The 56,521-nt window shown below is 63.5% G+C and carries 51 protein-coding genes (2 of these 51 running past the window's edge); 11 read left to right on the top strand and 40 right to left on the bottom strand.

The window, feature by feature from the left end:
• On the bottom strand, nt 1-940 hold the start of the coding sequence (gene ydiJ, locus AC3WJP_RS10065) for a D-2-hydroxyglutarate dehydrogenase YdiJ (protein ID WP_493720765.1). The gene continues 2,093 nt to the left of window position 1, outside the view; the window shows 940 of its 3,033 coding nt (coding positions 1-940); it begins with the start codon at nt 938-940; its stop codon lies beyond the left edge, outside the window.
• A 147-nt stretch (nt 941-1,087) separates the two neighbouring features.
• Between ydiJ and AC3WJP_RS10060 the strand changes: the two genes are divergently transcribed.
• Entirely contained in the window at nt 1,088-1,987 is a 900-nt protein-coding gene (locus AC3WJP_RS10060) for a LysR substrate-binding domain-containing protein (RefSeq protein ID WP_493720764.1), read from the top strand.
• A 151-nt stretch (nt 1,988-2,138) separates the two neighbouring features.
• On the top strand, nt 2,139-3,209 hold the full coding sequence (locus AC3WJP_RS10055) for a diguanylate cyclase (protein WP_493720763.1): 1,071 nt from the start codon (nt 2,139-2,141) through the stop codon (nt 3,207-3,209).
• Nucleotides 3,210-3,218: 9 nt separating this feature from the next.
• On the opposite strand, the gene mntP is transcribed toward AC3WJP_RS10055, so the two are convergent.
• Nucleotides 3,219-3,785, bottom strand: coding sequence for a manganese efflux pump MntP (gene mntP, locus AC3WJP_RS10050; protein ID WP_493720762.1), 567 nt, complete (start codon nt 3,783-3,785; stop codon nt 3,219-3,221).
• A 253-nt stretch (nt 3,786-4,038) separates the two neighbouring features.
• Nucleotides 4,039-4,704 carry an ATPase gene (locus tag AC3WJP_RS10045; protein WP_493720761.1) on the bottom strand — a complete coding sequence of 222 codons (666 nt, stop codon included), beginning with the start codon at nt 4,702-4,704 and terminating at the stop codon, nt 4,039-4,041.
• Nucleotides 4,705-4,905: 201 nt separating this feature from the next.
• Between AC3WJP_RS10045 and AC3WJP_RS10040 the strand changes: the two genes are divergently transcribed.
• Nucleotides 4,906-5,460, top strand: a complete 555-nt coding sequence (locus tag AC3WJP_RS10040; protein ID WP_493720760.1) for a DsbA family protein — start codon at nt 4,906-4,908, stop codon at nt 5,458-5,460.
• A 95-nt stretch (nt 5,461-5,555) separates the two neighbouring features.
• Here AC3WJP_RS10040 and AC3WJP_RS10035 read toward each other — a convergent pair whose 3' ends face one another.
• On the bottom strand, nt 5,556-6,887 hold the full coding sequence (locus tag AC3WJP_RS10035; RefSeq protein ID WP_493720759.1) for an aminotransferase-like domain-containing protein: 1,332 nt from the start codon (nt 6,885-6,887) through the stop codon (nt 5,556-5,558).
• Nucleotides 6,888-6,977: 90 nt separating this feature from the next.
• On the opposite strand from AC3WJP_RS10035, the gene AC3WJP_RS10030 reads away from it, so the two are divergent.
• Together AC3WJP_RS10030 and AC3WJP_RS10025 are read left to right on the top strand one after the other, a co-directional pair.
• Nucleotides 6,978-7,874, top strand: coding sequence for a DMT family transporter (locus tag AC3WJP_RS10030; RefSeq protein WP_493720758.1), 897 nt, complete (start codon nt 6,978-6,980; stop codon nt 7,872-7,874).
• Between the two features lie 159 nt (nt 7,875-8,033).
• Nucleotides 8,034-8,195: a hypothetical protein gene (locus AC3WJP_RS10025; protein WP_493720757.1), complete on the top strand. Its 162-nt coding sequence runs from the start codon at nt 8,034-8,036 to the stop codon at nt 8,193-8,195.
• Between the two features lie 63 nt (nt 8,196-8,258).
• On the opposite strand, the gene AC3WJP_RS10020 is transcribed toward AC3WJP_RS10025, so the two are convergent.
• The 5 genes from AC3WJP_RS10020 to AC3WJP_RS10000 all read right to left on the bottom strand — a co-directional run bounded on the left by AC3WJP_RS10020 (nt 8,259) and on the right by AC3WJP_RS10000 (nt 13,136).
• Nucleotides 8,259-8,645 (bottom strand): ester cyclase, encoded by a 387-nt coding sequence (locus tag AC3WJP_RS10020; protein ID WP_493720756.1) that lies wholly within the window; start codon nt 8,643-8,645, stop codon nt 8,259-8,261.
• Between the two features lie 179 nt (nt 8,646-8,824).
• Nucleotides 8,825-9,226 carry a VOC family protein gene (locus tag AC3WJP_RS10015; RefSeq protein WP_493720755.1) on the bottom strand — a complete coding sequence of 134 codons (402 nt, stop codon included), beginning with the start codon at nt 9,224-9,226 and terminating at the stop codon, nt 8,825-8,827.
• Nucleotides 9,227-9,294: 68 nt separating this feature from the next.
• On the bottom strand, nt 9,295-11,019 hold the full coding sequence (locus AC3WJP_RS10010; RefSeq protein WP_493720754.1) for a diguanylate cyclase domain-containing protein: 1,725 nt from the start codon (nt 11,017-11,019) through the stop codon (nt 9,295-9,297).
• Nucleotides 11,016-12,059: an ABC transporter substrate-binding protein gene (locus AC3WJP_RS10005; protein ID WP_493720753.1), complete on the bottom strand. Its 1,044-nt coding sequence runs from the start codon at nt 12,057-12,059 to the stop codon at nt 11,016-11,018. The genes AC3WJP_RS10010 and AC3WJP_RS10005 overlap by 4 nt, the downstream gene beginning before the upstream one ends.
• A gap of 333 nt (nt 12,060-12,392) precedes the next feature.
• Nucleotides 12,393-13,136, bottom strand: coding sequence for an SDR family oxidoreductase (locus AC3WJP_RS10000; protein WP_493720752.1), 744 nt, complete (start codon nt 13,134-13,136; stop codon nt 12,393-12,395).
• Between the two features lie 100 nt (nt 13,137-13,236).
• Between AC3WJP_RS10000 and AC3WJP_RS09995 the strand changes: the two genes are divergently transcribed.
• Nucleotides 13,237-14,166, top strand: coding sequence for an AraC family transcriptional regulator (locus AC3WJP_RS09995; protein ID WP_493720751.1), 930 nt, complete (start codon nt 13,237-13,239; stop codon nt 14,164-14,166).
• A 117-nt stretch (nt 14,167-14,283) separates the two neighbouring features.
• Here AC3WJP_RS09995 and AC3WJP_RS09990 read toward each other — a convergent pair whose 3' ends face one another.
• The 7 genes from AC3WJP_RS09990 to AC3WJP_RS09960 form a co-directional block, all read right to left on the bottom strand.
• Nucleotides 14,284-15,549 carry a Zn-dependent hydrolase gene (locus tag AC3WJP_RS09990; protein ID WP_493720750.1) on the bottom strand — a complete coding sequence of 422 codons (1,266 nt, stop codon included), beginning with the start codon at nt 15,547-15,549 and terminating at the stop codon, nt 14,284-14,286.
• A 119-nt stretch (nt 15,550-15,668) separates the two neighbouring features.
• The gene (locus AC3WJP_RS09985; protein WP_493720749.1) at nt 15,669-16,841 is read right to left on the bottom strand and encodes an amidase; all 1,173 of its coding nucleotides are present in this window, start codon (nt 16,839-16,841) and stop codon (nt 15,669-15,671) included.
• Nucleotides 16,838-17,845, bottom strand: coding sequence for an ABC transporter ATP-binding protein (locus AC3WJP_RS09980; protein ID WP_493720748.1), 1,008 nt, complete (start codon nt 17,843-17,845; stop codon nt 16,838-16,840). The genes AC3WJP_RS09985 and AC3WJP_RS09980 overlap by 4 nt, the downstream gene beginning before the upstream one ends.
• A complete protein-coding gene (locus AC3WJP_RS09975; protein WP_493720747.1) occupies nt 17,842-18,885 on the bottom strand; it encodes an ABC transporter ATP-binding protein in 1,044 nt (347 codons plus the stop codon). The genes AC3WJP_RS09980 and AC3WJP_RS09975 overlap by 4 nt, the downstream gene beginning before the upstream one ends.
• 2 nt (nt 18,886-18,887) lie before the next feature.
• Complete coding sequence (locus tag AC3WJP_RS09970; protein WP_493720746.1) at nt 18,888-19,781, bottom strand: ABC transporter permease; 894 nt, start codon at nt 19,779-19,781, stop codon at nt 18,888-18,890.
• A 2-nt stretch (nt 19,782-19,783) separates the two neighbouring features.
• Entirely contained in the window at nt 19,784-20,737 is a 954-nt protein-coding gene (locus AC3WJP_RS09965) for an ABC transporter permease (protein WP_493720745.1), read from the bottom strand.
• Between the two features lie 149 nt (nt 20,738-20,886).
• Entirely contained in the window at nt 20,887-22,560 is a 1,674-nt protein-coding gene (locus tag AC3WJP_RS09960) for an ABC transporter substrate-binding protein (RefSeq protein WP_493720744.1), read from the bottom strand.
• 327 nt (nt 22,561-22,887) lie between these two features.
• On the opposite strand from AC3WJP_RS09960, the gene AC3WJP_RS09955 reads away from it, so the two are divergent.
• A complete protein-coding gene (locus tag AC3WJP_RS09955; protein ID WP_493720743.1) occupies nt 22,888-23,907 on the top strand; it encodes a LacI family DNA-binding transcriptional regulator in 1,020 nt (339 codons plus the stop codon).
• 22 nt (nt 23,908-23,929) lie between these two features.
• Here AC3WJP_RS09955 and AC3WJP_RS09950 read toward each other — a convergent pair whose 3' ends face one another.
• The 13 genes from AC3WJP_RS09950 to AC3WJP_RS09890 all read right to left on the bottom strand — a co-directional run bounded on the left by AC3WJP_RS09950 (nt 23,930) and on the right by AC3WJP_RS09890 (nt 39,159).
• A complete protein-coding gene (locus tag AC3WJP_RS09950; RefSeq protein WP_493720742.1) occupies nt 23,930-24,529 on the bottom strand; it encodes a mobile mystery protein B in 600 nt (199 codons plus the stop codon).
• Entirely contained in the window at nt 24,508-24,972 is a 465-nt protein-coding gene (locus AC3WJP_RS09945) for a helix-turn-helix domain-containing protein (RefSeq protein ID WP_493720741.1), read from the bottom strand. Before AC3WJP_RS09945 ends, AC3WJP_RS09950 begins: the two co-directional genes overlap by 22 nt.
• A gap of 226 nt (nt 24,973-25,198) precedes the next feature.
• The gene (locus tag AC3WJP_RS09940; protein ID WP_493720740.1) at nt 25,199-25,846 is read right to left on the bottom strand and encodes a nicotinamidase; all 648 of its coding nucleotides are present in this window, start codon (nt 25,844-25,846) and stop codon (nt 25,199-25,201) included.
• Nucleotides 25,847-26,110: 264 nt separating this feature from the next.
• Entirely contained in the window at nt 26,111-28,750 is a 2,640-nt protein-coding gene (locus AC3WJP_RS09935; RefSeq protein ID WP_493720739.1) for a DUF4118 domain-containing protein, read from the bottom strand.
• 15 nt (nt 28,751-28,765) lie between these two features.
• Nucleotides 28,766-29,326, bottom strand: a complete 561-nt coding sequence (gene kdpC, locus AC3WJP_RS09930) for a potassium-transporting ATPase subunit KdpC (RefSeq protein ID WP_493720738.1) — start codon at nt 29,324-29,326, stop codon at nt 28,766-28,768.
• 20 nt (nt 29,327-29,346) lie between these two features.
• Nucleotides 29,347-31,395, bottom strand: coding sequence for a potassium-transporting ATPase subunit KdpB (gene kdpB / locus AC3WJP_RS09925; protein ID WP_493720737.1), 2,049 nt, complete (start codon nt 31,393-31,395; stop codon nt 29,347-29,349).
• Nucleotides 31,396-31,408: 13 nt separating this feature from the next.
• Nucleotides 31,409-33,103, bottom strand: a complete 1,695-nt coding sequence (gene kdpA / locus AC3WJP_RS09920; RefSeq protein WP_493720736.1) for a potassium-transporting ATPase subunit KdpA — start codon at nt 33,101-33,103, stop codon at nt 31,409-31,411.
• Between the two features lie 3 nt (nt 33,104-33,106).
• Complete coding sequence (gene kdpF, locus AC3WJP_RS09915; protein ID WP_226504855.1) at nt 33,107-33,196, bottom strand: K(+)-transporting ATPase subunit F; 90 nt, start codon at nt 33,194-33,196, stop codon at nt 33,107-33,109.
• A 216-nt stretch (nt 33,197-33,412) separates the two neighbouring features.
• Entirely contained in the window at nt 33,413-34,309 is an 897-nt protein-coding gene (locus AC3WJP_RS09910; protein WP_493720735.1) for a LysR family transcriptional regulator, read from the bottom strand.
• Between the two features lie 70 nt (nt 34,310-34,379).
• A complete protein-coding gene (locus AC3WJP_RS09905) occupies nt 34,380-35,849 on the bottom strand; it encodes an efflux transporter outer membrane subunit (protein WP_493720734.1) in 1,470 nt (489 codons plus the stop codon).
• Nucleotides 35,846-36,910, bottom strand: coding sequence for an HlyD family secretion protein (locus AC3WJP_RS09900; RefSeq protein WP_493720733.1), 1,065 nt, complete (start codon nt 36,908-36,910; stop codon nt 35,846-35,848). The genes AC3WJP_RS09905 and AC3WJP_RS09900 overlap by 4 nt, the downstream gene beginning before the upstream one ends.
• A 19-nt stretch (nt 36,911-36,929) precedes the next feature.
• The gene (locus AC3WJP_RS09895; RefSeq protein ID WP_493720732.1) at nt 36,930-38,486 is read right to left on the bottom strand and encodes an MFS transporter; all 1,557 of its coding nucleotides are present in this window, start codon (nt 38,484-38,486) and stop codon (nt 36,930-36,932) included.
• A 220-nt stretch (nt 38,487-38,706) separates the two neighbouring features.
• The gene (locus AC3WJP_RS09890) at nt 38,707-39,159 is read right to left on the bottom strand and encodes a MarR family winged helix-turn-helix transcriptional regulator (RefSeq protein ID WP_493720731.1); all 453 of its coding nucleotides are present in this window, start codon (nt 39,157-39,159) and stop codon (nt 38,707-38,709) included.
• A 174-nt stretch (nt 39,160-39,333) separates the two neighbouring features.
• Between AC3WJP_RS09890 and aceE the strand changes: the two genes are divergently transcribed.
• Complete coding sequence (aceE, locus tag AC3WJP_RS09885) at nt 39,334-42,003, top strand: pyruvate dehydrogenase (acetyl-transferring), homodimeric type (RefSeq protein ID WP_493720730.1); 2,670 nt, start codon at nt 39,334-39,336, stop codon at nt 42,001-42,003.
• A 72-nt stretch (nt 42,004-42,075) separates the two neighbouring features.
• Here the strand turns inward: aceE and AC3WJP_RS09880 are convergent, their stop codons facing one another.
• The 3 genes from AC3WJP_RS09880 to AC3WJP_RS09870 form a co-directional block, all read right to left on the bottom strand.
• A complete protein-coding gene (locus AC3WJP_RS09880) occupies nt 42,076-44,271 on the bottom strand; it encodes a TonB-dependent receptor (RefSeq protein WP_493720729.1) in 2,196 nt (731 codons plus the stop codon).
• A 237-nt stretch (nt 44,272-44,508) separates the two neighbouring features.
• Nucleotides 44,509-44,994, bottom strand: coding sequence for a nuclear transport factor 2 family protein (locus AC3WJP_RS09875; protein ID WP_493720728.1), 486 nt, complete (start codon nt 44,992-44,994; stop codon nt 44,509-44,511).
• A gap of 203 nt (nt 44,995-45,197) precedes the next feature.
• Nucleotides 45,198-45,938, bottom strand: a complete 741-nt coding sequence (locus tag AC3WJP_RS09870) for an SDR family NAD(P)-dependent oxidoreductase (RefSeq protein ID WP_493720727.1) — start codon at nt 45,936-45,938, stop codon at nt 45,198-45,200.
• Nucleotides 45,939-46,112: 174 nt separating this feature from the next.
• Here AC3WJP_RS09870 and AC3WJP_RS09865 point away from each other — a divergent pair, with 174 nt between their 5' ends.
• Entirely contained in the window at nt 46,113-46,712 is a 600-nt protein-coding gene (locus AC3WJP_RS09865) for a TetR/AcrR family transcriptional regulator (RefSeq protein ID WP_493720726.1), read from the top strand.
• A gap of 214 nt (nt 46,713-46,926) precedes the next feature.
• Here the strand turns inward: AC3WJP_RS09865 and AC3WJP_RS09860 are convergent, their stop codons facing one another.
• Nucleotides 46,927-47,802 carry a LysR family transcriptional regulator gene (locus AC3WJP_RS09860; protein WP_493720725.1) on the bottom strand — a complete coding sequence of 292 codons (876 nt, stop codon included), beginning with the start codon at nt 47,800-47,802 and terminating at the stop codon, nt 46,927-46,929.
• Nucleotides 47,803-47,899: 97 nt separating this feature from the next.
• Here AC3WJP_RS09860 and AC3WJP_RS09855 point away from each other — a divergent pair, with 97 nt between their 5' ends.
• Together AC3WJP_RS09855 and AC3WJP_RS09850 are read left to right on the top strand one after the other, a co-directional pair.
• Nucleotides 47,900-48,400 carry a lactoylglutathione lyase family protein gene (locus AC3WJP_RS09855; protein ID WP_493720724.1) on the top strand — a complete coding sequence of 167 codons (501 nt, stop codon included), beginning with the start codon at nt 47,900-47,902 and terminating at the stop codon, nt 48,398-48,400.
• A gap of 37 nt (nt 48,401-48,437) precedes the next feature.
• Nucleotides 48,438-49,424 (top strand): zinc-binding dehydrogenase, encoded by a 987-nt coding sequence (locus AC3WJP_RS09850; protein WP_493720723.1) that lies wholly within the window; start codon nt 48,438-48,440, stop codon nt 49,422-49,424.
• A 66-nt stretch (nt 49,425-49,490) separates the two neighbouring features.
• Here AC3WJP_RS09850 and AC3WJP_RS09845 read toward each other — a convergent pair whose 3' ends face one another.
• The 7 genes from AC3WJP_RS09845 to AC3WJP_RS09815 form a co-directional block, all read right to left on the bottom strand.
• On the bottom strand, nt 49,491-50,783 hold the full coding sequence (locus AC3WJP_RS09845; RefSeq protein WP_493720722.1) for a carbohydrate porin: 1,293 nt from the start codon (nt 50,781-50,783) through the stop codon (nt 49,491-49,493).
• Nucleotides 50,784-50,924: 141 nt separating this feature from the next.
• Nucleotides 50,925-51,671, bottom strand: a complete 747-nt coding sequence (locus tag AC3WJP_RS09840; protein ID WP_493720721.1) for an SDR family NAD(P)-dependent oxidoreductase — start codon at nt 51,669-51,671, stop codon at nt 50,925-50,927.
• A gap of 12 nt (nt 51,672-51,683) precedes the next feature.
• Nucleotides 51,684-52,820 carry a glycerol dehydrogenase gene (locus AC3WJP_RS09835; protein ID WP_493720720.1) on the bottom strand — a complete coding sequence of 379 codons (1,137 nt, stop codon included), beginning with the start codon at nt 52,818-52,820 and terminating at the stop codon, nt 51,684-51,686.
• A complete protein-coding gene (locus tag AC3WJP_RS09830) occupies nt 52,808-54,481 on the bottom strand; it encodes a GMC family oxidoreductase (protein ID WP_493720719.1) in 1,674 nt (557 codons plus the stop codon). The genes AC3WJP_RS09835 and AC3WJP_RS09830 overlap by 13 nt, the downstream gene beginning before the upstream one ends.
• Nucleotides 54,482-54,509: 28 nt before the next feature.
• Entirely contained in the window at nt 54,510-55,502 is a 993-nt protein-coding gene (locus AC3WJP_RS09825; protein ID WP_493720718.1) for an ABC transporter permease, read from the bottom strand.
• A 10-nt stretch (nt 55,503-55,512) separates the two neighbouring features.
• Complete coding sequence (locus AC3WJP_RS09820; RefSeq protein WP_493720717.1) at nt 55,513-56,442, bottom strand: ABC transporter permease; 930 nt, start codon at nt 56,440-56,442, stop codon at nt 55,513-55,515.
• On the bottom strand, nt 56,439-56,521 hold the 3' end of the coding sequence (locus AC3WJP_RS09815) for a sugar ABC transporter ATP-binding protein (protein ID WP_493720716.1). The gene runs 1,444 nt beyond the window's last position; 83 of the gene's 1,527 nt are visible here — the last part of the coding sequence; the start codon falls outside the window, past its right edge — the gene reads right to left on this strand; its stop codon occupies nt 56,439-56,441. The genes AC3WJP_RS09820 and AC3WJP_RS09815 overlap by 4 nt, the downstream gene beginning before the upstream one ends.

Below are 56,521 nucleotides of genomic sequence, written 5' to 3'. Positions count from 1 at the left end.
TCTCGATCGACAGCGGCTTGTGCGCCATCAGCGCGTTGGCGTCGCGCAGCGCCTCCATGAAACCGGCGTAGCGCACGTTGACCAGGATCGAATGGCGCGGGATCGGCAACAGGTTCAGCCGCGCTTCGACGATGAACCCCAGCGACCCTTCGGCGCCGCACAGCACGCTGTTGAGATTGAACCGGCCCTGCCCGTCGCGCAGGTGCGCCAGGTCATAGCCGGTCAGGCAGCGGTTGAGTTTGGGGAAGATCGCCTCGATGCGCGCGGCTTCCTGCTCGGCGATCTGCGCGGCGCAGCGGTACACCGCGCCGATACGGTCGTCGCGGGCGCTGACGGCGTGCAGCGCGGCGGGGTCGATCGGGCCGCTGTCGAGCGCGGTGCCGTCGAGCAGGATGGTGCGTAAATCGAGCACGTGGTCGCGGGTCTTGCCGTAGGTGCAGCTGCCCTGCCCGCTGGCATCGGTGCTGATCATGCCGCCGATGGTGGCGCGGTTGGACGTCGACAATTCGGGGGCGAAGAACAGCCCGTGGGGCTTGAGCGCCGCGTTGAGCTGGTCCTTGACCACACCGCTCTGCACCCGTACCCAGCGCTGCTCGACGTTGATTTCGAGGATGTTGTTCAGGTGTCGCGACAGATCGACGACGATGCCATCGGTGAGTGACTGGCCGTTGGTGCCAGTGCCGCCACCGCGAGGGGTAAGCACCACGGCACGGTATTGCGGCCGGCCAGCCAGGCGTGCCAGGCACTGCACATCGGCTTCGTCGCGAGGAAACAGTGCTGCCTGGGGCAGACGTTGATAGATGGAGTTGTCAGTGGCCAGCACCGTGCGCAGGCCGAGATCGTCGGCGATCTCGCCCTTGAAGCCCTCCCGAGCCAGATGGCGCAGGAAATCCTGATAAAGCTGCGGCAAGGTCGATTGAAGCGGGAGGTGGGCAATCATGGTCGGCGGTCTCGGCAGGCAAATGCATTCCATGCAGGGGTCCGACTGGCAGGCTGGCCCGTGCTTTATAGGGTGACGGCTTGATTTTCCGGGGATCGGCAGGGTAAAACAAACGTAATTCCTGTCGATTTTGCATGAGTTTCATGAATGAACCCCAAACGCCTCACTCCGTCGATGTCCTTGCTGCTGGCCTTCGAGGCAGCGGCTCGCCATTGCAGCTTCACCAAGGCCGCCGATGAGCTGGCGCTGACCCAGAGCGCGGTGAGCCGTCAGGTGCAAGCGTTGGAGGCATCGCTGGAAGTGACGTTGTTCAAGCGCGACGGCCGGCATATCGAACTGACCGCCGCCGGTGCCCTGTACCAACAGGAGCTGGCCGGCGCCCTGGCACGCATCCGCAGCGCCACCCTGCAGACCATCGCACGCAAGGCCGAGGGTGACGTGCTGCACCTGGGCGTGCTGCCGACGTTCGCGTCGAAATGGCTGATGCCGCGCATGCCGGAGTTCTACGGTCGGCACCCGGACAGCCTGGTGCACATCCATTCGCGCATATTCCCTGCCGACCTGTCCCGCGATGCCGGGGACATGACGGCGCTGATCTGCGTCGGCTCGGGTGACTGGCCGGGCTTTGTCGCGCACCGCCTGCTGGCCGAAAAGATGGTCGTGGTCGCCAGCCCGGCGGCGCTGCCCGAGCGGGTGGCGCTTGAGGACCTGACTCAGCAGGTGCTGCTCAACGTGGTGTCGCGCCCCCATGCCTGGGGCGAGTATTTCGAGAGCATCGGCATGACGCCCGCCGCGACGCTGCGCAACGGGCCAAGTTTCGAGCTGACGGCGCATTTGATTCAGGCGGTGGTGGCGGGCATCGGAATCGGTCTGGTGCCGAGCATTCTGGTCCGGGACGAGCTGGACAGCGGCGCGCTGGTAGCCCTGCATGCGCCCACCGACAGCGGTCGCAGCTATTATCTGGCGTATCCGGCGCCCTATCAGCAGCTGCCGGGGCTCAAGGCGTTCAGGGAGTGGCTGCTGGATCATTCATTTGCTGAAGGCTGAAATGGCGCTCATCCCCAGCGAGTCGCTTTTGCGCAGACAATGATGGCACAATGACCCTTCCGTCCACGCACGCTTGGCTTCCCGGGCGTTGCGGCTCCCTCCACTGCGCCCGAACCGCCTCGAAGCGGGCCGGATCAATCGGTGATTCGCGATGACAACTCGACCCCGCAAAGGCCTTTCGTTCGCCCGGCGCATGTACCTGCCGCGCGCAGTCGGCACCGGTCTGGGATTCTTTTGCGTGGCCATCGGTATCTGGCCCATGGACCCGCCCTGGTGGCTATGGGCACTGCTGTTCGCCCATGCGTTCGTGTGGCCGCATTTGGCCTTTTTGATCTCGCGCAACGCGCGTCGGCCCTATCCCACCGAGCAGCGCAACCTGTTGATCGACGGTTTCGCCGGGGGCTGCTGGGCCGGGATCATGGGGCTCAATCCGCTGCCGAGCGTGATCATCCTGTCGATGATTGCCATGGACAAGATCGCCGCCGGCGGCTGGCGGATGCTGTTCAAGACCCTGCTCATGCAGGCGCTGGGGATCGCCGTCGGGTTCGGACTGTTCGGGCCGCCACTGTTCCCGCCCACCAGCCATGCACAGATGCTCGGCTGCTTGCCGATCCTGCTGATCTATCCGATGGCGATCGGCATGATCTGCTACCGCGTCACCGAGCAACTGGCGGAACACAAACGCATCCTGGCACGTCTGAGCCAGACCGACAGCCTCACCGGCTTGATCAATCACGGCGCTTGGAAAGACCTGTTGTTGCGCGAATTCACCCGCTGCCGCGCCAGTGAGCGGCAGAACAGCATGGCGCTGATCGACATCGACCACTTCAAGCAGATCAACGATACCTACGGGCATCTGGTGGGCGATGCGATCCTGCGCACCGTCAGCAAGACGCTGTCCAGCCATTTGCGCAAGAGCGATCTGGTGGGCCGCTACGGGGGCGATGAATTTTGCGTGATATTGCCCGACACCACATCCGCCCAAGCCCAGGAAATCCTCGAACGCCTGCGCCATGCGGTGCACGAATTCGAATACCCGGGGCTGCCGCAATTGTCCTTGAGCCTGAGCATCGGTATCGCTTCGTACGGCCCGCACCTGGCAGCGCCGGACATGTGGCTGCACGAAGCGGACATGGCCCTGTACGACGCCAAAAGCGCGGGGCGCAACACGGTGACCGTGGCCAACGCCGCACTGGGGCGTGGCACGGCATCACCGCTGTAACGGCTGGCCTCAGGCCGATAGATGCTCGTAGAGAATGGTCGCGCCCACCAGCATCAAGACCACACCGCCGATGATCTCGGCGCGCTTGCCGACCACGTTGCCCAGCACCCGCCCCAGCATCACGCCGATGGTCACCATGGTCATGGTGGCGAGGCCGATCGCCGCAGCGGCGACGAAGATATTGACCTCGACGAAAGCCAGGCCCACGCCCACCGCCAGTGCATCGATACTGGTGGCGAAGGCGGTCACTGCTAGGATCCAGAACGAGTGCTGGTCAGGCTTCTGTTCTTGTTCCTCGTCGTCGTGTTTCACGCCGTTGTAGATCATGTGCAGGCCTAGAATCACCAGCAAGGTGAAGGCGATCCAGTGATCCCAATCCTGCACCCAGCGGGTCGCGGCCTGGCCGACGGCCCAGCCGATCATGGGCGTGATGGCTTCGATCACACCAAAGATCAAACCGGTGCGCAGCGCTTCGGTAATACGGGGTTTGTGCAGGCTGGAGCCCTTGCCGATGGCCGCCGCGAAAGCGTCGGTAGACATGGCCAGTGCCAGGAAAATGAGGGAAATGGGATTCACGGTTACGTCCAGTCGGGCTATGAGTCAACGACGCCTCCACCCGCCCGACTTTAGGCATGGAAGTGTCGCTGGTCTCACCAACCGGAACGGTGTTCGCACCACGGCATGCTGCCGAGAATGTTGATACGAACGCTCACACGTTGCTGTGCAAGCAGGTTACTCCCCAACGAAGGCCGCGATCATAACAGCCTGAAATGAAAAATCCAGCCAATTTTCATGGCTGGATCTGGTCAGAGTCAGGCAACCCGATCTATCAGTTGCTTGCCACTCGGGCTCCCTCGCCAGCGCCCACCAGCGCCTGCAAGGAGCCATCGAACTGCTGCAGGGCATTGATCTGCAACTGGCGTTGTTGGTCGATCTGGGCAGCGATCTGTTCGGCGGTCTTGTCGTGTACCCACACAGCGGACATCTGTTTCGCCCCGGCGCCCTCGGCTTTGCCGATGTACTGCAGATTGGCGTCGTAGAAGGTCGCCACGTAGCGGGCCTCCACCTGACTGTTGCGTTGAGTCACCAACTGGCTGTAGGCGTCGAGCATCACCGTGACGTCAGGATGGGCTTGCATCAGCGCGTCGAGGTTGTCGTAAACGGTGACCTTGGCGAAGGTCTTTTGCAGCGACCCCTGCAGCCAGTCGATGGCCAGACGGGGATCGGAACTGTTAATGAAGGCGCTGCGGATACGCGTATCAAGCGTGCTGCCCGGGGCGCCTTGCTGCGCCATGGCGTGGTAGCGCGTCAGATAATCCAGAGTACCCACGGTGTTTTCGCTGTAGAGCACGCCCACGGTCTGTGATGACTTGAGGGTGACAGGGCTGTTGGCCACGGGCTGCAAGTGGCAGTTGTCCCGACCGGTGGCCCCGGCGGTGGCGGCAAGTGCTCCGGTCAATACGGCAACCAGGGTCAGCAGCGTGGAAATCCTCATGGCAAGTGTCCTTCACAAGCGCGGTGGTGATATGGCTATCCTCCTCCTTTTATAAAAAAACAGAACTTGCAAAAATTGATGGTCACTATCGATTGCATGAATGGTGCGAACGGTTATTACCCACGCTGGATCTGCGCGATACCTGAAACCTTTCATCCGCAGATGTCGTCCATTACCTTATCCATTCAAGGAGACCCGATCATGTCCAACTTCCACGCCGATGCACTTACCTGGGGCCATGGCCCGCGCGTTTTTGAAGTATTCCTCGAACCCACCTGCCCCTTCTCCGTGCGCGCTTTCAATAAGCTCGATGCCTTGCTGACCCTGGCCGGTGAAGCACGCATTACGCTCAAGATCCGCCTGCAATCGCAACCCTGGCATCTGTATTCCGGGGTGGTCACCCGCGCGGTGCTGGCAGCCTCCACCCTGGAGGGCGGCAAGGCGTCGGCCAAGGCGGTGCTGGCAGCGGTTGCGGCCCACCGTGAAGAGTTCGAGTTCGAGAAACATGCCTTCGGCCCGAACATGGATGCCACGCCCAACGACATCATCGCCCGCCTCGAAGCCTACAGCGGGATCAAACTGGCTGAAGCCTTCGCCCGGCCGGAGCTGGAACAGACCATCAAATGGCACTGCAAATATTCACGTCAGAACGGCATCCATGTATCACCGACCTTCATGATCGACGGCCTGATACAGCCGAATATCGGCAGCGGTGATTCGGTGGAAGACTGGGTCAAGCAGCTTCAGCTGGATTAAGCGTCGGCTGCATTCCCGGCGGGAGTGCCTGCATGAAAAAATGGCAGCGTCCGAGCGTATTGAAATGGCTCGAACTGCCACGCCCTGCGCTCTAGTCAGGTATGGGCCTGGATAACCCACTTCACCCTGGCCAGCGCCTCGCCTAACGTCGGCAAGCTGACCGAGCCCAGTGCCAGACGCAGCGCGTGGGGCACCGCTGCCGAAATCGCGAAGGGTTCGGCGGTGGAGACGCAAATCTGCTCGCGCATCAGCGCCATGGCGACCTGATCGGCGCGGGCGTCTTCGGTCAAGGGCAACCACAGAAAGTACGACGCCGGATGGCTTTGCCACGTCAGGCCGGCCAACGCTTGCGCGGCGATGGCCTGCCGCACTCGGGCATCGGCACGTTTTTGCGCCTCAAGCGCGGTGACGGTGCCGTCCTCCAGCCAGCCCGTGGCAATCGCGGTCAACACCCCGGCGGTGTTCCAGGCGGTCGCGCGAATACTGCGCTCCAGCGCCGCAATCCGCGTAGCGGGCGCCGCGATGAAACCGACGCGCAACCCGGTGGCGACGCTTTTCGACAAGCCTGATACGTACAGCGTGCGTTCCGGCGCCAGCGCCGCCAAGGGCGCGGGTGGGTCGTCGGCCAAAAAGGCATAGGCCGCGTCCTCGATGATCTGCACACCGTGCAAACGCGCGATGGCGACCAGTCGCTCGCGCTGCTCGGCAGGCATCACCCAGCCCAACGGATTGTGCAAGGTCGGCATGCTGTACAGCGCGCGCACCGGGCGCCGCCGGCAGAGCGCATCGAAGGCATCCAGATCCGGCCCATTGGTAGTGACAGGGATAGCCAGCAGTTCCAGGCGCAGGGCCTCGGCCAGCACCTTGAACCCCGGATAGCTCAAGGCATCCGCCGCGACCACGTCACCGGGCTGCAGCAGCGCCATGAGCGCCACGGCCAGGCCATGTTGGGCGCCATTGACGATCAATACCTGCTCGGCGGGCACCTGCAGGCAGCGATCACTCAAGTGCCGCGCCACCGCCGCGCGCTCGTGCAGCCGACCGCCGTGCGGGTGATAGCGCAACAAAGATTCGAGGTCGCCGGACAATGCCAACTGGCGCAACGCCTTGCGCAACATCTCGGCCTGTCCGGGCAGCGAAGGGTAGTTGAAATTCAGGTCGATCATGCCAGCGGCGACGTCCTGCTGATCGATGCCCAGCCCGGCCGGCAAGGCAATCTCTCTGACGAAAGTCCCCCGCCCTGCCTCGCCACTGACCAGGCCCATGGCCTCAAGCTCGCTGTACACCCGGCTGGCGGTGACCAGTGCCACGCCTTCGCGAACGGCCAGGTCCCGGTGGGTAGGCAGCCGCGTACCGGGTGGCAGTCGACCGGCGCGAATATCGGCAGCGAGGGTGTCGACCAACGTTTTGTAACGCGCGGAGGGCATCGGCAACTGTATCCATGACAATTTTTTGATTGTCCTGATACTGGCTTCTACGATGGGTACCTGACAACCCCGTCAGCACATGGGCGCGCTATGGAACAGACCTCTCGACTGCAAAAACCGGCCTTGAGCCAAAGCACCCGCGGCTGGATCAATGGCTTGATCGGCGTGGCGATCTTCAGCGGCTCGCTACCGGCGACGCGCGTAGCCGTCATGCAATTCGATCCGTTGTTCCTGACGTCGGCACGGGCGGCCATCGCGGCGCTGCTGGCCTTGATGCTGCTGTGGCTGTTGAAGCCGCAACGCCCGGCGCGGGCGCAGATGGGTTCGCTGATCGTGGTGGCAGCCGGCGTGGTGCTGGGTTTTCCGCTACTCACGGCGCTGGCCTTGCAGCACGTCACCTCGGCTCATTCGATCGTATTCCTGGGGTTGCTGCCGCTGGCGACCGCCATTTTTGCCGTGCTGCGCGGCGGTGAACGGCCACGGCGGGCGTTCTGGGTGTTTTCGCTGCTCGGTAGCGCCCTGGTGGTCGGCTTCGCCATCAGCCAGGGGCTGAGCGCTGCGCCCATGGGAGATCTGCTGATGCTGCTGGCCATCGTCGTCTGCGGCCTGGGTTACGCCGAAGGGGCGAAACTGTCGAGAAGCCTCGGCGGCTGGCAGGTGATCTGCTGGGCATTGGTGCTGGCGTTGCCGATGATGGCTACCCTGACGGCCGTGCTGCTGCCCTCTTCTTTGAGCTCGATCAGCACCGGCGCCTGGTGGTGCCTGGCTTATGTGTCGCTGTTCAGCATGCTGATCGGCTTCGTGTTCTGGTACCGCGGGCTGGCCGAGGGCGGCATCGCGGCGGTAGGGCAATTGCAGTTGCTGCAACCGTTCTTCGGCCTGGCGCTGGCCGCCGGGTTGCTGCACGAGCAAGTCAGCAGCGGGATGGTGGGGGTGACAGTCGCGGTGATCGCTTGCGTGGCAGGGGCCAGGCGGTTTTCGCGGTAATGTGCTGAATCAAATGCTAGCCCTGCAATGGCGCAGCCAGCCGATATTCTGCGGGGCTCGCAACTGAATCGGGCTTCCGTTTCGACCTCGCCCAACGACTTGTCGGGCCCTTGCTTGACGAATAGTATTGACGCAGCCTGCGCAGACACAGAGGTGTCCATGAAGAAGCCTACTCGCATACCTAAGCCCGTCATTGAGGCCCGCCTTGCAACCGAGGCGCGTCGACGCGTGCAGGAGAAGACCGGCAATCGAAACCCGTTCAGCGAAATCGCCTTGATTGAAAGGCTTGAGATTGAGGCGCTCGCTCGCTTGGCGAGCTAAGCACCGCGCTGCTGAGAGCTGCCCTAGGGCAGCTTTTCTTCCCGGCGTGGTTCACGCGGCTAGCTAAAGCTGCGCCTCGATCGCCGCCTTGTCGATGACCGACCACACCTTGCTGATCTTCCCCTCGCGGTACTCGTAAAAGACGTTTTCAGTGAAATACAGCCGCTTGCCGTTCACCGCAAGGCCGAGAAACTCGCCCTTGGGCGAGCAGTCGAATTCCAGCCGAGCGGCGATGCAGGGCGGATCGCACATCAGCAGGCCGATGTTGAAATGCAGGTCCGGGATGTCGGCAAAGTCCTTTTCAAGCATCTGCCGATAGCCGCTGACGCCCAGCAATCGGCCGTTGTGACACACGTCCGTGTCGACGAATTCGCCCAGGTGTGCCCAGTCCTGTTGGTTCAGGCAAGCGATGTAACTGCGGTAGCGGTCGACCAGAACGTGCTTGAGCATTCGATGATTCCCTTTTTATAGGTATGACAGCGTCAGGCACTATCGCAAAAACGCGGGGTGCGCGGACGGCCATCTGTCGCGCTTCATTGCCTGGCGACGCTGCCTTGGAGCGCCGATCGGGTGCCGGCAAGCGGCAGCAACTGCTCAATACCGAACCACAATGTGCTACGCACGTGGAATCACTCAAGCCCGCCAGCATGCACGAAACACAGCTTGTTGCCCTCCGGATCGCGGCAATAGGCGCCGTAATAATCCTCGGCATACTGGGGCCGCAACCCTGGGCCGCCTTCGTCTGTCGCGCCCAGGGCAATGGCGGTTTGCCAAGCCTGGCGCACCTGCTCTTGGGAGCGCGCGGCAAAGCTCACTTGCACGCCATTGCCGGGCGAGGCTGGCAGGCCGTTGTAGGGCAACTGCACGTAGAACTGCGGCCACGGCCTGTCGGGCGCCTGCCACCCGGCCCCCGCCGGCCCGCCGTCGTCTTCGTCCGGCAGGCGGATGAGGCCCAGATGGGGCAGCACCGCGGCATAAAAAGCGATCATGGCGCGCAGATCCCGGGCGCCGAGCTGGATATGGCTGAACATGGCGTCTCCCCAAGGTGCAGTAGGTGAATGCAGTCTAGATCGCTGCGGAGCATCCCGGCTCGCTTGCCCTAGGCCCTATCCACCACATCGAACGAATAACGGTTCTTGCCCGCGCTCTTGGCCTCGTACATCGCATGATCGGCATGCTGGATCAGCGTGCTGATGTCTTCCCCGTCGCGCGGGAACAGGCTGACGCCCATGCTGGCGTGGATATTCACGCTATGGCCGCCAATCAGCAGCGGCAGTTGCAGGCACAGGTGCAGGCGCTGCAACAGCGTGACGATTTTCTGCGGGTCCTGGACGTTCTCGAAGAAGATCACGAACTCGTCACCCCCAAGGCGGGCGACGTTATCGGCACCGTCACTGGCCGAGGTCAAAAGTCGCGCGACAGCCACCAGCACCTGATCGCCGAAGGCATGGCCGTACTGGTCGTTAAGCTGCTTGAAGTGATCGAGATCGACGAACAGCAAGGCCATCTTCTGACCATTGCGCCGCGCCGCCACCAGCGCCTGGTCCAGCAGCTCGAAGCAACGGCGGCGGTTGGGCAGATTGGTCAGCGGATCGTGGCGCGCCAGGTGCTCGAAGGCGGCGCGGCTGCGGGTCAAGTCCTCGAGCTGGCTGAGGATCTCCTGCTTCATGGCCAGGAAGCTGCGGCCCAGCACGCCGAGCTCGTCCTGCCGCGGTGCCAGGCCGCTGATCTTGCGCTCGCGAGAAAACAGCTCGACCGCATCGGTCATGTTGCGCAACGGGCGAATCAACGCGCGGGACACGATAAACGCCACCAGCAACGCCAACAGGCTGAAGAACAGCGCAATGCGCGCGATATCGGTGCCGGCCCGCGAGGCCTGCGCCAACACGTGGGCCTGTGGCTGGCCCAGCCCCAGCACCACGAACGGCTCGGAGTTGAGGGTGTCATTGGACAGCCGCACGAAGGCCGCCACCAGGCGTTCCTCCCGCGGCTGCTCGACGCTGCGGCTGATCAGGCTATGGGCGCGGGTGTCGCCGAGCAACTGAGCCACATCGGGAAACTCGTCCTGCAGGAACAAGCGCCGCCCCAGATCGAAACCGAAGGTGCGGCGGTGATCCGGGTGGACCAGCAGATCGCCCCAGCGATTGGCCAGATAGACCTGATATTCGCTCGGCAGATCGCTTTGCAGTTGGGTGAACAGCTGATCGAGGTCGACGTTGATGACGATCAGCGCGAAGACCTTGCCCGCGGCATCGACCACCGGCGTGCTGACGTGTAGCGTCGGCTTGCCCAGCCCGGAGTGCGCACCCTGCTCGTGATTGATCACGATAGGCGAGATGCGCACCTCGCCCGGCTTGAGGCGCAGTGCCTCGAACACGTAGGAATAATGGGCTTTTTCCTGCAGATCCGTGCCCTCGACCCGGACGATGCGCCCACCATCGCGGTCCTGTCGGACCCATTCCAGGCCATGGTCGCTGGCGCTGATCAAGCGAATCTGCATGTAGTCGGGATGGGCGATCAGCATCGCCCGGAACGACGCCGCCAGATCGTCCTGCACCCCGGCACGCTGGCGCGGATCGCTGACGGCGGCCAGGCTCGCCAGATGCGGCGCATTGCTCAGCACCGTGGCGTCCAGGGAGATATTGCGCAAGCTGCTGTGCAGGTTGCGTCCCAGCACCTGCACCGAGGTGAGCAAATCGCGCTCGGCGGCCTGCAGCATCACTTCGCGCGAGTTGTTGTAGATCGAATAACCCGCCAACACCGTCGGCAGGATCCCGAAGACCGCCATCAGGCAACCCAGCTTGAACGCGATACCGAATTTCATCGCGCCTCCAGCAGCGGCGGCGGCTCACCGGACAGAATGCGCTGCCAGAGCGCGGCCCTGCGCGCGTCGTCTTCGACCGGCCGCAACCATATCAGGTGGCTGGAGGTACTGGCGCCGTCCGGGTCCTGCAAGGTGTTGGCCAGCCCTTGACGTTCGCTGAGCAGAGCACTCACCTGCGGCTCGAGCATGTAGTTGATCCACAGACTCGCCAGCGCCGCATCCCGGGCACCCTGGCTGATGGCCCAACAGTCGAGCCACGCCAGCGCGCCTTCCCGGGGGATGACGTAGCCGACGTCGGCACCTGCGTCCTGCAATTGCCGAAGCTGCTGACGGCCATAGTTGGCGAAAATCAACGCAGCCTCGTGACTGCGAAACAGTTCGGCGGCCTCTTCCGGCAGCGTATAGAAAGTCAGCACGTTACGGCGCAGCGCAATCAGGCGCTCGGATACCTTGGGGAAGTCTTGAGGCTTGATCTGGAACGGATCGCCACCCAAGGACAAGCTGGCCAGAGAGAAATTATGGTTGCTGGTGTTGAACGCCAGCACGCGCCCCTGGAACGCTGGGTCCCACATGCTGTTGAGGGAGTCCGGCGGCTGGCTGAACTGCTTGCGATCGTAGATCAGGCCCATATCGGACCACACGTACGGGACCGCATACAGCTTGCCGTTGACACGGATATCGGGAATGCGCGAGTAATCCCGAAAACGCGGCAGTTGCTGCGCGGTGTTACTGACCCGCGCGGGCACCAGCGGCTGCAACAGCCCCTGCGCGATATAGTTGTGGATCTCGGCGGTGTTGGCGGCGATGACGTCGAAGTTGCCCCCCTGGTTCTCGCCGATCTTGCTGCGCAGGGCCTCGTCGCTGCCCACCAGGGTGATTTCGACCTTGACCTTGTAGCGTTTCTCGAAAGTCTGCACCACATCGCTGTCGGCATATCCCGGCCACGTCAGCACCCGCAGCGTGCGCTGCTCTTCGGCCTGCACCTGCGTCGCGGTGAGGAACAGCAGTAGGGCCAGCCAGAAGAGGCGCAAGTAGGACATGGGCGAAGCTCGGGGACACGCGATACGGCGGAGTATACAGATGGCAATGTGCCGCTGCTTGTTATCGTGATTTGGCTGGTGGCCCTTTGGTCGGATGGTTTTTTTATCACTGACGGCCAACTTTCCAGGGGGCCTAGGTCAACTCCACATAGCCTTGTATCAGCCCTGTTTCATACGGCCTGAATCTCGGCATTTGCCGAAGCTCAAGGCTTATGCGCTGGGCAGTCCATTGATGCAGCTCGCAACCATAACAGCTGCCAAGGGAAGCGGGTCGCTGCCCGGAACCCCCAGCGAACTGCGCAGTTGACGGCAATGCCAAGCGCCGATGCTGCCTCAGCCCCGCCCCATCCACTCCAGCGCATCCGCCCCCGCCGCCACCCGCAGCGGACTGTCCGGCGCATTGGCAACCTGCCATACCGCTTCAGCCACGTCCTGCGCATGGGTGATGGTCGTGTCCTGCCCCCACGCCGCGAACACGCTCTGAGCCAGTTCGTTATAAGCCTGCGGGATGCTGTCCTGCATCTTCGCCCGCGCGTTGTCGCCGAACCGCGTGGCCGGCGCACGCCCTGGCAACACCAGGTTGACCCGCACGTTGAAAGGCGCCAATTCCACGGCAAGGGACGCGGTAAAGGCATCTACCGCCGCCTTGCTCGCCGTGTACACCGCCAGCAGCGGCAAGGATTTGAGGGTCACGGCCGAGGTGACGTTGATCACTACCCCGGCCCGGCGTTGGCGAAACTGCGGCAGCACGGCCTGGGTCATGGCGATGGTGCCCAGGGTGTTGGTGTCGAACACCTGGCGGGTGATATCCATCGAGGTACCTTCGAGGGCGCCGAACATGCCGATGCCAGCGTTGTTGACCAGTACGTCGATCGGCCCGGCCGCCGCGATGGCGTCCTGGATACTCTGGGGGTCGGTGACGTCCAGGGCGAGCAACTGCAGGCGCTCGGATTGCGGTAGCAGGTCTTCGCGCACGGTGCGCAGGGTGGCGATGACCTTCCAGTCGCGGGCGAGGAAATATTCGGCGATGGCCAGGCCAAAGCCCGACGAGCAACCGGTGACAAGGACGGTTTTCATGGTGACTGTGCTCCAGATAATGATGGGGCAAACCAAGATAGGCGTAAGCCATCGGACTGACTACAATCGAAAGTCCGTCAATCATTCGTAGCAGTCCACCATGATCGATCCTCTGGCCGAAGTCGTCACCTTGCTGCAGCCCCGCCCCGCGCTGTCGAAAATGGTCAGCAGCGCCGGGCGCTGGCGTATTCGCCGCGCCGACCTGGGCCAGCCCTTCTACTGCGCAGTGGTGACCGGTGGCTGCCTGCTGGCGGTCGACGGGCATGCGCCAATTCAGTTGAACGCGGGAGATTTCGTGCTGATCCCCGCCGTGCATGAGTTCACCGTCTCCAGCCTCGAGCCGCTGCCCAGCGACGCGCCCGACAGCACGCCAATGCTGGTGCGCCCGGGCGAAGTCAGAATCGGCGATCCAGAGGCCCCCATCGATACCCGGCAACTGGTCGGCCACTGCGTGTTCGGCTCGCCGGATGCAGCCTTGCTGGTCTCGTTGCTGCCGCGCCTGATCCATATCCGCGGTGATCAGCGTCTGGCGACGCTGGTGCAATGGGTCAGCGATGAATCCCGCGCCCAGCGGCCGGCGCGCGAGGTCATTCTCAAGCACCTGCTGGAGGTGATGCTGATCGAGGCCTTGCGCACCTGCGCCGACACCTCGGCGACGCCCGGGCTGCTGCGCGGGCTGGCCGATGAACGCCTGGCGGTGGCGATTAGGCTGATGCACGCCGATCCGACTCGACCCTGGACCGTCGCGCAGTTGGCCAAGGCCGCCGCCCTCTCCCGCTCATCCTTTTTCGAGCGCTTCAGCCGCGCGGTGGGCATGGCACCGATGGCCTATCTGCTGGCCTGGCGCATGGCCCTGGCCAAGGACCTGCTGCGCCGCAGACAAGGCAGCATCGCCGACATCGCGCAACAGGTCGGCTACAGCTCGGCGAGCGCCTTCAGTGTTGCCTTCAGCCGGCATGCGGGCCTGTCGCCGTCGGTCTATGCCTCGGGCGCGGCGAGCCCGTCGCAGCAATTGCTGGCCGAGGCTTGACGATTCAGGCGGTGATGCGAAAAGGCCGCTGCCAGCCCCTAGGTGCCTTGAACCACTGGCTCGACGCTTGTGCGTGTCGTCGGGCAAAAAAATCCGCCCCGCATACGCCGATGAGTGTTACTGCGCCGCACTCACCATCGCACGCAACAACACCGCGCAACCGGCCCCCAGATCCTCAGGCGTGGCGTTCTCGATCTCGTTGTGGCTGATGCCGCCTTCGCAGGGCACGAAGATCATGCCGGCCGGGCCCAGTTCGGCGATGAAGATCGCATCGTGGCCGGCGCCGCTGACGATATCCATATGGCTCAAGCCCAATTGCGCCGCCCCGTCGCGCACGGCATCGACGCACTCGGGGGCGAAGTCCAGCGGCGGAAAGTCGGCGGTGGGTGTCAGCACATAGGTCAAGCCATTCCGGGCGCAGGTGTCGTCAATGGCTTGCTGCAATTGGTCCACCATCGCCTGCAGCTTGTCGCTGTGCAGATGACGAAAATCGATGGTCATCTTCACCTCGCCCGGGATCACGTTGCGCGAGCCGGGATGCAGGTTCAGACAGCCGACCGTGCCGCACGCGTGAGGCTGACTGGCGTTGGCGATACGGTTGACCGCAGTGACCAAATCTGCGGCGCCGACCAGGGCGTCCTTGCGCAGGGACATCGGCGTCGGCCCGGCATGGGCTTCGACGCCGCTCAGGGTCAGGTCGAACCATTTCTGGCCCAGACAGCCCATGACCACACCGATGGTCTTGCGTTGGTCTTCGAGAATCGGGCCCTGCTCGATATGCGCCTCGAAGTAGGCACCCACCCCATGGCCGAGCACCGGGCGTGTGCCGGCATAACCGATGCGCTGCAGTTCGTCGCCCACGCCGAGCCCTTGTTCGTCTCGCTTGGCGAGGGTCTCGGCGAGGTCGAATTTACCGGCGAAGACCCCGGAGCCCATCATGCACGGCGGAAAACGCGAGCCTTCTTCGTTGGTCCACACCACCACTTCGATCGGCGCGGCGGTGTCGAGGTTGAGGTCATTGAGGGTACGGATGACTTCCAGGCCGGCCAATACGCCGAAGCAGCCATCGAACTTGCCGCCGGTGGGTTGGGTATCGATGTGGCTGCCGGTCATGACCGGGGCGCGCTGCGGATCCCGACCCGGGCGGCGGGCGAAGATATTGCCGATGGCATCGACGCTGACGTCGCAGCCGGCGTCGGTGCACCACTGTACGAACAGATCACGGGCCTGGCGATCGAGATCGGTCAGGGCCAGGCGGCAGACCCCACCCTTGACCGTGGCGCCGAGCTGGGCGAGGTCCATGAGCGACTGCCAGAGGCGCTGGCTGTTGATCAGCGGCGCGCTGGTAGCGATGGGGCTGGTGGAGGTGGACAGGTTGTTCATGGTGGTTCTCCAATGGCATGTGTGCAGTCTTCGCCGGCCTCTTCGCGGGCAAGCCTTGCTCCCACGGGTGGGAGTCTGTGGGAGCAAGGCTTGCCCGCGAAGGGGCTGTGTGAACGCCTTCAAACTCCGGCGATACGCACTGCCAGCTTCACCAGGCTCAAATCACTGCCGCGTGGCCCCATCAGCGAAATCCCCAACGGCGCGCCGTCCTTGTTGACCAGCGGCATGGTCAGCTGCGGCATGCGGCACAGCACGGCGATCGCCAGCAGGTGATGGGAGATCTGCCGGGTCTGCTCGATCTCTTCATCCTTGGCGCTCAGCAACGGCGCGATGTCCGGCACGGTGGGCATGACCAGCACGCGATTGCCCAGCAGTTGCTCCCAGCGCGCCGCGAAGCTTTCTCGCAACGCACAGGCGCCGTTGTACTGCTCATCGGTCACCGCCTTGGACCAGGCGAAACGCGCGGCCACGTCAGGCCCGAGCGCCAGGCCGTTGCGCTCGATGAACTCGCCCTGCGCCTCCCAGGCCTCGCGTCCTTGAATGTAACGGAACGCCCAATAGGCGTCTGTCAGGGACGGCAATTCACCTTCCAGCCGTTGCAGCGGGCCCGCCACCGCGCTGATTTGCGCCAGGGCCGGAGCCAAGGCATCGATGGACGCCGCCGGCAGCATTGCGAACAGTTCGTCACTGCTCAGCAAGGACGGCTGAGCCGGCAACGGCGCCGAGTCCTCACCGAGCAGGCACTCGCCCACCAGCCCGAACAGCTTGGCGTCACGGGTGAAAAAGCCTGCGGTGTCCATGCTTTCGCACAGCGCCTGGGTGTTCGCCAGCGACAGTCGGCCATGGCTCGGACGCAGGCCGAACAGCCCGCAATAACTGGCCGGGGTACGCACCGAACCACCGGTGTCGCTGCCCATGGCAAAGTCGCACAAGCCATTGGACACCGCCGACGCCGAGCCCGAAGACGAGCCCCCCGGGATGCGATCGTGGGCCGCGCCGTTGCGCGGCGTGCCGTAGTGAGCGTTCTTGCCGCTCATGGAGAACGCCATCTCGTTGGTGTGGGCCTTGCCCACCAACTCGGCACCGGCATCGAGCAAGCGCTGAATGATCGGTGCGGTCTGCGTCTTGATCCCGGACATCGCCAGCACGTGCGGGTTGCCACCGCCCGTGGGGTAGCCGGCGACGTCGAACAGGTCCTTGGCGGCGAAGGTATAGCCGCTCAAGGGACCACTGGCCGCATGGGCCACGGCGACCGCAGGATAAGGCATGAAGGCGAACGCTGAATCGGTCATGACAAGGACTCGCAAAGGGATTGAACAGGCACCTGCTGCCAGTGGTGGCAGCTCACGCGGTGGTCGGCGATAACGGTTTCGCTGGCAGGCACGGTGCTGCGACAGACATCGGTGGCCTGCGGGCAGCGGGGGGCGAAGGTGCAACCGGGCGGCAGCTTGGCCAGGTCAGGCGGCGCGCCGGGGATGCTGATCATGCGCTCGCCTTTGCGCAGGCCATCCTTGGGCCGCGTGCCCAGCAGTACCTTGGTGTAGGGGTGTTGGGGGTTGTCGAGCAGCTCGGCCAGCCTGGCCTGCTCGACGATGCGCCCGCCGTACATCACCGCCACGCGGTCGGCCACTTCCACCGCAGCGCCGATGTCGTGGGTGACGAAAATGATCGACAGCCCCAACGCCTGCTGCAGCTCGCGCAGCAGGATCAGAATCTGGATCTGCACCGTGGCGTCCAGCGCCGTGGTCGGCTCGTCGGCCAGCAGAATCTGTGGCTGACAGGCCAGCGCCAGGGCGATCATCGCCCGCTGGCGCATACCGCCGGACATCTCATGGGGGTAGGCATCCAACCGCTGTTCCGGGCTGGGAATGCGCACCCGGCGCAAGGCTTCAAGAGCCTGACTGCGAGCCTCGGCCTTGGACAACGGCTGATGCCGGCGCAGCGCTTCGATGATCTGCTGGCCGATGGTATAGACCGGGTCCAGGGCCAGCAGCGGCTCCTGGAAAATCATCGCCGCCACCGGCCCGCGCAAGGCCTGCAGCTGGCTGCGGGACAAGGCCATGAGGTCCTGGCCGACGATCTCGATCTGGCCTTCAATCTGCGTCGAGCGTTCGGAATGCAGGCGCATCAAGGCGCGCAAGGTTACGCTCTTGCCCGAGCCGGATTCGCCGATCAGCGCCAGCACTTCACCTTTGGCGACTTCCAGACTGACGCCGTTGACCGCCGACAACGTCTGCCCACCGCGCTTGAAACGCACCTTGAGGTCGCGCACGGCGACCATGGGTTGTTCGCTCATGCCAAGGCTCCTGTGTAGATCAACTCGGGCGCCGGACTGCGGCTGTGCCCTGCCCCCGGCTGCACCATCAGGCAGGCGGCGTAGTGATTGTCAGCGGTAGCGGTCAGCGCCGGCGCGGTTTGTCCGCAGATCGCTTCGGCGTGGGGGCAGCGGGTATGGAAACGGCAGCCCGGCGGCGGATCGATCGGGCTGGGCGGGTCACCGGAAAGCGGCGACTCGAGGGTGCGCAGGCCCGGGTCCATGGACGGCATCGAGGTCAGCAGCGCCTGGGTGTAAGGATGCTGCGCGGCCGAGAACAACGACTCGGCGGGCCCGACTTCGACGATTTCACCCAGATACATGACCATGATCCGATCGGACAGATAACGCACCACGTGCAGGTCGTGGCTGATGAACACGTAGGTCAGTTGCAGGCTGTCCTTGAGGTCCTGCAGCAGGTTCAGCACCTGGGCTTCGACGGATTTATCCAGGGCCGACACCGCCTCGTCGAGGATCACCAGCCGCGGGTCCACCGCCAGGGCGCGGGCGATGTTCACCCGCTGGCGCTGGCCTCCCGAGAGCTCATGGGCGTAGCGGCCGGCGAAGCGCCCCGGCTCCAGGCCCACGCGGTCCAGCAGGTCGCGGGCGCGTTCCAGCGACTCGCGGCGACTGACGCCATGCACCGACGGCCCAAACGCCACCGACTGCTCCATGGTCAGGCGTGGATTGAGGGACGAATAGCTGTCCTGAAATACCATCTGCACCTGACGCCGATAATCGCGCAGAGGCAGTTGATGGCCGCCCACGGTCATGGCGTCGAACACCAGTTCGCCGCTGTCGTGGGCAATCAACTGCATCAGCAGCCGCGCGGTGGTGGACTTGCCGCAACCGGACTCGCCGACCACGCCCAGGGTCTCGCCCTTGTGCACCACGAAGTCGATGCCATCGACGGCGCGCACGACGTTCTTTTTGCCCAGACCGCCCTTCACGGGAAAGTGCTTGACCAGTTTCTCTACTTTCAGCAGGGGTTGCGCCGGACCGCCAATATCACGTGGGTTCATGCTCAGCTCCTGATCGCCATGGCCGCCCGCAAGCGGTCGGCGAGCACGTTGAATGAGATCGAGGTGATGAAGATCATCGCCCCCGGCAAGGCCGATACCAGCGGCTGGGTGTAGATCGCGGTACGCAAGGTGTTGAGCATCAAACCCCACTCCGGCTCCGGCGGCGTCACCCCAAGGCCGAGGAACGACAGGCCGGAGGCAAGAATCATCGACACCGAGATCAAGCCGGTGGTGAAGACGAAGATCGGCCCCAGTACGTTGCCCAGCACCTGCGTGCGGATGATGGTGAAGGCCCCGGCCCCTGAGGCCCGCGCCGCTTCGATGTAATCGCGGTTGCGCACCTGGGTGGTGACGCTCTCGGCGATCCGCGCCACCTGCGGCACGAACACCAGGGTCAGGGAGATCAGTGCGTTGTTGACCCCCGCCCCCAGCGCGCCGGAAAAGGCGATGGCCAGCAGCACCGACGGAAACGCATAGAACACGTCCACGGTGCGCATGATCAGGCTGTTCAGCCAGCCGCCGAAGTAGCCGGCGATCACACCGATGGCGCCGCCGATGAAAAACGCGAAGATCACCGGCGTGATGCCCATGAACAGCGACAGCCGCGCGCCCAGCATCAGCCGCGAGAGCAAGTCCCGGCCCAGTTCGTCGGTGCCCAGCGGGAAGCCCGGCGTGCCGATCGGCTTGAGGCGTTTGAACATCGAGGTGGTAAAGGGATCACCCGGCACTATCCACGGGCCCAATATCGCCAGCACCAGCAACGCCAGGATCACCAAGGCCACCGCCAGGGCGACCGGATCGCGGCGCACGCGGCCGAACACTTCGCGCCAGTAGCCCGGCGAACTTTCGACTGCTGCAATGACCGGCGCGGCCGGTCGTACCATCGACAGGTTCATGCTCAGCCCCTCTTGATGCGTGGATCGAGCAGCGTCTGCAGGATGTCGACCAGCAGATTGAGCGCGACGAAAAACAACGCCAGCACCCAGATCGTGCCCTGCAGCAAAGGCAGGTCACGCTGGAAGATCGCCGAGTTGAGCAACAGCCCTGTGCCGGGCCAGGCGAACACGGTTTCGACCAGGATCGAGCCGCCCATGAGGTAGCCGATCTGCAGGCCCATGACCGCCATGGCGGTGGGCGCGGCGTTCTTCACCACATGCAGGAACAGCCCCCACTCGCCCAGGCCCTTGGCGCGCAGGCCGATGATGAATTCCTGGGACAGGATCTCCGCCACCTGGGCGCGCACGGTACGGGCGATGATGCCGGTGGGGATCACCGACAAGGTGATGGCCGGCAGGATCATGAACTGCAGGTGCGCCCAGTCCCACGCCCAGGCCGACTGGCCCATCGGGCCGCCGCCGGTAGCGGGCAGCCAGCCCAGTTGCGAAGAGAAGACGATGACCATCAGCATGCCCAGCCAGTAGTGCGGCACGCTGACGCCGATGGCCGAGAACGCCGAGGCGATCTTGTCCAGCCAGCTGTCCTGGAAGTAGCCGCCGACAAAGCCGAACAGGCTGCCGAGGACGAAGCCGAACAGCGTCGCCAGCACCGCCAGGCGCAACGAGAAGCTGACCGCGTTGAGCACTTCGCTGCTGACCGGTCGGCCGCTGGCAATGGACATGCCCAGGTCGCCGTGCAGCGCGTGCCAGATCCACAGACCGAACTGCACGGGCAAGGGTTTATCGAAGCCGTAGGCGGTTATCAGCTGTTGGCGCAGGGCCTCGGAGGCGTCCGGCGGCATCACCGATACCAGCGGGTCGCCGGGGGCCATGTGCACCAGCATGAAACACACCAGCGCCACGCCCAGCAGGATCGGGGTCGCCAACAGCACACGGCGCAAGATATAGGCAAGCATGGGCTTTCCTCTTGGGGACTATCACGGTTTTGCGCTTGGATCGCTCCTGTAGCGAGGGGGCTTGCCCCCGAAAAGTGCGTCAGCAACATAGATGCCGCTGACACGATTTATCGGGGGCAAGCCCCCCCGCTACAGGTATGCAGGCTTCTCTAGTCCTGCTTGGACACCAGCGTCAGATCGATGAACCAGCTCTGCGGCTGCACCACACCGGTCACCTTCGGCGAAATCGCCCGTGGGCCGACGTCGTGGGCGACGAACAGGAACGGCACTTCATCGACGATGGCCGCATGCAGCTTGCCCGATGCGTCATCCAGCGCTTTGGGATCGAAGGAATTGCGCACCTGGGTGATCAGTTGCTCGACCTTGGGCGAAGCGAAGTAGCCCCAGTTGTTGGAAACCGGCGGGAAGGCCTTCTCGCTGGAGAAACGCACCATGCCGAAGTACGGGTCCATGACCGCCGCGCTGACGTTGATCGCATTCGCGCCCTGGGCCGCAGGGTCCTTGGCGCCCAGACGCCAGCCGCTGAACAGGGTGTTCCATTCGGTGACGGCGATGTCGACGTCGAAATAGCAGCTCTTGAGGCTCTGCTGGATATATTCGTTCATCGGCAGCGGCTGCATCTGCCCGGAGCCGGATGCTGAAGTCAGGACCTTGACCTTGACCGGGTGATCTTTGCTGAAGCCCGCCTCGGCCATGAGCTTTTGCGCGGCGGCCTGGTCATAGTGGATCTTGAATTCGGGGTTGCCGTACCACGGCGAATCCTTCTCGTAGATACCGGTGGCTTCCTGCATGTAGCCGCCCAGATAGGCTTTCAGCTCGCTGCGATCCAGGCACAGGTTGGCCGCCTGGCGTACGCGTTTGTCCAGCCACGGCGAACCGGGGGCGAAGGAGAACTGCCAAGGCCACAGGTGCGGCTGGCCGTTGGCGTAGATCTTGAAACCCTTGCTCTTGATCTGATCCATGGCATCGGGCGCCGGGGCTTCGATCCAGTCGACCTGGCCGGACAGCAACGCGGCGGTGCGGGCGTTGGCCTCGGGCAGCGGGATCAGCACCACGTGGTCGACTTTGGGAACACGTTTCGGATCCCAGTAACCTGGGTTCTTGTCCAGCACCAGTTCCTGGCGCGGCACCATGCGGTCCATCTTGAACGGCCCGGTCCCCACCGAATGGGCGGCGAAGGCGGTCCAGGCCAGCTTGGAGCGCTCGGCCGGATCGGTGGTGGTGGCCGGCACTGCGTCGAAATCCTTCTGCCAGGCGGTCGGCGAGGCCATGAACAGGTTGGTCAGGTTGTACGGCAGCACCGCATCGGGTTCGCTGGTGGTCAGTTCGACGGTGAGGTCGTCGATCTTCTGCGCGCTGCGCAAGGTCGGCATGCGCGAGACGGTCATGCCGATCTGCCCCGGCGCATATTGCGCGGCTTGCTTGTCGAGCACCTTGTTGACGTTCCACACCACGGCATCGGCGTTGAAGGCCGAGCCGTCGTGGAATTTCACCCCGGGGCGCAGCTTGAAGATCCACTTGGTGTGGTCATCGGGCTTGACCGCCCATTCGGTGGCCAGGCCAGGTATCAGCGCACTGGGCTTGTCGCCCTGAGACAGGTCCCACTCCACCAACGAGTCGAACATGGTGATACCGGTAAAGCGGTTGCCCTCGTAGCCTTGATCCGGCTGACCGTAGGTCAATGGGATATCCGCCGCCGTCATGGCGATGCGCAGCGTGCTTTCGGCCATCGCGGCCAACGGCGACAAGGCACCGACGGCGATCGAGCAGGCCAATGCCAGCCGGGTAAAACTGCGTGCGCGGATTACTGAAGCGTGCGTCATGGCGTAGGTCCCATCAGTCAGTTAAGGAGAGCTGAGAGGGTCCAACGCAATGGCCATACCAACTTTTACCAGATGGTCTGACGAAAGGTTCACGGCTGGCAATTTCCACTTGATTTTCAACGGGATGGACACCGCAAAAAATCCCTCGAGAAAATCACCCAAACGTTTGGGTAGTGTTGCGCGATGTTTCGTGCAATCTTTTGGTACGCCGCGCTCCATAGTGGCGCAGCTGCGGGAGATGATGCGTTTGGCGCCGCCAAGCCTGTGCAAGGGGCGGCGTGAAATGCGACCCTGCGCCCCAGTTTCCCTGCGCACAGGCCTACCTCCATGAACAAACGTCCGGCCACGCTTCGCGGTATCGCCCAGGCACTCGACATCCATGTGTCGACCGTGTCGCGCGTGCTCAACGGCACCCTCGATCACGCCGGGCGTGCCGCGTCCAAGGAAACCATCGAGCGCATTCGCGCCCTGGCCGCCAGCCTCGACTACCAACCCAATACCCACGCGCGGACCCTCAAGACCCGTCACAGCCACGAGATCGCGGTGCTGGTGCCCAGGCTCTCGGATATCGTCCTGGCGACCATCTACGAAGGCATCGACGAAGCCGCCGGTGCCGAGCGCTATACCACCTTCGTGGCCAACACCCTGGATCGCCCCGAGCGTCAGCGCGAGCGCGCCGAGCGGGCCCTGGCGCGCAATGTCGCGGGCTTGATCATCAGCGACGTGCATTGCACCGCCGAGCCCGGGTTTCTGGAAGAACTGCAGGAACGCCAGGTGCCCTTCGTGCTGGTCAGCCGCCGCCGCGGCGAGCATTGCTCGGTCACCTCGGACGATGAAATGGGCGGTCGCCTGGTGGCCGAACATCTGTTCGCCCAAGGCCACACCCGGGTCGCGGTGATCGCCGGCGAATCCCACAGCAGCAACGCCCGGGACCGCACCGCGAGCTTCGTCGCCTACTACCACGAACGCGGCATCGAGATCGGCGCCGAGCGCATCATCCCCGGCCGCTTCGACACCGAGGCCGGCTTCAGCATCGGTGAACGGCTGCTCGCCCACCCGCAGCCACCCACGGCGATATTCGCGGTCAACGACTTTCTGGCGATCGGGCTGTTCGGGGCCATGCGCAATCGCGGCCTGGTGGCCGGCCGCGACATCGCCGTGGTCGGCTACAACGACACCCCCCTGGCCGCCCACCTGCAACTCACCAGCATCAGCACCAGCATGCATGCCCAGGGCGTGCGGGCGGTGGAGACCCTGCTCAAACGCCTCAAGGGCGAGCCGGTGCAGTCGTATCGGTTTGCGGCGCAGTTGATCGTTCGGGAGAGTAGTGTGTGCTCACCTCGATAGCTTTGTTGCGCAGCGTCATGCATCAGCTGCGCACAAAGGCCATCAGCAGCCCGTAATCCCCGGCGTCCGCCGCGCGCAAGCCTTGGATATAGTCACGGCGCACCTCGCTGGTCGATGCAGCCCTACGACTTCCCCAGGAGAACTCAGGCTGGCCACAGCGCTTGAGCAGCGCATCAGCCATGTAGCGCGCATGTCGCCCATTGCCATTGGGAAAGGGATGAATCCACACCAGCTCGCGATGAAAGCGCGCGGCGATCTCGTCGATCGCGAAAATCTCGTGCTCAACCCACCACTGCGCATTGCCCAGCAACTGGTTGAGCTTCACGGCAATCTGCAGCGGTTCACAGCCGATGTTCTTTTCGGTACGACGAAAGGTGCCAGCCCACTTCCAGGTCGCATTGAACATGCGTTTGTGCAGCTCGCGCGCGAACTTCTCGCTAAACACATCGGGAGCTTTCTGGCGATTCAACCACCGCCTAGCCTCCAGCAGGTTTTCCGCTTCCCATTCGTCCAACTCACCTTGAGTCGCGATGTGCCTGGGCTTCAGACCAGCCGCTTCGTCAGGATCGAGTGGTGTCTGCCCAGGCTGAAGCATCGCTTCTATCGCCATAATCGCGTCCATGCGCCGGCCAGCAGTTCCTCACGCCGCTCGGCTACCTTGCGCTCGACAAAGGCGTCGCCAGGGCGCTGGTCTTCGAGCGCCATGGTATGCGACACGCTCATGACTTCTTGACGGGCGATGGCTTCGGCTCGCTCCTCGACCATGTCGTGCAATGGTTTTTTCGGGATCAGCGCATACACCAGCTCACAGTCAAGGCCATTGGCTAACTTGCGCAGTTGGCCGAGAGTAATTCGGTCGTCGGCCTCCGCGATCTCGGATTTCTGCAGTGTCGAGGGAGCTACACACAGCAATGCTGCCTGGCTACGAATAGAGCGACCGATGGACTCACGGATCGACCGTAGCCAACCACCTGGAGGTATCGGTTTGCCCTTGACCGGAGAAAAGGCGTCTAGAGCCCGTTCAACTTGAATCATCCGCAGCTTGTTGAGCGAAGAAGTACCCATTTTATCCTGCCCTGATCGCTCATCTGCAATCAAAAATTTGGTTTTTGTATCCCCAAAAGCGTTTAAATAATCACATGTTGATAGCTTATAGGGAAACGAATTTAGCCATTTCGAACGCTTATAGGGTATCAAACTATTTCAAATCGAACGCCTAAAGGCTTACGTTAACATAAAAAAGAACGCCTATAGGCGTTCAAAAATCGCTATCTACAAGCATCGCGCGGCTTTACGCCGCAATAGCCGCCATCAACCCCGCCTGATCGGCAATGACCCGAATCCCGACCTTCTGCATCGCCGCCAGCGCGTCGATCCCCCCTTGTGCGCTGATGCCACGGCAGGCCGGCAGGTACAGCAACACCGCGAAACCCGCCTCGGCCAGTTGCAGGGCTGTGGTCTTGACGCAGAAATCCAGCGCCAGGCCGCCGACGATCACCTGCTCGATGCCCTTGGCCCGGAGGAACTCGATCACACCGGTGGACAGTTTGTTGTCGAGGTCGTGATAGCAGGCGCCGTAGGGGTGAAGGTCCGGCTCCACGCCCTTCCACACGAAGTAGTCGTAGTCATAGGGCGTCGGCAGTTCGTCCAGCAGGGTGAAGCCCTCGGTGCCCGGTACGCAATGGCTGACCCAAGTGACGTCGGCGTGCTTGAGGCCGGTGGGCTTGAGCATGTTTTCGTGGCCGGTCACCAGCCAGGCGGGGTTGCTGGCGTGGGCATCCTTGCTGCCGACCCGCAGGCTGGCGAACCCGGCCATGAAATTCAATTCGCCGCCGATCCGGTCGCCGCCAGTCACCGGCAGCTCGTCAGGGCACAGCGGGGTGAAGGACTTCTGTGCATCGACATCGAATGAGGCGGTGAGGCGTTTGCTGATGGTCATTGCGAGTTCTTCCGTGGCTGGATTTATCACTCAAAGCAGGCACAGCGCTCTGAAACAGGCATCGAGGCGAAGGATACGCGTGAATGATCTTCAACGTGCAGGGGTCATTCCGAGCGGGCTTTGGCCTGGCGTGAGGTGAACCGAGAGGGCTCGGTAGCCGAAGGCTTGTTTGCGGGGCAGATAAAAACGCCGCCGAATCAGACGCGAAGCATTCACCAATCTGTGGTTCGTCGTCGATGATCAGCACGGTTGCCGGCCGCGTCATCAATCCGCCTCCAGATCGGCATAAGGCTGCGTCGGCAACGGCAGCCACAATGAAATACAGGTGCCCTTGCCGTCGATCCCCTGATCCACCTCGACACGCCCACCGTGGGCGCCCACCATGCCTTGGCAGATCGCCAGCCCCAGGCCCGTACCCTGCCCGCCTCGATCACCGCGCGCTGCGGTGTAGAACATATCGAAAATCTTCGTGCGTTCTTCCTCGGGAATGCCCGGTCCCTCGTCGCTGACACTGAAGACAATGAACACCTGATGCACAGACGCCGCGACTTCGATACGCCCGCCAAGGGGCGAGAATCTCGCCGCGTTCTCCAGAACGTTGACCAACGCCTGCTCGATCAGCGCTGCATGCACGTAGAGAAGGGGTATCTCGGTGGGTACCTGCACGCTGACCCTCAGTCCAGCCAACACCGAACGCAGGCGGCCCACCGCACTGCCGACGATATCCGCAGGTGCTACCCAGTCGCGCGCCAGCTTCAGGGCGCCGTGGCCAAGCCGGGTCATGTCCAAGAGATTTTGAATGTAACGATCCAGCCGCTCGGCTTCGTTGCGGGTGCCTTCCAGCAGTTCAATCCGGTCGCTTGCGGGAATAAGGTCGCCAAGCTCCAACAGGCTGTCGATACTGCCGCGCATCGATGTCAGTGGGGTTCTCAGATCGTGAGACACCGACGCCAGCAACGCGCTGCGCAGTTGCTCGGTCTCCCCATGCAAGCGCGCGGCCTCCAGATCCTCAACCAGATTCGCCCGAGCCAACGCCTGGGCCAACGGCTGACTCAACGCACTCAGCAGCCTTCGCAGTTCGCCACTCAGGGCGCCGTCATGACGCTCCGAGACGGCCATCAACGCCAGTACTTGCCCCTCCAGCGAGATTGGCCACCACCACCATCGGCCGGCGGGCAAGGTCCCCGTGCCTTTGCCGGCGGCCTGGTCGTGCCGCCCCGCCCATTCTCCAGCCGCCCGCTCCGACTCGGAAAATTGCTCGCTGCCGCCATTGGCCGCGCTCCAGGTATCGCCGGACTTCTGCAACAGGCAGACCTCCAGCCCCGGCCAGCCCTGCAGATGCTGAGACGCGGCATTGAGCACAGCCTGTCGGTCAGTCGAGGCGGCCAGGCTGCGGGACAACTCCAGCAAGCGCGCGGTCTGCGCCTGCGCCTCGCGCAAGGCACTGAGCTGCCGACGTTGGCGGGCAGCCAGATTGCCCGTGAGGGCGGCCATCAGCAAAAAGAACATCAGCGTCAGTACATCTTCTTCACGCTGGATACTGAAAGAGAACTTCGGCGGTATGAACAAGAAGTCATAGGCCAGAAATGACAACACGGCACTGGCCAGCGCCGGCCCGAGACTGCTGCGCACCGCCACCAGAAGCACTGCGGCCAGAAACACCAGCGAAATATTGGGCAAGTCCATCACCAGCGACACGCCCCAGGCAAAGCCGCTGGCCGATAGCGTCGCAGCGAGGGCGAGCGAGTAATCGCTCCATCGCCAGCCATGCGCAACAGGGCGGCGACGCTGCACCGGCGATTCAACGCGCGGCAGCACGTTGATCTCCAGCCCCGAGGGTTCGCGCAGCAACCTGGCCGACAGCCCCATGCCGATGACCCGCCGTCGTGATTGGCCCACCAGCAGCAAGCTGGCGCGGCGGTCGCTGGCGTGCTGGATCAAGGTGCGAGCGACGCCACTGGCACGCAACACCACCACTTCGCCCCCCAGGCGTTCGGCCAGTTGCTGGGCCTGATGCAAGCGCTGGCGAGCGGTCTCGTCTTTGACGCTGCCATTGTCGATATGCACCAGCGACCAAGGCAGATGGCGGTTCTGCGCGATGCGGCTGGCATGGCGTACCAGCCGTTCGCACTGATCATCACTGTCGATACCGACCAACAAGCGACCGCGAACCGTAGGGGCATCCTGGCCCAGGCGGCGGTAGCCCTGGGCCAGATCGGCATCGACCTGAGCGGCGGCCGTTTGCATGGCCAATTCGCGCAGGGCGTTGAGGTTGGTCTGACTGAAGAACGCATCGATGGCCGCGCGCGCCTGTTCCGGCACATAGACCTTGCCGTCACGCAAGCGCTCGAGCAGCTCGCGCGGCGGCAGATCGATCAGCAGCAGCTCATACGCCTCCTGCAAGACCCAATCGGGCACCGTCTCGCGGACCTGCACGCCGGTTATGCCGCGTACCTGGTCGTTGAGGCTTTCCAGGTGCTGCACGTTGACGGTGGTGTAGACATCGATATCGGCCGCCAGCAACTCTTGCACGTCTTGCCAGCGCTTGGCGTGCCGACTGCCAGGGGCATTGCTGTGGGCCAGTTCATCCACCAGCACCAACTGCGGCTTGGCCTTGAGCAGCCCGTCGAGGTCCATCTCTTCCAGCGGTACGTCACGGTAAAGGCTACGCAGCATGGGCTGTTGCGCCAGCCCGGCGAGCAACGCCTCGGTTTCCGCCCGGCCGTGGGTTTCGACCACCCCCGCCAACAGCCTGACGCCTTGGCGCTGCTGGGTATGGGCGGCCTGCAGCATGGCGTAGGTCTTGCCGACCCCCGGCGCGGCGCCGAGAAAGACCTTGAGGCGGCCCCGTCCAGCACGGGGCAAGGCTGCCAGCAAGGCATCGGCGCGGCCGGAGTCACTCATCGGGATTGCTCGCTATCATCGGGAGGCCAAGGGCAGGTGTTCCAGTGTGGCATTCAACGCTAGCACGTTGACCACCGGCGGGCCTACCAGGGAAGTCTGCGTATGCGCCACGATCAAGTCTTGCAGGGACTGCTCGGAGAGGTGACGGGCCGCCGCTACCCTTGCCACTTGATACGCCGCGGCAGCGGGCGACAGATGCGGATCGAGGCCGCTGCCCGAAGTGGTCAGCAGGGCCAGGGGCACCGGCCCCTGCCCGTCCACATACAGCCTGGCAGCATCGTCCTTGACGCGCGTCGCCAGCGCCGGATTGCTCGGCGCCAGGTTGCTGGCGCCGCTGGCAACGGTCGCGAAGGCGCCTGCCGAGGGCCGTGGGTGAAACCACTCGTCGCCGCTGAAATCCTGCGCGATCACGGACGAGCCTCGCACTTGCCCGGCAGCGTCGCGTACCAGGCTGCCGTTGGCCTGCTGCGCAAAGGCCACTTGAGCGATACCGGTGACGACCAAGGGGTACGCCACGCCGGTGATCAGGGTCATCAGGACCACCAGGCTAAGCGCCGGACGAATCAATTTGCTCATGTTCGAAGCTCCAGTGAGGTTCATACCAAATGCAACGCGGTCAGCAGTACGTCGATGGCCTTGATGCCCACAAACGGCACGATCAGGCCGCCGACGCCATAGATCAGCAGGTTGCGGCGCAACAGGTGGGCAGCGCTGGCGGCCTTGACGCGCACGCCACGCAGGGCCAGGGGAATCAACACCACGATGATCAGCGCGTTGAACACGATGGCCGAGAGGATCGCGCTCTGCGGGCTGGTGAGGCCCATGATGTTGAGCACGCCCAACTGTGGATAGATCGCCGCGAACAGCGCCGGCAGGATGGCGAAGTACTTGGCCACGTCGTTGGCGATGGAAAAAGTCGTCAGCGCGCCGCGGGTCACCAGCAGCTCCTTGCCGATGCGCACCACGTCCAGCAGCTTGGTGGGGTCGCTGTCCAGATCGACCATATTGGCCGCTTCGCGCGCTGCCTGGGTGCCATCGTTCATGGCCATGCCGACGTCAGCCTGGGCCAGCGCCGGAGCGTCGTTGGCGCCGTCGCCGCACATGGCGACCAAACGACCGTCTTCCTGCTCCTGACGAATGCGGGCGAGCTTCTTCTCCGGTGTGGCTTCGGCGATCACATCGTCAACGCCGGCTTCAGCGGCGATCGCGGCGGCGGTCAGCGGGTTGTCGCCCGTCACCATCACGGTGCGGATCCCCAATTGGCGCAGTTCTTCGAAACGCTCACGGATACCGGGCTTGACCACGTCCTTGAGGTGGATGGCGCCAAGCAGACGCTTGTCGCGGCAGACCAGCAGTGGCGTACCACCGCTTTGTGCAATCTTGTCGATTTCGCGGGCCAGTACGGCGGGCAGGTCCAGACGCTGCATGTCGACGAACCTGAGCAACGAGTCCACCGCGCCCTTGCGGTAGACATGAGTGTCGTAGTCGACGCCAGACAAGCGGGTTTCGGCACTGAAGGCGACCGGCACCAACGCCGTCGTGGCCGGTTCGTTGATCTTGTGCAGCTGGCGCAGGAACTCGACGATCGATTTGCCCTCGGCCGTTTCATCGGCAAGCGACGCCAGCAGCGCGCCTTCGGCCAGTTCCAATGCCGTCACCCCAGGGGCGGCGTACAGCGCGCTGCAACGCCGATTGCCGAAGGTGATGGTGCCGGTCTTGTCCAACAGCAGCACGTGCACGTCACCGGCGGCCTCGACCGCGCGGCCGGATTTGGCGATCACATTCAAGCGCACCAGGCGATCCATGCCGGCGATACCGATCGCCGAGAGCAAGCCGCCAATGGTGGTGGGGATCAGCGTCACCAGCAAGGCCACCAGGAACACCAGCGGCAGGCTGCCCCCCGAGAAATGCGCGAACGGCTGCAGAGTGACCACCACCAACAGGAAGATCAGTGTCAGGCCGATCAGCAGAATGTCCAGCGCGACTTCGTTAGGGGTTTTCTGCCGCTTTGCACCTTCGACCAGCGCGATCATGCGGTCGAGGGTCGACTCACCGGGGTCTGCGGTAATTTCGATGATCAACCAGTCCGAGACCACCTGGGTGTTGCCGGTGACCGCTGAGCGATCCCCGCCGGACTCGCGAATGACCGGAGCGGATTCGCCGGTGATGGCCGCTTCGTTGACCGCGGCAATGCCCTGGATCACCTCGCCATCGCCAGGGATCATCTGCCCGGCCTGGACGCGCACTATGTCACCCTTGCGCAGGCTGCTGGCCGATACCGTCTCGTAGATATCGCCGGACGTGCGACGGCGTGCTTCGAGCCCCTGGCTGCCGGCCTTGAGACTGTCGGCGCGAGCCTTGCCGCGCCCTTCGGCCAGCGCCTCGGCGAAGTTGGCGAACAGCACGGTAAACCACAGCCAGAGGGCGATCTGCACGGCGATGAAGGTCGGTACCGTCGGGTCCGGTATGGCGCACAGCGCGGTCGTCAGAATGGCGGTCAATTCGACCACCAGCATCACCGGCGAGCGCTTGAGTTCACGGGGGTTCAGCTTCACGAATGCCTGCACCAGGGCGGGACGCCACAGGGCCGACATGGTGGTCTTGACGGGTGGTTGAACAGCGGGTGTAGCAACAGGAATAGTCATGATCGTCCAGGCCTCAGAAACCCATACTCAGTTGTTCAGCGATCGGCCCCAGGGCCAGCGTCGGCAAGAACGTCAGGCCGCCCACCAGCAGGATGGTCACGGTCAACAGCGCTACGAATAACGGGCCATGGGTGGGGAAGGTGTTGCCGTTGACAGGCGCGGTTTTCTTCATCGCCAGGCTACCGGCCAGGGCCAGTACCGGCAGGATGTAGCCAAAGCGCCCGATCAGCATCGCCAGCGACAGCATCAGGTTGTGGAACGGCGTGTTGCCACTGAAGCCTCCGAACGCCGCGCCATTGTTGGCACCCGCCGAGGTGTAGGCGTAAAGCAACTGGCTGAAACCATGGGGCCCCGGATTACTGACCGCCCCGGCGGGACCGGGCAAGGCCGAAGCGATGGCGCCCAGTACCAGCACGGCGATAGGCATCACCAGCAACGTGGCAACCAGCAGTTGCACTTCACGGGCTTGCAGCTTCTTGCCCAGATATTCCGGCGTACGCCCGATCATCAAACCCGCCAGGAATACGGCGATGAGCACGTTCAGCAACATACCGTAGAGGCCGGCACCGACGCCGCCGAACACCACCTCGCCTAGCATCATGTTGACCATGGCCACCATGCCGCTGAGGGGATTGAGGCTGTCATGCATGGCGTTGACCGAGCCGTTGGAGGCCGCCGTGGTGGTCACTGACCAAAGCACGCTACCGGTGGTGCCGAAACGGCTTTCCTTGCCTTCGAGGGGCGCAGTGCGCTCGACCATCGGCAGATCGAGCGTCGGGTTGGGCTGATACTCGGCGTACAGCGAAACCGCACCGCCGATGAGGAACAGCGTCAGCATGCAGGCCATGATCGCCCGGCTCTGGCGCAGATCCTTGACGTAATGACCAAAGGTGAACACCAGCGCGGCCGGAATCAAAATGATCGACACCAGTTCGAACAGGTTGCTCAGGGCCGTGGGGTTTTCGAAAGGATGCGCCGAGTTGACGCCGAAGAAGCCGCCACCGTTGGTACCCAATTGCTTGATGGCGATCTGGCTAGCCGCGGGCCCAAGTGGAATGACCTGGTCGGCGCCTTGCAGGGTCAGGCCGCTGACATAATGAGCGAAGGTCTGCGGTACGCCCTGCCATACCAGAAACAGCGCGAGGATCAGACACAGCGGCAACAGACCGTAAAGCGTGGCCCGGGTCATATCGACCCAGAAGTTGCCGATCGAATTGGCCGAACGGCGACCGATACCGCGACACAGCGCGACCAGCACGGCCATGCCGGTGGCGGCGCTGACGAAGTTCTGCACGGTCAAGCCAACCATCTGGCTCAAGTAAGACAGCGACGCTTCACCGCTGTACGCCTGCCAGTTGGTGTTGGTCATGAAACTGATGGCGGTGTTGAACGCCAGTGTCCATTCCATGCCGGGGAAGTGCTGGTCGTTGAGTGGCAGGGCGCCCTGAAACATCAACATCAGCCAGAGCAGTACGAAACCGGCCAGATTGAACGCCAACAGCGCCAGGGTGTAGTGCTGCCAGCTCTGGTCAGCCTTGGCGTCGAGCCCTGACAACCGATAGCAAGCGCGCTCTACAGGCGACAGTATCGGCGTCAGAAACGTGCGCTGGCCCTCCATCACCTTGTAATAGAAACGCCCCAGAAACGGCGCGGGCACCAATACCAACAACAAGAACGCGATGATCAAACCATAGTCATAGCTGTGCATGGCTTACCCCTTGTCCGCGAGCAACAGCGCGACGAGCAGGTAGGCAAACAGCCCTATGGCGAGCATGAGTGAAATCCCATCCAGAACGTTCATTACCAGAATCTCCAAGGTACGGTGTATGCCGCGTGTTGAAGATTTTCCTGGGGACGCCCGTAAAGTCTCTAGATGGACGAGCCAATGCACGCATAAAGAATGCGTAATTTTTTTGCTGAGAGATGAAACCAGGGTCCATCGGTATTTATTCTGTACCAGGCACCGCGACGCCTGGCGCTGGCACCAGCACATACTTGATTATCGAGAGGTCCGATCTCAATCGGCAGTCATGACCTTCAAAGTGCGGCGTAACCAACGGTGCGCTTCATCGTGCTCCAGACGCGGGTGCCATGCCTGAACGATCATGACGCTGGTGGTAGGGATCGGCAGGGTGAAAGTCCGCAGATTCAAACCGAGATGGCTGATCTTTTCCAGCATCGGAACCGGCACGGGCAACAGAAGATCGGAGTCAGCCACTGCAAACAGGGCTGCGTGAAAGGTTGGAACGATATAACCGACACGCCGTGTCAGAGACAGCTCGGCCAAGGCGACGTCGATGGGGCCTTGCGAACGACCACGCCGCGAAACGCTTATATGATCGAACGAGGCAAAGCGTTCAGGGGTGATTCCCTCGTCGAATATCGGATGATGAGTGCGCGCGATGCCTACGAAGGGGCAACTGAAGAGGTTCTGCACTTTGATATCCGCGCCGAATTTTCGCGACGAACCTATCACCAGATCAATGCTGCCAGCATTGAGGGGGTCCACCTCCAGATCGCTTTCAGCGACAAAACGCAAAACCGAATTTGGCGCCTGCTCTTTCAGTATCGCCGCGAGCTTTACGCCATAAGCGCCGACGAATACGTCATTGGCGCGAATACTGAAAGTTCGGCTCATGGTACTCAAGTCGAAACCCTGGCTTTGCACGAAGAAGCCCTGGGCGAGCTCCACGATACCGCGCACCTGCTCCTGTATCTGCAGGGCCTTGGGCGTTGGCATCATTCCGCGCTGCGAGCGTACGAGAATGGGATCTTCCATGACCTCGCGAATACGCGCGAGCGTTCGGCTCATGGCCGGTGCGCTCAAGTTCATCCGCCGTGCCGCCCCTACCACGGAACACTCTTCGATGAGGCAATGGAGGGAGACAAGCAGATTCAGGTCAGGTGTTTTCATCGCTCAAGAATATCCAAAACCGCAAGGCGTTCAAGTCAATAGCCAGCACATGGGCCGCGAGGTAGTGTCATCACCATTGTCTGCCGTGCCCGGCGAGGGCGGCCTGAGCCGGCTGTTGCCACCCACCACCCAAGGCTTGATAAAGCGTCACCAGCGTGAGCGACACGTCGGCGGTGCTTTGCACCAGGGCAGCCTGGTTCGCCAGCAAGGCGTTCTGCACCGCCAATACGTTGAGAAAATCCACCGATCCCTGCGCATATTGCTGCTGGGCACTGGCGAGCGCCCGTTGGCTCTCGGTGACCGCCAGCTCAAGACTCTGGTGCCGGCGCTGGTCGGCCTGATAACCGCTCAAGGCGTTGTCCACCTCATGCCAGGCCGCCAACACCGTGCGCTGGTAGGCAAGCCCGGCTTCGCGCTGGCCGCTCTCACGCAGTTGCAACTGGCCTTGCAGGCGGCCACCCGCGAAGATCGGCACGCTCAGGCTTGGGCCGAAGGCAAAGGTGCGCGAGCCCCAACTGCCCAGATCGGCGAGCTGCATGACCTGAAAGCCCGCATTGCCCGACAGACTGATGCGCGGATAGAAGTCGGCCTTGGCAATGCCGATCGCTGCTGTCGCCGCGTGCAAGTCTGCCTCGGCGCGGCGAATGTCCGGGCGCCGCTGAGCCAGCTCGCTGGGCAGCCCTATAGGGACATTGGCGGGGCCTGCCGGGATGGCTTTGCTGGGCGACAGTTCAGCGTTCAATGCGCCGGGCTGACGCCCGACCAGAAAGCTGAGGGCGTTGATCAGCACGCTACGCTGCTGCTCCAGTGCCGGCACACGCGCCTCGATCGAGGCGCGTAACGCGGCTGCCTGGGCTACCTCCAGATCGGTCGCCACACCTTGCGCCAATCGCGCCCGGGTGAGGTCCAGGCTATGGCGGGCGATATCGAGGTTCTGCCGGGTCACCTCGAGGCTGCTCTGGGTGCCGCGCAGCTCGATGTAGTCCCGGGCGACCTGGGCCATGATCGACACCATCGCCGCATGCTGCTCCTCGACGCTGACCTGCACCTTGGCGTCCGCCGCTTCCACCGAGCGCCGCACGCGCCCCCACAGGTCGGCTTCCCAGGCGAGATTCAGGCCGCTGTTCCAAACGTTGTAATTGTCCTTGCCATTGTTCCCGGAGATATCCGACAGGCCACGTGCGGAGCCCCGCGCACGGCTGTAGTCGCCCGTGGCGTCGATACTCGGCAGGCGGTCTGCGCTCACCGTGGCGCGTGCGGCGATGCTTTGCTCGACGTGGCTGGCGGCGACGCGCAAATCCAGATTATTGGCCTGGGCCTCGGCCAGCAATGCGGTCAGCTGTGGGTCGCCGAAACTGCGCCACCATTGGCTGTCGACGTCGCCAGGCACCGCGCGACTGCGAGTGGTCGGGGCATCTGGTTGCTGCCACTGCGCACCTAGCGGTGTGCTCGGCGCCTGGAAGTCCGGCCCGAGCGTGCAACCGTTGAGGCCCAGCACAGCGCATGCACCGGCCAACAGGGGGATCAGGTTCGCCTTCATCGCTGGGTCACCTCGGGGTTAGTGGTGTGGGTGTCGATCTGTGCTTCGACCGACATGCCAACGCGCAACCGCGCGGTCATGGGCTGCAGGTCATCGAGCACGATCTTCACCGGGATCCGCTGGACGACCTTGGTGAAATTGCCGGTGGCGTTGTCGGGCGCCACCGCTGCGAAGGTGACGCCCGTCGCCGGCGCGATGCTCTGCACATGCCCCTTGAACACATGCCCGGGGAAGGTATCCACGGCCACGCTGGCGGTCTGGCCGGGCAGCACATCGGTCAGTTGGCTTTCCTGGAAGTTGGCGACGATATAGGCCTGGGCGATCGGCACCACGGCCATCAGGTTGTCCCCTGGCTTCACGTAGGCCCCTACGCGCACGCTGCGGCGGCCCACGGTGCCGTCGAACGGGGCCACCAGCGTGGTATAGGAAAGGGCCAGGCTGGCGCGCTTTTGCATGGCCTCGGCGTGCAGCACTTCGGCCAACGCGGCGCTATGTTGTGCCCCCAGCACCTCCAGTTGCCTGGTGGCGGCATTGACGGCCGCACGGTGTTCGGCTTTCAGCGCCTCGGCCGTCTGCAAGCGGCTCCTGGCCTGCTGGAAGTTCTGCAGAGTACCGGCCCCCTGCCCCGCGAGGTTTTGATAGCGCAGCAACTCATGCTGGGCGAATTCGACCAGAGACACATCGCCGTCCACGACGGCCTTGGCCTGTTCGATCAGCGCCTGCTGACGTACCCGTGCGGCGTCGGCGTTCTGCGCGTTGGCATGGGCGGTGGCGATGGCGGCGTTGGCGGCGGCGAGGTCCGCTTCATAGTCCTTGGCATCGATGCGTGCCAATACCTGCCCGGCCTTGACCGGCTGATTGTCCTCCACCAGCACTTCGCCGATGAAGCCGGACACCTTGGGCGCCACCAGAGTGAAGTCGGCAGTGACGAAGGCATCGTTGGTGCTCTGCACCGCACTCTGACCAAACACGAAGCGCCACACCGCGCCGGCCAGCACCACCGCCAACAGCACGGTGACGACCATCCATAACAACTTTTTCGAAGCAATTGCTTGGCTCATTTTTCAACTTCCTGAGAGTTCAAGAGGCGGCGCGCGGCGGGAAAATGCGCGTCGGCAAGATGGGAATCAGCGCGATCAGCAGCACGGCGACGGCGCCCAGGCACAGGTACAGGTCGGATGAGGTCAACACCACGGCCTGCTCGTGCAGACGCTGGGCCATGTGCTGCGGGGCGGTGCCTGCGGTCACCGATGGATTGCTGCCATAGCGATCAACCAGCATCGTCGAATGAAAATGCAGCCGGTGCAGCGTCATGGTTTCCAACGCGCTGCTGGCGGCCACGGCGGCAAAGCCTTTGACGGTGTTGAACCACGCCGACGCAAAGGGGCCGTCGGCGGGTTGCAGGCCACCCGTGGAGAGCATCAGCAAGGGCACGACCGCCATCGGCTGGGCGAAAATCATGATCATCTGTATCAGGTAGAAGTCTTCGCGATGCCACGCCTGGGTGACATGGGAACCGATCAGGCACGCCAGCGCCAGCAACCCCAGGCCCACCGCCAGGACAAGCCGGCAGTCGACGACACGGTTGTTCAACAACGCGACTACCAGCGGCAGAGCGAGCAACTGAGGCACTGCCACCCACAGCAGCACTGGTGCGGTCTGCAACGGACGATAGCCCTGCACCTCGGCGAGAAAATTGGCCGGCACGATGATCACACCGAGCAACACGAACAGCACGCCACCGAGGGTGATCAGCGCGTGGGTGAGATTGCGATTGCGCAGCATCTGGATGTTGAAAAAGGGCACCGGTGCCGACCATTCGTTGACCAGGAACAACACGAACAGCGCCACGCCACCGCCGATCAACAGGCGTATGAGTTGATCGTTGAACCAATCCAGGCGCTCACCCTGTTCCAACCCCAGGACGATCATGATCAACGCCGGCAGGCCCAACAACAGACCCCGCCAATTGAACTGCTTGAGCCGTTCCAGCTTCAGGGGATCGTGGGGCAGGCCCCAGGCTACACACGCCATGGCGATCAGCGATGCCGGGATGATTTGCCAGAACGCGTACTGCCAGCCCAGATACTCAACACTCCATGCCGCCAGCGGCAACCCGAAGCTGGGGCCGAAGGTGGCAGTGAGTGCATAGCCGCCCAGGCCGTAAAGCTTGATACCGGGCGGCAAGAAGCGCAGCGCCGCCGACATTAGCATCGGCGGCAACGCACCACCGGCGAAGCCTTGGAAAATACGTAGTACAACTAGCGATTCGTAGTTGGGCGCAAAGGGACTGAGCACACCCAATAGCGTGAACACGCCGATGGCGAACAGCTTGAAACGACGCAACGTGAAGGTGACTGCGCACCAGGGCGCGAAGGCCATGGCCGTCACCGAGGTCGCCGAATAGACCGCCAGCAACCAGGTGCTCTGGTCGTAGCTCAACCCCATGGCACCACGAATGTCCGGCATGGCGAACTTGGTCACGTTCTCATTGAAGCCGGACACCAGAACGGCCAGCAGGATACCGATCAGCCCCGTGGCGATGCGCACGCCAAAAGCGGCGGCGACAGGCTTGGCGGGACCACTGGCCGGCACGCCGCGTGCAGCTGAGGTTAACGGGCTGGCCACCGAGTTCACGAGACCACACCCGCTGATGGAACGGTTGGTGCTACCAACGAAGCCATGTTCATTGCTCCTGACGATGAAGGAGCAAGGATCTTATGCAGTGCTGCGAGGGCTCAGAAGTGACATTTTGCTACGTCTGAGTTAACCGAAACGCAATCGGGGGAGCTCTGTTCGCGTGACGGCCATTACGCGCCGCTACGGCCGAGCAGGCAGTTGCCCAGGCCTGCCGACGTCACTGACCTGCAGCGCTCGCGTTGGCCGCCAGGCGCGCCTGCTCCAGCGCCGCGGCGAACGCAGGCTGCCCCGCTGCGTCGAACTGGCTGAGGAACAACTCCTGCACGGCGCCCTCGTACACCTTCCACATGCGCTTGCGCAGGCTCTTGCCCTTGCTGGTGATGCAGGCTATCGCACCCCGGCCATCGGCCTCGGTGCGGCGCCGTTCGACCAGGCCTTGCGCTTCGAGGCGGTCCATCAAACGCGTGAGGTTGTAGCGCTCGATCACCATCACATCGGCCAGTTCATGCATACGCCGCATGCCCTTGGGCCCGCTTTCGATGCCCCACAAGGCGTCGTACCAGGCATAGGCAGGCAAGCCTTCGGCCGCCAGGCGGCGCTCGATTTCGCGAATCAGCGAACGGTGGGCGCGGACGAAGTTGAACCAGAGGTCGGATGATTGCTGAGCCATTGGGCTCTCCTGAAGCGCGGGGAATTTAGTTGCAATTGTACGCCAGCAAGGGATAGATTCGGCACATAGTTGCACTTGCAATCAAAAACAATCAGCAGCCCTCGTCGGCTGGCATCACCCCCTTCAGGGGCCCGCTCGCAGGGTTCCCGCCAACGCTGCCCAAGGAGATCGGCCATGCATGAGCAATCGACGCTTCAGGACAAGGACCCGCAAGAAACCCGCGAATGGCTCGACTCGATGGAGTCGGTCATCGAGGTTGAAGGCCGTCCCCGCGCGCACTATCTGATCGACCAGCTACTGGACTTCGATGTCGCCCGCCACGGCGACTTCCACGGCCGGGTCACCACCCCGTACGTCAACAGCATCGCCCCCGAACGCGAACTGCCCTACCCCGGCGACCTCGGTATCGAGCGCCGCCTCAATGCCTTCATCCGCTGGAACGCCCTGACCATGGTGTTGCGCGCGGGCAAGCATTCCGGCGTCGGCGGCCACATCGCCAGCTACGCGTCGGCGGCGGTGCTCTACGACGTCGGTTTCGATCATTTCTTCCGTGGTCGCACCGACACTTTCGCCGGCGACCTGGTGTATATCCAGGGCCACAGCTCGCCGGGCATCTACGGCCGGGCCTTCCTCGAAGGCCGGCTCAGCGAGGCGCAGCTGGACAACTTTCGCCGCGAAACCGACCGCGACGGTATTTCTTCCTACCCGCACCCGCGCTTGATGGGCGATTTCTGGCAGTTCCCTACCGTGTCCATGGGCCTGGGGCCGATCACCGCCGCCTACCAGGCGCGCTTCATGCGCTACCTGGAAAACCGCCAGCTCAAGGAACACCAGGGCCGCAAGGTCTGGGCCTTTCTGGGCGACGGCGAAATGGACCAGCCCGAATCCCTGGCGGCCATCTCCCTGGCCGGGCGTGAGAAGCTCGACAATCTGATCTTCGTGGTCAATTGCAACCTGCAGCGCCTCGACGGCCCGGTGCGCGGCAACGCCAAGGTCATCCAGGAGTTCGAAAGCCTTTACCGCGCCGCCGGCTGGAACGTCATCAAGGTGATCTGGGGCAGCGGCTGGGACCGGCTGCTGGCCAAGGACCGCAGCGGCCTGCTGCGCCAACGCATGATGGAATGCGTCGACGGCGACTACCAGAACTACAAATCGCAGAACGGCGCCTATGTGCGCGAGCATTTTTTCGGCCGCTACCCACAGCTGCTGGAGCTGGTCGCCGACCTCAGCGACGACGATATCTGGAAGCTGTCCCGTGGCGGCCACGACCCGCTCAAGGTCTACAACGCCTACGCCGCCGCCATGCGCCACAGCGGCGCACCTACGGTGATCCTGGCCAAGACCGTGAAGGGCTTCGGCATGGGCGAGGCAGGTGAAGGCCAGAACATCAACCACCAGCAGAAGAAGATGGGCATCGACGCCCTGCGCGCCTTCCGTGACCGCTTCGACCTCAACCTGAGCGACGCGCAACTGGCCGAACTGCCCTATCTCAAGCCGGACGCCGACAGCCAGGAAACCCGCTACCTGCAGGCTGCGCGCGCCAGGCTGGGCGGCTATGTACCGGCGCGTCACGTCGAGGTCGCGCCGCTGGCCATTCCGCCGCTTGAGGCCCTGGCGGCGCAACTCCAAGGCACAGGCGAGCGGGAAATCTCCACCACCATGGCCTTCGTGCGCATTCTCAGCACGCTGCTCAAGGACAAGCAGATCGGCAAGCTGGTGGTGCCCATCGTGCCCGACGAATCGCGCACCTTCGGCATGGAAAGCCTGTTCCGGCAGATCGGTATCCACTCCCACGTGGGTCAGCTTTATACCCCGCAAGATGCGGGTCAGCTGAGCTACTACCGGGAGAGCAAGGACGGCCAGATCATGCAGGAGGGCCTCAACGAATCCGGTGCCATGTCGTCCTGGATCGCGGCCAGCACCGCGTACGCCAACCACGGCGTGATGACTATCCCGTTTTACATCTACTACTCGATGTTCGGCTTCCAGCGTATCGGCGACCTCGCCTGGGCCGCCGGCGATGCCCGTGCCCGCGGCTTCCTGCTGGGCGCCACTTCGGGGCGCACCACGCTGATGGGCGAAGGCCTGCAACACGACGACGGCCATAGCCACGTGCTGGCCTCGACCATTCCCTGTTGCGTCGCCTACGACCCGACCTTTTCATTCGAACTGGCGGTGATCATCCAGGAAGGCATGCGGCGCATGTACGTCGAGAATGAAGACGTCTACTACTACATCACCTTGCTCAACGAGAACTACCCGCACCCGCAGATGCCCGAGGGCGTCAGTGCAGGCATTCTCAAGGGGCTGTATCCGTTATCGAGGACCGAGGCGAAACAGGGTGTGCCCCATGTGCAGCTAATGGGGTGCGGTTCGATATTGCGCGAGGTGATTGCGGCGGGCGACATCCTTGCCCGTGACTACGGGGTCAGCTGTGACATCTGGAGCGCCACCAGCCTGACCGAACTGCGCCGGGAGGGTCAGGCCGTGGAACGCTGGAACCTGCTGAACCCGGACCTCGCTCCTCGCACCTGCCATGTCGAAGACTGCCTGGCCGACCGCCACGGACCGGTGATCGTCGCCACCGACTACATGAAGATCTTCGCCGATCAGATCCGGCCGTTCGTCCAGGGCCGCCGGTTCGTCGCGCTGGGGACCGATGGTTTTGGCCAGTCGGACACTCGTGAGGCGCTGCGCCGGCATTTTGAAGTGGACCGCCAGTTCATCGTGCTCGCCGCGTTGAAAGCTTTGGCCGACGAGGGCGCCATAGCGCGAAGCGTCGTTTCGAAGGCGCTGGAGCAGCTGCGCATAGATCCTGCCAAAGTCGATCCGGCGAGCGTGTAATTCGCTGGCTGCTCGCTGGGCGGTCACCCCCCGAGGCACTCGCGTGTCGAGGGGCGACGGCTGGCGTCTGAATCAGAAGTCTATCGACCCGGACAGCTTGACCAACCGCGGCTCGCCTTGGGTCAGGTAACCACCGTTAGCCGAAGCCCAGTAGTTCTTGTTGGTCAGGTTATCCACATTCAGGCGCAGCGTGACGGCTTTCTGATCCACCTTGAAGGCATAGCGCGCCCCCGCGTCGAAGCGGTTCCAGGTAGGCAAGCTGAGGGTATTGGCCTCATCCGCATATTGCCCACCCGTGCGCAGCATGCGCGCATTCAGCGCAACCCCGTCCAGGCCCGGGACGTCCCAGTCGACGCTGGCGTTGAGCTGGAAGGTCGGCACCCCAATGGCGTGATTACCATCATTGCTGGCGGTAGCGACGTCTTCGAGTTTCGACGTCATGCGGGTGGCGCCAGCCAGCAAGCGCAATCCCGGCATTGGTTCGCCGAACAGGTTCAGCTCGACGCCGCGGTTGATCTGATTGCCCGAGCGCACGAAGTTGTTGTCCGAGTCGGTATAGCCTTCGTTGGGCTTGTCGATACGATAGGCCGCAACGCTGGCGCCGTAGGTACCCATGTCGAGCTTGACGCCCGCCTCCACCTGCTTGGTACGCCCAGGCGCGTAGGTCTGGCCTCTGTTGTTGGCGGTCAGCGGGGCCGTGCCGCCGGTCGCCAGCCCCTCGATCCGGTTGGCGTACACCGACACATGCTCGACGGGCTTGTAGACGATGCCGAAGACCGGCGTGGTGATGCCTTCGTCGTACAAGGAACTGCGGGTACCGTCAGCCCCGGTGGACACGCCGTTATACGTGGAGCCGTCGTAGCTGTAGCCTTCGACGCGCAACTGCTGGCGGCGCAGGCCGAGGGTCAGCAGAACGCTGTCGTCCAGAAAGCCCAGCGTGTCGGACGCGGCGATGCTGCGTGCGCGTGTCTTGGAGGTCACCCCTGGGTCGCCCATGTCACCGCCGGTAAGGTAGCTGTAGGTACCCTTGGACACGCCCACCGGCGAATAGATATTGGTCGCAGTGCTGGTGCCGTTGTAGAACTCGTAGGCGGACGCCTGCTGAGTCCACAGCGTCGACGCACCGATATTCACCTGATGAGAAACCGGGCCGGTGCTGAAGTTGCCGTTCAAGCCACCCATGAAACTGGTGCTGTCGATGTTGGATGGAATCTCGGAGCCACTGATGGTCGCTGCGCCGGTGCGCGAATCCGCCAGCGTCGGCGTCGCGTACACACCCGTCTCACGGTCGTGCTTGGCGCCACCTGCCAGGTAGGCCGACCAACTGTCGTTCAGGTCCCAGTCACCGCGAACCATGCCGAAGGTGTCTTCGGTTTCCTGGTAGCTCCAATCGGTGCCGTAGTTGGTGCGGGCGCTGGGCGCGGTCGGAATGCTGGTGACGCTCCCTAAATAGACATCATTGCGCAAGCCGTTAACGCGCTGCTTCTGGTAACCAAAGGTGGTGGACAGGCGAAAATCATCGCCGCGGTAATCGAGGCCGGCAACGAACAGCTTGCTGCGCTGGCTTTGGTCGTCGACAGCGGTATCCCCTTCGCGCTGCATCAGGTTCACCCGCGCACCAAAGCGATTGTCCTCACCGAAGCGCTGGCCTATATCCAGGTGCTCACCGATGCGGCCATCACTGCTGATGTCCTGGGTGTAGCGGCGGATGGGCATGTCGGTGGCGTATTTAGGCTGGAGATTGACCGTCCCGCCCAATCCGCTGCCCGAGGGCGTCACGCCATTCACGAAAGCGCTCGGGCCTTTGAACACCTCTACGCGATCGATGGCTTCGATGCCGATGATTTGCCGAGGCAGTACGCCGTACAGCCCGCCGTAGGAGATGTCATCACTGTTGAGCGGCAAGCCGCGGATCACGAAGATCTGTGACTGATTGCCGTAGCCGTAGGAGGTGCGCACGGATGAATCATTGAGCAGTACATCGCCGACGTCTTCGGCCTGCTGGTCCTGCATCAGCTTGGCGGTGTAGCTGGTCATGGTAAACGGCACGTCCATGATGTCCTGGTTGCCCAGCACTCCCATCTGCCCGCCGCGTGCCACCTGGCCACCGCTGTACTCAGGTATTGGCGTCTGGGCACTTTTTTTCACGGCATCAGCCGTTACATCCACTGGACCGAGATCGATGGCGGCATCGGCCGCATGAGCGCCGAACGACAGGCAGCAGCACAGCGTCAGCAGAGTAGGTCTGGAGGGGAATCGGGAGGGCATGGAAAGGTCCTGAACAGAATATGGCGGGCGGAGGCCATCCTGGCAAAACGCTATCTGTGCAAGATAGTACCAGTCATGTTTGCGAATTGTTATCGATAGCGTTAGCCTTCAGGGATATTTCGTGTATCGAGTTTCTTACACTCAGAATCAGATATTCATCACACAACCACTGGCTTGAGCAGTATGTCACTGAGCTAAAACCCCATACCCGAGCCGGGCATGGAGTCTGTTTTCCCGTCAGGCGGTCTGGGCTACCGCATCACTTTGAGCACCCTTGACGTGGTGCCGCAGGTCGCCGGCAAAACGCAACGTCACCTCACGACGAGTGAAGCGCCATTGCCCATCATGCAGCTCGAACTGGTCGAGGTACTTGCCGGCGCAGATGGGCTGCAATGCAAAGCCGTCAAGCTGCTGATGTACGGTGTAGTAGCTTTGCGAACTGGCCTTATCGCCTGACGGATCGACATCAATCAGCACGTTGGTGATCGAATGCCACGTGCGGGGCGTTCCATCGGCATGTGTCTGCAGGCCCGCCTCGAAGAAACCCAACAGCCCCTCGACCGAGGAGGCCTCGTTGCCCAGCACGTGAATCACTGCATGCTGAAGCACCTCGGCCACGCCCACGAAATCGCCGCTATCAAGGCAGTGGATGTAGGCGGCGTGAAGGCGGTGAATGGCGCTCTCGGCGGCGAGACGTGCGTGTATTTCCGATGAGTTGGTCATGACTCTCTCCAAGGCCTTGGCCCACGAAGGATTGATGTATAGCGCTGCTATACGTTTGATGCGCTCGGTAGACGACCTTGGCGAAAATCCAATATGGCGTCTGGCGAGCAATGATCTAGATAAGCGAGCTGCGCCTTGAGGCGGGCGACGCAGCGGGATCGACGTTCGCGGTTAAGCCCCAGGGCCCGCAGCGACGCAGTGATCTAGCACTGCGATGCGCCGCCATCCGCGAACAATTCGACGCCGTTGACATAGCTGGCGGCGTCACTGGCCAGAAAGGCCACGGCAGTGCCAATTTCATGAGCCTGGCCGATACGCCCGATAGTGCTCTTTTCACTCAAGGACTCGATTACCGCCTCAGCGTGGTCCGCGAGCATATGACGTAGTGACGGAGTATCCACAGGACCCGGGCTCAATAAGTTGATGCGCACCCCGCTGCCTTTGATATCGAGCGTCCAGCTTCTGACCAGTGTGCGCAGTGCCGCTTTGGTTGCACCGTATACGCTGAGCCCAGGGCCGGGATCGATGGAGGCTGTGGAGCCGATGATGACAATGCTGCTGCCCTTGCCCATGAGCGGCAGCGCGCCTTGAACGGTGAAGGTCACGCCCTTTACGTTGGTGCTGAAGACCCGATCGAAATACGCTTCGGTGATGCTGCCAAGTGGAGCGATCTCGCCCATACCTGCGTTGGCGACGAGCACATCGATTTGGCCATGGCGGGTCTTGATTGCGGCAAACAGCACAGCGAGATCGGCTATCACCGAGACGTCCGCGACCACCGCGCTGGCCCGCTCGCCGAGCTTTGCTAATGCCTCGTCGAGTTGCTCCTGCCGACGCCCGCTGATCACCACGGTGGCGCCCTGCCCCGCCAGTTCCTGGGCGATGGCAAAGCCCAATCCGGAGGATCCCCCGGTGACGAGAACGACTTTGTCTTGAAACTGCATGCGGATGCTCCAGTGTGTTTTGAAGAGGAATGAATTTATGTAGCGAACACTACATATCGCCGACCATTCAGGCAAGACATTTAGTGATCGCTATATAAATCGACCATTCAGCTACGCACAGTTGCCCCGGCATATAGCGATCGCTACAATCGCGACCACATTAACGAGATCACCATGACCGACAAAATCCGCCAACGCCGTCCCGCTTTCGACAGAGAGGCTGGAATCGCCATCGCCCAGGCTTTGTTCCACGAACACGGCTTCGACGCGGTGAGCCTCACGGATCTGGTCGAAGCCATGGATATCAAGCCGCCCAGCTTCTACGCCGCGTATGGCAGCAAGGCTGAGTTATTCGAGAAGGCCATGCTGCGCTATGCCAGCGAGCATGCTTTGCCCTTGGACAAACTGCTGGCGCCGGACCGGCCGGTGCCTGAAGCGCTCGCAGGCTTGCTGGTCGCTGCGGCGAAGCAGTATGGAAAAGACAGAGTTCTGCGAGGCTGCATGATCACTGAGGGCATGCGCGCGGACGACGGGGTGGCCCGCCAAATGGCGCAAACGTTGGCGGACGGAGGCATCAAAGCGATTCGGGATTATCTTGATCAGGCACTGCCTGAAAAAGCCCAATGCCTTACCGACTACCTTTCGATTACCCTGCGCGGGCTATCGTCCGCAGCGTGTAACGGCATGCCGCGCAAAAGGCTGATCGAGGCCGCGCAGACAGCGGGGCGGTTCATTGCTCATGAGCTGGGTAAGGAGCAGCAAACGACCCGTTAGCGCACACGCCCGTTGGCGCCAAACCCTTTCAAGTCAGGATGCCCGGGCGGGCCATCCTTGCCGTCGTAGTCCAATCGTGCAGTGATGCCTAACAGTGCGAGCGCCGCCTCATAGAAAGCTATAGAGCGTGCAATGTCGCTGACAGGAAAATATGTTCCAGCACGGGCAGACCTGTGCACTAGTGCAAGTCATCGGGCGCTCCACACCCGGCAGCCTATTGAGTAGGCAACCGATCCCGCAGCCATTTCAAGGTTCTCCTGGCGCGTGCTGAAAGCGGCCATTCGGCGCGATGAATCAGCCACAGGGTGTCCAGCACTGCCGGCTGCCCGGCGATCACCTGGATGCTGTCAGGCCGCCCGAACGCCAAGCGGGCGTAGCGCGGCAGGACTGAAAACCCCAGGCCGCGGGCGACCGGTTCCATGATCAGAGTGATCTGGTTGGTAAACCCCGCCCGCCGCAGACTGCGTACGCCCGGGGCTCCGGGGAAGCGCCGGCTCAACAGGCGCGCGGCCATGGCCTGGCCGTCGGGGTGGTCGATAAACCCCAGGCGCTCGAGGTCGGCCCAGCTCTTGACCTGCGCGCCAGCCGGCGCCACCAGTTCCAGCGGCTCCTCGGCAAACTTCTCGATGGTCAGGCGGCGGTCGTCAGGCTTGAGGGTCACCAGCCCCAGCTCGAAGCGATTTTCCAGAACCGCGTCGAGCACTTCTGGATCGGGGGCGAAGCGGTGACGCACGCTCAAGCCCGGGTACTGCTGCTGCAAATCGAGCAGATGTGGGTACAGCGCCAGGCCGATGCTGCCGGGGCTGATCAGGCTGACCTCGCCCTGGTCCTCGTGACCTGCCGACAACTGCTGCTGCAAACGCTGCTCGGCGGCGCCCACCTCGGCGCAATAGCGCAGCAAGGCCTCGCCTGCGGGGGTGAGCTCGAGCTGGCGCGGCCGGCGAATCAGCAGCGGCCCCAGCAGCGCCTCCAGGCGCTGCACGTGCTGGCTGACGGCGGCCTGGGTCAGGTCCAGGCGCTCGGCGGTGCGGGTGAAATTGCCCTGCTCGGCCAAGGCCGAAAAGGTGCGCAACCATTGCGGGTTAAGCATAAGCATCTCTTATGGAAACGATCACTGGGAGCTTATTTCCATTATAGCCTTGGCGTTCTAAATTGGAGGCTGTCCATCGTTCCCAGAGGTGAAGATCATGTCCCAGGTGTACCCCCGCAGTTTCTCCCACATCGGCCTGTCGGTCACCGATCTGGACGCCGCAGTGAAGTTCTACACCGAGGTCATGGGGTGGTACGTGATCATGCCGCCCACCACTATCGTTGAAGACGACACCGCCGTCGGCGTCATGTGCACCGACGTGTTCGGCGCAGGCTGGGCGTCGTGCCGCATTGCCCATCTGTCGACCGGGGACCGCATCGGCGTGGAAATCTTCGAGTTCCCCAATTCGGTCAAACCCGAGAACAACTTCGAATACTGGAAAACCGGCGTGTTCCACTTCTGCGTGCAGGACCCCGACGTCGAAGGCCTGGCGGCAAAAATCGTCGCCGCCGGCGGTAAGCAACGCATGCCGGTGCGCGAATACTTCCCCGGCGAGAAGCCGTTTCGCATGGTCTACATGGAAGACCCGTTCGGCATCATCCTCGAGATCTACAGCCACAGCTACGAGCTGACCTACTCGGCCGGCGCCTATAACTGATCCCCCCAGGCACAATAACAATCAGGAGACCTGCCCTATGCGCGCCATTGTCTGTGACAGCGCCGACACCACCCTTGCCAGCACCCACCTGGCCGAACGCCCAGTGCCACAACCCGGCCTAGGCCAGGTACGGGTGCGGCTGCATGCCGCCTCGCTCAATCCGGTGGACTGGAAGCTCGCCGACGGCACCGCGCCCTGGCTGACACCAGGGCAGGTGCTGGGAGTCGATGGCGCCGGCGTTATTGATCGGCTGGGCCCTGATGTTCAGGGTTGGCAGGTCGGCGACCGCGTGGTCTGGCACGGCAACCTGCGCGAGCCGGGGGTGTTCGCGCAATACACCCTCGCCCCCGCGCATGTGCTCGCGCGCATTCCGGCCAGCGTCGATTTCCTCAGCGCCGCCGCCCTGCCCTGCGCCGCGCTTACCGCCTACCAGGCACTGGTGCGCAAGGCCAACCTGCAAGCCGGGCAGACCTTGCTGGTGCAAGGGGCCAGTGGCGCGGTGGGCGGTTTCGCCGTGCAGTTGGGCAAGCTGCTCGGCGCTCAGGTCATCGCCCTGGCCCGTGAGCCCCAGGCACAACGGGTGCGCGCGCTGGGCGCCGACGCGGTGTTCGAGCGCGACGACCCGGCACTGGTCACCAAGGTCAAGGGCCTGACAACCGGGGGCTATGGGGTGGATGCCATGCTCGAAGTGGTCAACCCTCAGGATGCGCGGCGCTCCCTGGAACTGCTGCACTACAACGGCCACCTGCTGTGCATCGACCCGATGCCCAACTTGAGCCAGGTGCCGCCCTACACCTATGCCGCGTCGATCCACGAGGTGGCACTCGGGGGTGCCTACGCGGCGGGGCATAAGCCGACCCAGGAGGACTTTGCGGTGATGCTCGAGACGCTGCTGGAATGGGTGGCCAGCCGCCGGTTGTCGCCGATGATCGAAAGGGTAATCGAACTGGCCGAAGTGCCGGCCGGCTTGAAAGCCCTGCGCGGCGGCGACCAGCCGGGCAAGACGCTGGTGACCATCGACTGATCGCCCCAGCTCGCACGAAACAGGCCCGCTACCTCCCAGTAGCGGGCCTTTTTTCTGCGCGGCGCCTTAGAAGCTGACCACTGTCTTGACGCCCAGCACCACTACATCGGTAGCGCCGCTCACGCCCCCCGGCGACTTTACGTATTGCACGTTGGGCCGTACGGTGATCGCCGGCGTCACGGCAATGCCGTAGTACAACTCCGCCGGGTATTCGGTGTGGGGGATCGGCTGCCCGGTCGCGCCCACCGGCAACAGGCTGTTGCTCTGGCGAATGCGGTCGCGGGAGTGTTCGTTGACCATCAGCCCGCCCACCGCGAGGCCGATTTCATCATTGGGCCGCGAGGCAAACGGCGAGCTGAGGAACAGGCCTGCCTGCCAGCTGCGCTCGACGTAGGACACATCGCGGTCCGACTGAATGAAGTTAGCGAACAGCGACAACTTGCGGGCGCTGACATTGCTGTCCTGAAATACTTGCTGCTGGCCCATCAGGTAATAGCCGCTAGCGCTGTTGTCACGATCGGCGCTGGCACCGGTCAGGCCGATGGGCTGGCCCGTGCTGTCGCGGTACAGGTCATCGAACTCACCGGTGTTGTGCCACAGACCCAGGCGGTAGCTGCCGGGCATGGCGTTGACCTTCGGCGTCCAACCGGCTTCCAGCACGCCGAGGTAGCCGGTGGTGCCTTTCGGGCTGCCGAAGTTCAGGCCCTGGGCGTTCTCGGTAAAGCGCGGGTTGACCTGGTAGATCGCCGCCTGCAACGAGACCTCGTCACTGACGTAGACATTGAACACCCCGCCCCACTGGCTCACCGGCCAGGTGTACCAATTGGGGGTTATATAGCCCGGCACGGTGCCACAGAAGGTCAGGTTCTCGAACTTGCACGAGAACGCAAACACGTCGCCACTCATGGGCAAACGGCCGAGCTTGAGGGTGGCCCTGCCGTCGAACAGGCTCTGCTGGTAATAGAACTGCGCGAGGCGCGTGACGCTGCCGTAGCCGTAGATTTCCTGTGGGTTGAGCACGGTATCCAGGCCGGCTTCGGTGTTGAGGTTCTCGCCGTTGCGGTTGGTGAGCGTCATGTGCACCTGCGCGCCCTGCCAGCCCAGCAGCTTTTGCAGATCGAGGTTGCCATCCAGCATGATCTGGTCGGCGTAGGTGCCCTTGTGGCGGTCGCCGCCCTGGGTGTTGTAGGCCAGTTCGTTGACATAGGTGACCAGGAAATCGACGCCCTCGTCATGCAACTGGCTGCGAGTGCCGCCCCAATCCCCGAGTAAAAAACTGCGCGGTTCGTAGGTGTCTGCCTGCGCATGGGCGCTACCGTACAGCGCCAGCAAAGTCGCCAGGGTCAATGTGCTTTTCATGTGGTGTAAGCCCTTTGTTGTTGTTTTTCGAGCAGCGTTGTCCGCCGGTGCCTCGAACGGGCCCGTACGGGTTGGAACCAGGAGTGCCGCCGCCCCGAGCGCCGCATCAAGGCGCAGCGTGGCGGCGGCGTGGGGCGCGGCCTAGCCGCTCACGTAGCCACCGTCGACGGCCAGTGTGGTACCGGTGATATAGGCCGCCGCCGAGGACGCAAGAAACACTGCGGCGCCGACCAGGTCAGCCGCCTCGCCCCAGCGTTTGAGGGCGGTGCGCCCGGCGATCTTCTGCTCCGCCTGGGGATCGGCCCATAGCCCTTCGGTCATGGCCGTGCGGTGGTAGCCCGGGGCGATGGCGTTGACCCGCACGCCGTGCTCGCCCAAGCGGTGCGCCAGCGCCCGGGTCAGCCCCAGCACGCCGCTCTTGCTGGCGCAGTACGACGGCACTTGGGCATCGGCGAGGTAACTGAGCATGGAGGCAATATTGATGATGCTGCCCCGGCTGCGCTGCAACTGCGGCAATACCGCCATGGATTGGCGCATCACGCTGATGAGGTTGGTGTCGAGCACTCGCAAGAACACTTCATCATCGTATTCCTGGCCGGGCCGCGAGATGCCGGCGGCATTCACCAGTACGTCCAGGCGCGGCAAGTCAGTGGCAAAGCGGGTGATCGCTGCAGCATCAGTGACATCGAGGGTATTGAAATTGAGCCCCGAGTGGGCTTCGCTCAGTTGCGCCACCTTGGCCGCCGAAGAGCCGCTGGCGGTGACATCCGCGCCCAGCCCGGCGAACCCCAAAGCGATATCCAGGCCTATGCCACTGGTGCCGCCCGATACCCAGACGGACTGCCCGGCGAACAGGTCGGGCCGGTAGTTGTTCAGAATCTGTTGCATGATGCGCTCCTGTTACCCTGTTGTTGTGAAGGACGCAGTGCCGCTGGCCAGAGTCGCCCGGCCAAAGCCATCCATGGCGCACAATGCCGCTACCACGCCAGCTTCGGTGACGGGGTAAGGCTCGTTGTGAATGATCTCGCCAGCTCGGCAGGCGCGTCGGGCCACTCGTTGCAATTGGTCGAGGTCGGCGGCATCGATGCCGATCTGCGCCAGGGTCACTGGCAGACCGGTATCGCGGCAGAACTCGAACAGTTGCACGCGCCGAGCGTGGTCGTGCAACGCCAGGAACATCGACGCCAGCAGCCCGACCGCGACCTTTTCGCCGTGCAGCGCCTGATGGGTACTTTCGACATCCGCCAGGCCATGGTGGATGGCATGGGCCGCCGCCACGCCGCCCGACTCGAACCCCAGGCCGGACAGCAGCACACAGGCCTCGACGGTTTCCTCGAAATCGGGCGTCAGCAACTGCCGGCGGCAATCGCTGACGGCCTGCACGCCATGGCGCAACAAAGTGTCCAGGCACAGGCGAGCGGCCTGGTGGGCCAGCGCAGTGCCGGTACCGCCGCACAGATTGCCAGCTCCGGAGCGGCGGCAGGCCTGGGCTTCATACCAGGTCGCCAGGGCGTCACCGATACCGCTGATGAAAAACCGCACCGGCGCCTGTACCAGCACCTCGGTATCGACCAGCACCAGCGCCGGGTTGCGCCGCACGAAGCGGTCCTGCAGCACCCGCCCGCGCTCGTCATAGACCACCGCCAGAGCCGAGCACGGGGCGTCGGAAGCGGCCACCGTCGGTACGCAGACAAAGGCAATGTCGAGGTCGTCCGCCGCTGCCCGCCCGGTATCCACGACCTTGCCGCCACCGAAGGCCACCAGCACTGCGGTGCCCTTGGCGGCGCTGACCGTGGCCGCGATCGTGGCAAGGGTGCAGCCGCCTTGGGCAATGCATTGGCTCATCTGCAGGCCGCCCATGGCGTCCAGGCGTGGGCCGATAACGCCCGCCACCGCCGGGTCGATCAGGCAAAACACGCGGTTGCCAAGGCGTAGCAGTTCGGTTTCAAGATGCGCCAAGGCACCCGGCCCCTGCAGGTAGCGCGAGGGGAATACGCTGCTGCGCAGTTTCAGTCCAGCCCCGTTCACGACAGGCATACCGCGCCGCGCTCAATCGCCAAGGGTAAGGGCGCCGCTATCGCAGGCTGCGGCAAGGCTTCGCCCATCAACAGCGCCACACCACGGTCGGCCACCGCGTAGGTGGTCGCGTTGGTATTGCCGCTGATGATGGTCGGCCAGGCCGAGGCATCGAATACGTACAAGCCCTCGACCCCGCGCACCTGCAGCTCGGGTGTGAGTACCGCCATGGGGTCGTCGTCACGGCCCATGCGGCAGGTGCCGCAGGGGTGGTAGACGGTCTTGACGCTACGCCTGCAGTGTTCTTCGAGCGTGGCATCGGTAGGCTCCGGCACCGACGGAAACACCAGTTTGGCGACCATACCGGCCAGGGGCGTGGCCTTGACGATCCTCAGCGCCTGCCGAATGCCGGCGACCGACAGGCGCATGTCCTCGGGGTCGTGCAGGTAGTTGGGGTAGACGATCGGCGAGACCTTCGGGTCGCCCGATTCGAGGGTCACCCGGCCACGGCTGCGTGGGCGCAGCACGCAGCTGTTGAGGGTCAGGCCGTAGGTGGCCTTCTGGTCGGTGACGTCGGGATCCAGGTACACCGAAGGCACGCAGAACACTTGCAAGGTCGGCGCCGCCGCCGGGTCGTCCGGGTTGAAGAAGGCCCCGGCCTCGACACCGTTGGACGTCACCGGACCGCTGCGAAACGCCAGGTACTGCAAGCCGTTGCGGATGCGGTTCCATCCCTCGTCCTGCTTGTAATAGCCGTACGGCCCGTTGCAGAACGCCAAAACCGGCACCTCATGGTGATCCTGCAGATTCTCACCGACGCCTGGCAGGTCGACCTTCACCTCGATCCCGTGGCGCTGCAGCTGCGCCGCCGGGCCGACCCCAGAAAGCATCAGTACCTGCGGCGTCACCAGCGCGCCTGCGGTGACGATCACCCGCGGTGCCTGGGCCTGGCGCAACTGACCGTTGTGCTCGAACTCCACCCCGGTGGCCACGCCTTGCTCGATCAGCACCCGATGCACCCGGGCGCCCTTGAGCACCTGCAGCTTGGGATTGCCCAGCACCGGTTTGAGAAAGGCATCGACGGCGCTGCAGCGGCGACCGTTGAAGGTGGTCAGCTGATAGAAACCGGTGCCGTTCTGTACGCCACTGTTGAAATCGGCGTTGTAGGGTATACCCGCAGCCTGCGCCGCCAGCACGAAGGCTCGCGACAGGTCGCTGGGATGCTGCGCATCACTGACCTTGAGCGGCCCTGCGGCGCCATGCATGGCGTTGTTGAAGGTGCCGTTGCCTTCCAAACGCGTGAAGTGCGGCAACAGCTGCGCGAAGCTCCAACCGTGGCTACCGGAGGCTGCTACCCAGTCGTCGTAGTCACGGGCCTGGCCACGGATGTAGACCATGGCGTTGACCGAGCTGCCGCCGCCCAGCACCTTGCCCTGTGGAATCGACGGCTGGCGATCGAACAGATGGCCGTGTCGGTCGCTCTTGTGAAAGGTCATGTAGCGTTCGTTGCCCAGCAGTTTGACGAAGCCGGCCGGCATGTGGATCAGCGGGTGGCTGTCACCCGGCCCAGCTTCCAGCAGCAACACGCGCAGGCCATGGTCGCCGACCAGGCGGCCAGCAGTCAGGCAACCGGCGGAACCGGCGCCGATCACGATGGCGTCGTAAGTAGAATTGTTGTTCATCGACAAAGTCCGTTGGTGGCCCTAAAGATCAGCGACGGCGGCCCTGCGCCATGCCTGCCAGGATCGCCGCGGCGGCGATCACCAGCCCCTGCACGATCAGCTTGCCGGACTCGCCCGCGCCAAACACATTGAGAATGTTGAACAGCAAGGTCAGCGCGAACGCCGCCACGGTCGGCCCAAGCATGCCGCCGCGGCCACTGCCGAACGTCACGCCGCCGAGAATCACACCGGCGATGGAATTCATCACCACGTCGCCGCCCAGGTTGGAGGTGCTCACCCCCACGTAGCCGGACAACAGCAGCCCGCCCGCTGCCGCCAAGGCACCGGCGGCCACATGGGACGCCAGCAGCACCCGGCGGATCGGCACGCCCGAGAGCGTCGCCGCTTGCGGGTTGCTGCCCACCGCCTGCATCAGGCGACCGAATACCATCACCCGCAGGATCACCCCCAGTAGCAGGGCGATCGCCAGCCAGATCATGCCGGCCAGCGGCACCGGCCCGACGCGGCCCTGGCCCAGGTCCTTGACCAGCTGCGGCACCGAGCCCGGCGCGTTGTCGGTGCTCAGGTACAGCACCAGGCCCACCAGGATCGCGCCCGTAGCCAGCGTGACGATCACTGCCGAAGCGCGGAACACGGTGATGAACAGGCCATTCACCGCGCCGACCACGGCGCCCGCGAGCAGCGGCAGGCCGATGGCCCAGACCGGCGAGAGCCCGGCGACCAGCGCCGTGGTGCAGACAAAATTGGTCAGCAGGAAGATTCCGCCCAGCGACAGGTCGATGGAGCGGCAGCGCATCACCAGCAATTGCGCACATACCGCCAGCCCCAGCGGCGCGGCCTGGCGGAAGATGACCATCTGGAACGGCAGCTGCAGCAGCATTGGCTTGAGCACGGCGCAATAGCCGATCAGAGCGAGGAGCACCCAGATCGACGGCGCGATGCCGGTGAGGATGCGCCCCAGCGTGTGACGGGAAGAGCGCTGCGGCGAATCGCCAACGGGTGCAACCAGGGTTCGAGTCATGTTCATGTCCTCAGAGTCCTAACTGTTGACGGCGGCGCAGGCACACGGCAATGAGCAGCAAGGCGCCATTGACCACCGATAGAAGGAAAGGGTTGATCTGCACCAGGTTCATGCCGTTGCCGACCAGGCCCAACAGCAAGGTCCCGCACAGGGTGCCCCAGACGCCGCCGATGCCGCCGGTCAATTGCGTGCCGCCTAGTGCAACCGCAGCAATCGAGTCCAGGCCATAGGAGGTGCCCACCCAGGGGTCGCCGGACGAAATGCGCCCGGCCAGGAATATCCCCGCCACGGCCGCGAACAGCGCGCACAGCACGTAGCCTCGAATCACCGTCCAGCTGACGTTGACCCCCGCCAGTGCGGCGTTGTCGGCGCCGCCGCCCACGGCGTACAGGTGCAGGCCGAAGCGCGAGCGGTGCAGCACGAACCAGGCGGCCAGCACCGCCAGCACAATCCACGCGACCGCCAGCGGCACCGGCCCGATGCTGCCATTCACGGCATTGACGATGCCCGGCGCCACCAGCCCACCCGGGGTCGGCAGGATGATCAGCACAATGCCCTGCAGCACCGTCGCGGTGGACAAGGTCATGATGATCGGGTGCACGCGAAAGCGCGCCACGCCCACGCCGTTGATCAGCCCCAGCAGTACCGCGGCGCCGATCACCAGCGTAACGCCGAGCACCGGCGACTCAGTGTTGGCGATCAAACCAGTGGCCAGGCTGATCATCACCCCCACCGACAGATCCAGGCCGCCGGTAAGGATCACCAGAGTCTGCCCCAGCGCCACCACCAGCAAGGGCGTCGCCTGCACCAGCAGGTTGCCGATGTTTTCCACGCTGCGAAACTGCGCGAAGCACACCGCCAGCGCCACCAGCGCCATCAACAGCAGGATGGCCGACAGGTATTGGCCGCCAACACGGCCGGCATATGGAGACTTGATCATGGTTGCACCTCGCCGCCGTGGACGGCGTTGCCCACGGCCGCCTGCAGGATGTCTTCTTCAGTGATGGCTGCCGCCGAAC

This window comes from Pseudomonas sp. GW821-FHT01A09, from assembly GCF_058986725.1.
This window is presented reverse-complemented; position numbering and strand designations above follow the sequence as displayed.

What these genes read in the sequence shown, in the direction of transcription:
- AC3WJP_RS09990 (WP_493720750.1), bottom strand. Translation starts at nt 15,549, where the DNA reads ATGAACAACCTGTCCACCTCCACCAGCCCCATCGCTACCAGCGCGCCG.
- AC3WJP_RS10045 (WP_493720761.1), bottom strand. Translation starts at nt 4,704, where the DNA reads ATGAGGATTTCCACGCTGCTGACCCTGGTTGCCGTATTGACCGGAGCA.
- AC3WJP_RS09945 (WP_493720741.1), bottom strand. Translation starts at nt 24,972, where the DNA reads ATGGGTACTTCTTCGCTCAACAAGCTGCGGATGATTCAAGTTGAACGG.
- AC3WJP_RS09860 (WP_493720725.1), bottom strand. Translation starts at nt 47,802, where the DNA reads ATGCTTAACCCGCAATGGTTGCGCACCTTTTCGGCCTTGGCCGAGCAG.
- AC3WJP_RS09845 (WP_493720722.1), bottom strand. Translation starts at nt 50,783, where the DNA reads ATGAAAAGCACATTGACCCTGGCGACTTTGCTGGCGCTGTACGGTAGC.
- AC3WJP_RS09890 (WP_493720731.1), bottom strand. Translation starts at nt 39,159, where the DNA reads ATGGCTCAGCAATCATCCGACCTCTGGTTCAACTTCGTCCGCGCCCAC.
- AC3WJP_RS09985 (WP_493720749.1), bottom strand. Translation starts at nt 16,841, where the DNA reads ATGACCGATTCAGCGTTCGCCTTCATGCCTTATCCTGCGGTCGCCGTG.
- AC3WJP_RS09975 (WP_493720747.1), bottom strand. Translation starts at nt 18,885, where the DNA reads ATGAACCCACGTGATATTGGCGGTCCGGCGCAACCCCTGCTGAAAGTA.
- kdpA (WP_493720736.1), bottom strand. Translation starts at nt 33,103, where the DNA reads ATGCACAGCTATGACTATGGTTTGATCATCGCGTTCTTGTTGTTGGTA.
- AC3WJP_RS09840 (WP_493720721.1), bottom strand. Translation starts at nt 51,671, where the DNA reads ATGCAACAGATTCTGAACAACTACCGGCCCGACCTGTTCGCCGGGCAG.
- AC3WJP_RS09935 (WP_493720739.1), bottom strand. Translation starts at nt 28,750, where the DNA reads ATGAGTGACTCCGGCCGCGCCGATGCCTTGCTGGCAGCCTTGCCCCGT.
- AC3WJP_RS09870 (WP_493720727.1), bottom strand. Translation starts at nt 45,938, where the DNA reads ATGCAGTTTCAAGACAAAGTCGTTCTCGTCACCGGGGGATCCTCCGGA.
- AC3WJP_RS09855 (WP_493720724.1), top strand. Translation starts at nt 47,900, where the DNA reads ATGTCCCAGGTGTACCCCCGCAGTTTCTCCCACATCGGCCTGTCGGTC.
- AC3WJP_RS09875 (WP_493720728.1), bottom strand. Translation starts at nt 44,994, where the DNA reads ATGACCAACTCATCGGAAATACACGCACGTCTCGCCGCCGAGAGCGCC.
- AC3WJP_RS09965 (WP_493720745.1), bottom strand. Translation starts at nt 20,737, where the DNA reads ATGCTTGCCTATATCTTGCGCCGTGTGCTGTTGGCGACCCCGATCCTG.
- AC3WJP_RS09850 (WP_493720723.1), top strand. Translation starts at nt 48,438, where the DNA reads ATGCGCGCCATTGTCTGTGACAGCGCCGACACCACCCTTGCCAGCACC.
- AC3WJP_RS09940 (WP_493720740.1), bottom strand. Translation starts at nt 25,846, where the DNA reads ATGACCATCAGCAAACGCCTCACCGCCTCATTCGATGTCGATGCACAG.
- AC3WJP_RS09835 (WP_493720720.1), bottom strand. Translation starts at nt 52,820, where the DNA reads ATGCCTGTCGTGAACGGGGCTGGACTGAAACTGCGCAGCAGCGTATTC.
- AC3WJP_RS09950 (WP_493720742.1), bottom strand. Translation starts at nt 24,529, where the DNA reads ATGGACGCGATTATGGCGATAGAAGCGATGCTTCAGCCTGGGCAGACA.
- AC3WJP_RS10055 (WP_493720763.1), top strand. Translation starts at nt 2,139, where the DNA reads ATGACAACTCGACCCCGCAAAGGCCTTTCGTTCGCCCGGCGCATGTAC.
- AC3WJP_RS10060 (WP_493720764.1), top strand. Translation starts at nt 1,088, where the DNA reads ATGAACCCCAAACGCCTCACTCCGTCGATGTCCTTGCTGCTGGCCTTC.
- AC3WJP_RS09820 (WP_493720717.1), bottom strand. Translation starts at nt 56,442, where the DNA reads ATGATCAAGTCTCCATATGCCGGCCGTGTTGGCGGCCAATACCTGTCG.
- AC3WJP_RS10025 (WP_493720757.1), top strand. Translation starts at nt 8,034, where the DNA reads ATGAAGAAGCCTACTCGCATACCTAAGCCCGTCATTGAGGCCCGCCTT.
- AC3WJP_RS09880 (WP_493720729.1), bottom strand. Translation starts at nt 44,271, where the DNA reads ATGCCCTCCCGATTCCCCTCCAGACCTACTCTGCTGACGCTGTGCTGC.
- AC3WJP_RS09825 (WP_493720718.1), bottom strand. Translation starts at nt 55,502, where the DNA reads ATGACTCGAACCCTGGTTGCACCCGTTGGCGATTCGCCGCAGCGCTCT.
- kdpC (WP_493720738.1), bottom strand. Translation starts at nt 29,326, where the DNA reads ATGAGCAAATTGATTCGTCCGGCGCTTAGCCTGGTGGTCCTGATGACC.
- AC3WJP_RS09900 (WP_493720733.1), bottom strand. Translation starts at nt 36,910, where the DNA reads ATGAGCCAAGCAATTGCTTCGAAAAAGTTGTTATGGATGGTCGTCACC.
- AC3WJP_RS09955 (WP_493720743.1), top strand. Translation starts at nt 22,888, where the DNA reads ATGAACAAACGTCCGGCCACGCTTCGCGGTATCGCCCAGGCACTCGAC.
- AC3WJP_RS10010 (WP_493720754.1), bottom strand. Translation starts at nt 11,019, where the DNA reads ATGAAATTCGGTATCGCGTTCAAGCTGGGTTGCCTGATGGCGGTCTTC.
- AC3WJP_RS09905 (WP_493720734.1), bottom strand. Translation starts at nt 35,849, where the DNA reads ATGAAGGCGAACCTGATCCCCCTGTTGGCCGGTGCATGCGCTGTGCTG.
- AC3WJP_RS09910 (WP_493720735.1), bottom strand. Translation starts at nt 34,309, where the DNA reads ATGAAAACACCTGACCTGAATCTGCTTGTCTCCCTCCATTGCCTCATC.
- AC3WJP_RS09970 (WP_493720746.1), bottom strand. Translation starts at nt 19,781, where the DNA reads ATGAACCTGTCGATGGTACGACCGGCCGCGCCGGTCATTGCAGCAGTC.
- AC3WJP_RS10015 (WP_493720755.1), bottom strand. Translation starts at nt 9,226, where the DNA reads ATGTTCAGCCATATCCAGCTCGGCGCCCGGGATCTGCGCGCCATGATC.
- aceE (WP_493720730.1), top strand. Translation starts at nt 39,334, where the DNA reads ATGCATGAGCAATCGACGCTTCAGGACAAGGACCCGCAAGAAACCCGC.
- kdpB (WP_493720737.1), bottom strand. Translation starts at nt 31,395, where the DNA reads ATGACTATTCCTGTTGCTACACCCGCTGTTCAACCACCCGTCAAGACC.
- AC3WJP_RS10005 (WP_493720753.1), bottom strand. Translation starts at nt 12,059, where the DNA reads ATGTCCTACTTGCGCCTCTTCTGGCTGGCCCTACTGCTGTTCCTCACC.
- kdpF (WP_226504855.1), bottom strand. Translation starts at nt 33,196, where the DNA reads ATGAACGTTCTGGATGGGATTTCACTCATGCTCGCCATAGGGCTGTTT.
- AC3WJP_RS10000 (WP_493720752.1), bottom strand. Translation starts at nt 13,136, where the DNA reads ATGAAAACCGTCCTTGTCACCGGTTGCTCGTCGGGCTTTGGCCTGGCC.
- AC3WJP_RS10040 (WP_493720760.1), top strand. Translation starts at nt 4,906, where the DNA reads ATGTCCAACTTCCACGCCGATGCACTTACCTGGGGCCATGGCCCGCGC.
- AC3WJP_RS09865 (WP_493720726.1), top strand. Translation starts at nt 46,113, where the DNA reads ATGACCGACAAAATCCGCCAACGCCGTCCCGCTTTCGACAGAGAGGCT.
- AC3WJP_RS09980 (WP_493720748.1), bottom strand. Translation starts at nt 17,845, where the DNA reads ATGAGCGAACAACCCATGGTCGCCGTGCGCGACCTCAAGGTGCGTTTC.
- AC3WJP_RS10030 (WP_493720758.1), top strand. Translation starts at nt 6,978, where the DNA reads ATGGAACAGACCTCTCGACTGCAAAAACCGGCCTTGAGCCAAAGCACC.
- AC3WJP_RS10020 (WP_493720756.1), bottom strand. Translation starts at nt 8,645, where the DNA reads ATGCTCAAGCACGTTCTGGTCGACCGCTACCGCAGTTACATCGCTTGC.
- AC3WJP_RS09960 (WP_493720744.1), bottom strand. Translation starts at nt 22,560, where the DNA reads ATGACGCACGCTTCAGTAATCCGCGCACGCAGTTTTACCCGGCTGGCA.
- AC3WJP_RS10035 (WP_493720759.1), bottom strand. Translation starts at nt 6,887, where the DNA reads ATGCCCTCCGCGCGTTACAAAACGTTGGTCGACACCCTCGCTGCCGAT.
- AC3WJP_RS09830 (WP_493720719.1), bottom strand. Translation starts at nt 54,481, where the DNA reads ATGAACAACAATTCTACTTACGACGCCATCGTGATCGGCGCCGGTTCC.
- AC3WJP_RS09995 (WP_493720751.1), top strand. Translation starts at nt 13,237, where the DNA reads ATGATCGATCCTCTGGCCGAAGTCGTCACCTTGCTGCAGCCCCGCCCC.